50 protein-coding genes, 1 tRNA gene and 1 pseudogene (1 of these 52 running past the window's edge) are annotated in these 57,671 nt (G+C 42.5%); 36 read left to right on the forward strand and 16 right to left on the reverse strand.

What is annotated here, in order from left to right:
• Positions 1–194 (reverse strand): annotated as a pseudogene (locus B5D55_RS03795) (IS21 family transposase); the annotation flags it as partial.
• Positions 195–303: 109 nt separating this feature from the next.
• On the opposite strand from B5D55_RS03795, the gene B5D55_RS03800 reads away from it, so the two are divergent.
• Together B5D55_RS03800 and B5D55_RS03805 are read left to right on the forward strand one after the other, a co-directional pair.
• Positions 304–1,161: a CDP-glycerol glycerophosphotransferase family protein gene (locus B5D55_RS03800; RefSeq protein WP_078932674.1), complete on the forward strand. Its 858-nt coding sequence runs from the start codon at positions 304–306 to the stop codon at positions 1,159–1,161.
• Complete coding sequence (locus B5D55_RS03805; RefSeq protein WP_078932675.1) at positions 1,158–2,228, forward strand: acyltransferase family protein; 1,071 nt, start codon at positions 1,158–1,160, stop codon at positions 2,226–2,228. Before B5D55_RS03800 ends, B5D55_RS03805 begins: the two co-directional genes overlap by 4 nt.
• Here B5D55_RS03805 and B5D55_RS03810 read toward each other — a convergent pair.
• Positions 2,217–3,668: a lipopolysaccharide biosynthesis protein gene (locus B5D55_RS03810; protein ID WP_078932676.1), complete on the reverse strand. Its 1,452-nt coding sequence runs from the start codon at positions 3,666–3,668 to the stop codon at positions 2,217–2,219. The genes B5D55_RS03805 and B5D55_RS03810 overlap by 12 nt on opposite strands.
• A 117-nt stretch (positions 3,669–3,785) precedes the next feature.
• Positions 3,786–5,501, reverse strand: coding sequence for a capsule assembly Wzi family protein (locus B5D55_RS03815; protein WP_078932801.1), 1,716 nt, complete (start codon positions 5,499–5,501; stop codon positions 3,786–3,788).
• 158 nt (positions 5,502–5,659) lie between these two features.
• Between B5D55_RS03815 and B5D55_RS03820 the strand changes: the two genes are divergently transcribed.
• On the forward strand, positions 5,660–7,156 hold the full coding sequence (locus B5D55_RS03820; protein ID WP_078932677.1) for a monomeric [FeFe] hydrogenase: 1,497 nt from the start codon (positions 5,660–5,662) through the stop codon (positions 7,154–7,156).
• A 135-nt stretch (positions 7,157–7,291) separates the two neighbouring features.
• Here B5D55_RS03820 and B5D55_RS03825 read toward each other — a convergent pair whose 3' ends face one another.
• From B5D55_RS03825 to B5D55_RS03835, 3 genes are all read right to left on the reverse strand, one after another.
• Positions 7,292–8,923, reverse strand: a complete 1,632-nt coding sequence (locus B5D55_RS03825) for a P83/100 family protein (RefSeq protein WP_078932678.1) — start codon at positions 8,921–8,923, stop codon at positions 7,292–7,294.
• 130 nt (positions 8,924–9,053) lie between these two features.
• Positions 9,054–10,862, reverse strand: a complete 1,809-nt coding sequence (locus B5D55_RS03830) for an outer membrane protein assembly factor BamB family protein (protein WP_078932679.1) — start codon at positions 10,860–10,862, stop codon at positions 9,054–9,056.
• Positions 10,859–12,073 (reverse strand): class I SAM-dependent RNA methyltransferase, encoded by a 1,215-nt coding sequence (locus B5D55_RS03835; protein ID WP_078932680.1) that lies wholly within the window; start codon positions 12,071–12,073, stop codon positions 10,859–10,861. Before B5D55_RS03835 ends, B5D55_RS03830 begins: the two co-directional genes overlap by 4 nt.
• Before the next feature lie 43 nt (positions 12,074–12,116).
• Here B5D55_RS03835 and B5D55_RS03840 point away from each other — a divergent pair, with 43 nt between their 5' ends.
• Together B5D55_RS03840 and pcnB are read left to right on the forward strand one after the other, a co-directional pair.
• The gene (locus B5D55_RS03840; protein ID WP_234975369.1) at positions 12,117–13,067 is read left to right on the forward strand and encodes an alpha/beta fold hydrolase; all 951 of its coding nucleotides are present in this window, start codon (positions 12,117–12,119) and stop codon (positions 13,065–13,067) included.
• A 148-nt stretch (positions 13,068–13,215) separates the two neighbouring features.
• Positions 13,216–14,325, forward strand: coding sequence for a polynucleotide adenylyltransferase PcnB (gene pcnB / locus B5D55_RS03845; protein WP_078932681.1), 1,110 nt, complete (start codon positions 13,216–13,218; stop codon positions 14,323–14,325).
• On the opposite strand, the gene B5D55_RS03850 is transcribed toward pcnB, so the two are convergent.
• Positions 14,322–15,227: a hypothetical protein gene (locus B5D55_RS03850; protein ID WP_078932803.1), complete on the reverse strand. Its 906-nt coding sequence runs from the start codon at positions 15,225–15,227 to the stop codon at positions 14,322–14,324. The two genes, pcnB and B5D55_RS03850, sit on opposite strands and share 4 nt — an antisense overlap.
• An 8-nt stretch (positions 15,228–15,235) precedes the next feature.
• Positions 15,236–16,297, reverse strand: a complete 1,062-nt coding sequence (locus B5D55_RS03855) for an RluA family pseudouridine synthase (protein ID WP_078932682.1) — start codon at positions 16,295–16,297, stop codon at positions 15,236–15,238.
• Positions 16,298–16,388: 91 nt separating this feature from the next.
• Between B5D55_RS03855 and B5D55_RS03860 the strand changes: the two genes are divergently transcribed.
• The 14 genes from B5D55_RS03860 to B5D55_RS03925 all read left to right on the forward strand — a co-directional run bounded on the left by B5D55_RS03860 (position 16,389) and on the right by B5D55_RS03925 (position 32,163).
• On the forward strand, positions 16,389–16,868 hold the full coding sequence (locus B5D55_RS03860; protein ID WP_078932683.1) for a divergent PAP2 family protein: 480 nt from the start codon (positions 16,389–16,391) through the stop codon (positions 16,866–16,868).
• Positions 16,869–16,889: 21 nt separating this feature from the next.
• Positions 16,890–18,296, forward strand: a complete 1,407-nt coding sequence (locus tag B5D55_RS03865; protein WP_078932684.1) for a hypothetical protein — start codon at positions 16,890–16,892, stop codon at positions 18,294–18,296.
• Positions 18,293–19,663 (forward strand): hypothetical protein, encoded by a 1,371-nt coding sequence (locus tag B5D55_RS03870; protein ID WP_078932685.1) that lies wholly within the window; start codon positions 18,293–18,295, stop codon positions 19,661–19,663. The genes B5D55_RS03865 and B5D55_RS03870 overlap by 4 nt, the downstream gene beginning before the upstream one ends.
• Positions 19,656–20,753 (forward strand): RnfABCDGE type electron transport complex subunit D, encoded by a 1,098-nt coding sequence (locus B5D55_RS03875; protein ID WP_078932686.1) that lies wholly within the window; start codon positions 19,656–19,658, stop codon positions 20,751–20,753. Before B5D55_RS03870 ends, B5D55_RS03875 begins: the two co-directional genes overlap by 8 nt.
• Positions 20,754–21,236 (forward strand): hypothetical protein, encoded by a 483-nt coding sequence (locus B5D55_RS03880; protein ID WP_078932687.1) that lies wholly within the window; start codon positions 20,754–20,756, stop codon positions 21,234–21,236. It begins immediately after the preceding gene.
• A 19-nt stretch (positions 21,237–21,255) separates the two neighbouring features.
• Positions 21,256–21,870: a hypothetical protein gene (locus B5D55_RS03885; RefSeq protein WP_078932688.1), complete on the forward strand. Its 615-nt coding sequence runs from the start codon at positions 21,256–21,258 to the stop codon at positions 21,868–21,870.
• Positions 21,867–22,427 (forward strand): hypothetical protein, encoded by a 561-nt coding sequence (locus tag B5D55_RS03890; RefSeq protein WP_078932689.1) that lies wholly within the window; start codon positions 21,867–21,869, stop codon positions 22,425–22,427. Before B5D55_RS03885 ends, B5D55_RS03890 begins: the two co-directional genes overlap by 4 nt.
• A complete protein-coding gene (locus B5D55_RS03895; RefSeq protein WP_078932690.1) occupies positions 22,424–23,044 on the forward strand; it encodes a 4Fe-4S dicluster domain-containing protein in 621 nt (206 codons plus the stop codon). The genes B5D55_RS03890 and B5D55_RS03895 overlap by 4 nt, the downstream gene beginning before the upstream one ends.
• Positions 23,045–23,053: 9 nt before the next feature.
• A complete protein-coding gene (locus B5D55_RS03900; protein ID WP_078932691.1) occupies positions 23,054–25,063 on the forward strand; it encodes an alpha-amylase/4-alpha-glucanotransferase domain-containing protein in 2,010 nt (669 codons plus the stop codon).
• A gap of 30 nt (positions 25,064–25,093) precedes the next feature.
• Positions 25,094–26,512 carry a [FeFe] hydrogenase H-cluster radical SAM maturase HydG gene (gene hydG, locus B5D55_RS03905; RefSeq protein WP_078932692.1) on the forward strand — a complete coding sequence of 473 codons (1,419 nt, stop codon included), beginning with the start codon at positions 25,094–25,096 and terminating at the stop codon, positions 26,510–26,512.
• Between the two features lie 9 nt (positions 26,513–26,521).
• Positions 26,522–27,790, forward strand: a complete 1,269-nt coding sequence (gene hydF / locus B5D55_RS03910; RefSeq protein ID WP_078932693.1) for a [FeFe] hydrogenase H-cluster maturation GTPase HydF — start codon at positions 26,522–26,524, stop codon at positions 27,788–27,790.
• Between the two features lie 139 nt (positions 27,791–27,929).
• Positions 27,930–30,248 (forward strand): methionine--tRNA ligase, encoded by a 2,319-nt coding sequence (gene metG, locus B5D55_RS03915; RefSeq protein WP_078932694.1) that lies wholly within the window; start codon positions 27,930–27,932, stop codon positions 30,246–30,248.
• A gap of 32 nt (positions 30,249–30,280) precedes the next feature.
• Entirely contained in the window at positions 30,281–31,543 is a 1,263-nt protein-coding gene (locus tag B5D55_RS03920) for a lipid II:glycine glycyltransferase FemX (protein WP_234975370.1), read from the forward strand.
• Positions 31,540–32,163 carry a thiamine diphosphokinase gene (locus B5D55_RS03925; RefSeq protein ID WP_078932695.1) on the forward strand — a complete coding sequence of 208 codons (624 nt, stop codon included), beginning with the start codon at positions 31,540–31,542 and terminating at the stop codon, positions 32,161–32,163. The genes B5D55_RS03920 and B5D55_RS03925 overlap by 4 nt, the downstream gene beginning before the upstream one ends.
• Before the next feature lie 284 nt (positions 32,164–32,447).
• On the opposite strand, the gene B5D55_RS03935 is transcribed toward B5D55_RS03925, so the two are convergent.
• Together B5D55_RS03935 and B5D55_RS03940 are read right to left on the reverse strand one after the other, a co-directional pair.
• Positions 32,448–33,773, reverse strand: coding sequence for an ATP-grasp domain-containing protein (locus B5D55_RS03935; protein WP_078932697.1), 1,326 nt, complete (start codon positions 33,771–33,773; stop codon positions 32,448–32,450).
• A gap of 188 nt (positions 33,774–33,961) precedes the next feature.
• Positions 33,962–35,611 carry a formylglycine-generating enzyme family protein gene (locus B5D55_RS03940; protein ID WP_159446150.1) on the reverse strand — a complete coding sequence of 550 codons (1,650 nt, stop codon included), beginning with the start codon at positions 35,609–35,611 and terminating at the stop codon, positions 33,962–33,964.
• Positions 35,612–36,288: 677 nt separating this feature from the next.
• On the opposite strand from B5D55_RS03940, the gene B5D55_RS03950 reads away from it, so the two are divergent.
• The 7 genes from B5D55_RS03950 (at position 36,289) to B5D55_RS03980 (ending at position 43,641) form a co-directional block, all read left to right on the forward strand.
• Positions 36,289–36,513 (forward strand): hypothetical protein, encoded by a 225-nt coding sequence (locus tag B5D55_RS03950; RefSeq protein WP_078932700.1) that lies wholly within the window; start codon positions 36,289–36,291, stop codon positions 36,511–36,513.
• Positions 36,514–36,530: 17 nt separating this feature from the next.
• Positions 36,531–37,235 carry a hypothetical protein gene (locus B5D55_RS03955; RefSeq protein ID WP_078932701.1) on the forward strand — a complete coding sequence of 235 codons (705 nt, stop codon included), beginning with the start codon at positions 36,531–36,533 and terminating at the stop codon, positions 37,233–37,235.
• Positions 37,235–38,581 (forward strand): MATE family efflux transporter, encoded by a 1,347-nt coding sequence (locus B5D55_RS03960; protein WP_078932702.1) that lies wholly within the window; start codon positions 37,235–37,237, stop codon positions 38,579–38,581. Before B5D55_RS03955 ends, B5D55_RS03960 begins: the two co-directional genes overlap by 1 nt.
• Positions 38,582–38,652: 71 nt before the next feature.
• Entirely contained in the window at positions 38,653–39,579 is a 927-nt protein-coding gene (locus B5D55_RS03965; RefSeq protein WP_078932703.1) for a ribonuclease Z, read from the forward strand.
• A gap of 18 nt (positions 39,580–39,597) precedes the next feature.
• Positions 39,598–40,353 carry an ABC transporter ATP-binding protein gene (locus B5D55_RS03970; RefSeq protein ID WP_078932704.1) on the forward strand — a complete coding sequence of 252 codons (756 nt, stop codon included), beginning with the start codon at positions 39,598–39,600 and terminating at the stop codon, positions 40,351–40,353.
• Positions 40,350–42,656, forward strand: coding sequence for a GldG family protein (locus B5D55_RS03975; protein WP_078932705.1), 2,307 nt, complete (start codon positions 40,350–40,352; stop codon positions 42,654–42,656). Before B5D55_RS03970 ends, B5D55_RS03975 begins: the two co-directional genes overlap by 4 nt.
• Positions 42,646–43,641 (forward strand): DUF4340 domain-containing protein, encoded by a 996-nt coding sequence (locus tag B5D55_RS03980; protein ID WP_078932706.1) that lies wholly within the window; start codon positions 42,646–42,648, stop codon positions 43,639–43,641. The genes B5D55_RS03975 and B5D55_RS03980 overlap by 11 nt, the downstream gene beginning before the upstream one ends.
• An 82-nt stretch (positions 43,642–43,723) precedes the next feature.
• On the opposite strand, the gene B5D55_RS03985 is transcribed toward B5D55_RS03980, so the two are convergent.
• Complete coding sequence (locus B5D55_RS03985) at positions 43,724–44,476, reverse strand: CPBP family intramembrane glutamic endopeptidase (RefSeq protein WP_078932707.1); 753 nt, start codon at positions 44,474–44,476, stop codon at positions 43,724–43,726.
• A gap of 47 nt (positions 44,477–44,523) precedes the next feature.
• Here B5D55_RS03985 and B5D55_RS03990 point away from each other — a divergent pair, with 47 nt between their 5' ends.
• The 9 genes from B5D55_RS03990 to B5D55_RS04030 all read left to right on the forward strand — a co-directional run bounded on the left by B5D55_RS03990 (position 44,524) and on the right by B5D55_RS04030 (position 53,077).
• Positions 44,524–45,732: a PilZ domain-containing protein gene (locus B5D55_RS03990; protein ID WP_078932708.1), complete on the forward strand. Its 1,209-nt coding sequence runs from the start codon at positions 44,524–44,526 to the stop codon at positions 45,730–45,732.
• Entirely contained in the window at positions 45,729–46,898 is a 1,170-nt protein-coding gene (locus B5D55_RS03995; RefSeq protein WP_078932709.1) for a hypothetical protein, read from the forward strand. The genes B5D55_RS03990 and B5D55_RS03995 overlap by 4 nt, the downstream gene beginning before the upstream one ends.
• Positions 46,892–48,187 carry a ComEC/Rec2 family competence protein gene (locus B5D55_RS04000; protein ID WP_078932710.1) on the forward strand — a complete coding sequence of 432 codons (1,296 nt, stop codon included), beginning with the start codon at positions 46,892–46,894 and terminating at the stop codon, positions 48,185–48,187. The genes B5D55_RS03995 and B5D55_RS04000 overlap by 7 nt, the downstream gene beginning before the upstream one ends.
• 14 nt (positions 48,188–48,201) lie before the next feature.
• Positions 48,202–49,086 (forward strand): 16S rRNA (adenine(1518)-N(6)/adenine(1519)-N(6))-dimethyltransferase RsmA, encoded by an 885-nt coding sequence (rsmA, locus tag B5D55_RS04005; RefSeq protein ID WP_078932711.1) that lies wholly within the window; start codon positions 48,202–48,204, stop codon positions 49,084–49,086.
• Complete coding sequence (locus tag B5D55_RS04010) at positions 49,083–49,790, forward strand: YggS family pyridoxal phosphate-dependent enzyme (protein WP_078932712.1); 708 nt, start codon at positions 49,083–49,085, stop codon at positions 49,788–49,790. Before rsmA ends, B5D55_RS04010 begins: the two co-directional genes overlap by 4 nt.
• A complete protein-coding gene (locus tag B5D55_RS04015; protein ID WP_078932713.1) occupies positions 49,791–50,552 on the forward strand; it encodes a hypothetical protein in 762 nt (253 codons plus the stop codon).
• Entirely contained in the window at positions 50,553–51,545 is a 993-nt protein-coding gene (locus B5D55_RS04020; protein WP_078932714.1) for an RluA family pseudouridine synthase, read from the forward strand.
• Positions 51,533–52,330 carry a pseudouridine synthase gene (locus B5D55_RS04025; protein ID WP_078932715.1) on the forward strand — a complete coding sequence of 266 codons (798 nt, stop codon included), beginning with the start codon at positions 51,533–51,535 and terminating at the stop codon, positions 52,328–52,330. The genes B5D55_RS04020 and B5D55_RS04025 overlap by 13 nt, the downstream gene beginning before the upstream one ends.
• Before the next feature lie 78 nt (positions 52,331–52,408).
• Positions 52,409–53,077: a hypothetical protein gene (locus tag B5D55_RS04030; RefSeq protein WP_078932716.1), complete on the forward strand. Its 669-nt coding sequence runs from the start codon at positions 52,409–52,411 to the stop codon at positions 53,075–53,077.
• A 49-nt stretch (positions 53,078–53,126) separates the two neighbouring features.
• Here the strand turns inward: B5D55_RS04030 and B5D55_RS04035 are convergent, their stop codons facing one another.
• The 5 genes from B5D55_RS04035 to B5D55_RS04055 all read right to left on the reverse strand — a co-directional run bounded on the left by B5D55_RS04035 (position 53,127) and on the right by B5D55_RS04055 (position 55,822).
• Positions 53,127–53,345, reverse strand: a complete 219-nt coding sequence (locus B5D55_RS04035; protein WP_143593185.1) for a hypothetical protein — start codon at positions 53,343–53,345, stop codon at positions 53,127–53,129.
• A 152-nt stretch (positions 53,346–53,497) separates the two neighbouring features.
• Positions 53,498–53,580 (reverse strand) — tRNA-Leu (locus tag B5D55_RS04040).
• Positions 53,581–53,650: 70 nt separating this feature from the next.
• Entirely contained in the window at positions 53,651–54,046 is a 396-nt protein-coding gene (locus tag B5D55_RS04045) for a zinc ribbon domain-containing protein (protein ID WP_078932718.1), read from the reverse strand.
• A complete protein-coding gene (locus B5D55_RS04050) occupies positions 54,036–54,848 on the reverse strand; it encodes a hypothetical protein (RefSeq protein ID WP_078932719.1) in 813 nt (270 codons plus the stop codon). Before B5D55_RS04050 ends, B5D55_RS04045 begins: the two co-directional genes overlap by 11 nt.
• Positions 54,848–55,822 (reverse strand): hypothetical protein, encoded by a 975-nt coding sequence (locus B5D55_RS04055; protein ID WP_078932720.1) that lies wholly within the window; start codon positions 55,820–55,822, stop codon positions 54,848–54,850. Before B5D55_RS04055 ends, B5D55_RS04050 begins: the two co-directional genes overlap by 1 nt.
• A gap of 56 nt (positions 55,823–55,878) precedes the next feature.
• On the opposite strand from B5D55_RS04055, the gene mfd reads away from it, so the two are divergent.
• Positions 55,879–57,671, forward strand: the 5' portion of a protein-coding gene (mfd, locus tag B5D55_RS04060) for a transcription-repair coupling factor (protein WP_078932721.1). The gene runs 1,870 nt beyond the window's last position; 1,793 of the gene's 3,663 nt are visible here — the first part of the coding sequence; it begins with the start codon at positions 55,879–55,881; its stop codon lies off the right edge, out of view.

Raw genomic sequence — 57,671 nt, forward strand, 5'->3', positions numbered from 1 at the left:
CTTCCCATGAGTGCATGAGGTTTTTCTTTGAAATTATTGGATTTTAATCTTCGGAGTTTTGCACGGCTGATTCCGGTTCTTCTCTCAAGCTCCGAAAGGTTGACTTTTGCAAGGTCAAAACAATCCCCTTGCTCCATCTTCATATCTTGGAGCGCTTGTGTTAAACTGACTGTGAAGTCATTATCATTTTTCATATTCCTCCCTGACTGAGTTTCTGGTTACTATTCAGTTTAGAGAGTTTTATTTGATTTGATAATGGCTTTTTTAATTGAACTTATTTTTGGCGATTTCCACTGGACTTAGGTGTGGCTGAAATCGGCGAACTCTAACATCATTGCATACAGCTATAATCTTGAACATAAGCATGATCACAATTTTAATACTGTTAATAATTATGATTTTCTGCAAAATTGTTATTATATTTTTGCTACAACAGAATATGAGAGGAGCATATTAAGAAAACGTTTCGTTTTGAGCAGTATGCGACAAAATTACCCGAAAATTCTATTTGCAGGATTTACACGGTTCGATTTGTATTGCAATAAAAAAGAGTCTTCTCTGCCGAGAAAAAATAAGCCGTTTACAATTTTATATACACCGCGTTGGACAAGCTATAAAAAAATAAAAAGTCAGGGGAGTTCATTTCTTCTGTATATAGACAATTTCATTGACTATGCAAGACAGAATTCTGATATTCAGATTATTATCAGACTCCATCCTTTAATGATACATCATTATATTGCAGAGAATATCGTATCTCCTGATTATTTTGAAAAACTTGAAAATACTTTTAGACAGCTTGGAAATATACGTTTTGATACTAGCAAAGATTACTTTGACAGTCTGGAAAAGGCAGATGCATTTATAAGTGATTATACTTCTTTGTTAGTAGAATTCTTTATTTCCCGGAAGCCTGTCATTTATTTGGGAAATGTGAGCTTGTTTAACAAGAATACTAAAAAAATGTGTCAGGCGTTTTACAAGGCAAATTCATGGAATGAAATTAATAATTTTATCGAGCAGTTAAAAAACGGCTGCGATTTATTTTATGAGAAGAGAAATCGGTTGTTTCCCAAAATTATAAAAAGCTACGGAAAGGCTTCTGAAAATATCCGCAACATATTGAAAAATAATTTTTATGAAAAAGGAGAACGGCTGTGATTTTTGCCTACATTATTCTTTTTGCCCTGTTTTTTATTGATTGCAAACCGCAATTTATAAAAAACGGGATAAATGAGCGTTTTCTTGAAAAGGAACAGACGCTTCCTATTAAAGGTGTATTTGTTTTGTTAGTCTTTTTCAGACATTTTCGAGGCTATGTCGATATGGATTACGGAGTATTAAATCATCTTTTTGTTTTATTAGACAGCCGTTCCTCGCAATTGATTGTTACAATGTTTTTCTTCTATTCGGGATATGGAATTTTTGAGCAAATTAAAAAAAACAAAAGTTACGCTGATAATTTTATTACGCATCGAATACTTCCGACGTATATAAATTTTGCTTTCTGTGTTCTTATTTATTTTTTGCTATGTATCATAAGAATGAAAGGGATTTTTTTCTCTATGCAAGAAATTATTCTTTCATTCGTAGGCTGGAAAGATTGTTTTGGAAACTCAAATTGGTTTATGTTCGTTACATTCTGTATCTATATACTTTTGTACGTATCATTTCTGAAAAAATGGAGAAATGATAGATTGATTTTCAATATTGTGTTTTTCAATTTTCTTACAATTGGACTCGCTGTTATTTTATTCATTTATAAGAAACATTACTGGTATAATACACTTTTCTGTTTTAATCTTGGAATATGGTATAGCAATTACAAGCAACAGATAGAATCCTTTTTAAAAATTTCAAAAAATTACGCAATCATTTTTGTCATAAGTGTAATAAGTTTTTTGGTTTCATTTTTCCTAATCGAAACGCAATCTCCGCTTTTTATTATAAAAGCCTTGCTGTTTACCGTTTTATTTGTCTTGTGTCAAATGAAGTTTTTGTTTACTCCATCTAAAATATATTCGCAACTGGGAAAACACATTTTCTCTGTATATATGCTCCAAAGAATTCCATTCATACTGCTTACGGACTTAGCATTAAACAAAAATATCTATTTGTTTTTTATAGGCACTTTGATTTCAACAATAGCAATTGCAACTGTATATGACTGTTTTATTGTTGTTTTCTCTAAGTACATAACAAAACTTCGGACAAAACTATTTCACTAGTTTATTCTTTAGCTTTGATGGCAATAATGGAATAAAATGTTTCCACTGCTTAAAAAGACTCAGCAAAAGAATATATATTACTGTAATAATTGAACCTTTTACAATAAATGACAAAATATTGTTTTGTATTGAGATAAAATGTGTTATACTCCACATCAATGTACACAGGATAATCAGAATTGAAAAGTCCGGTAAGATGGCGGACAGGAAAGATGAAAATGGCTTTTCCATTGTTTTTTTGATGAGTATGTAATATATCGTAAAGAAATGAGAGATTAATGCTATTGATATGTACAATGATATAATTTGAATGTCTTTAGATGCTGTTCCTGCAATTAAAGCAAAAATTATAATTGCAGTATTAAAAACGGTAACAAAAAAATGGCTTTTTGTATCATTTAATGCTGCAAAGATTGAGCCTGTCGTTCCTCCAATCATCTGAGTCCAAATAGCCAGACTCATATATTTAAAACAGACGGCGGCGCTTTTCCATTGAGCACCATATAAAATTGCGATGATTTCATCTGAGCAGATAAAACAAACGGCTGTAACTAAAACTCCTATCAGAGAAAGCAGTTTTACAACTTTCATATATTTATCATATATTATGTGTTTATCATTTTGATAATCGCTCAAAATAGGATGCAATGTAGGAGAAATAACATTTGTTAAATTCTGCACTGGATAAAGCATAAAATGATATGCTTTATTATATTGTGCAAGTGCTTCATTTCCTAATGATTTTCCGATTATAAGTTTATCAAGATTTCTTGAAAAATAATTTAGAAAATTAAACAAAAAATTATACCCGGAGTAAGAAAAAATTGATTTAAGAATATTCCAATTTACTTTTCGGACAAAACGAACTTTTATATTTTTCAGATTCCAAAGAAAAATCAACAGACTTGAAACAACTGACTGAATGACAAGTGCATAATATTTGAAATTAAATATAGCTAAAACGATTGTTATCCCATAGGTTAGCAAAGAAACGACTATTAAGCGTAAACCTATTAAAAAGAATTTTTTTTCTCGACGCAAAAGACCGTCTGGAATTGCATTTATAGAATTAAAAAAAATAGAAACAGAAAGAAGCAGACATATCGGAAGATATACTTTATTGTTAAAAAAGAGACATATCGGATAGGCTAACAAAATAAAAACAAAAGTAAGTGCGAGACCAAAATAAATTGAAAAAGTAAAAAGAGAATTTACATCATCTTGACAGAATTCTTTTCTTTGAATTACTGCAATTCCAAGTCCGCAGTTAGACAGAACGATAAAAAATGATGAGAATACGGTTACTATTGCAACTATGCCGTAGTCATTTGGTGTCAGTATTCTGGAGAGTATAGCTGAAAATAATATTCCCAAAAATATATTTATATATTTTGAAACACCTGTTATAAGAGATGCTTTTTTTATAGATGCTTCGCCCATGATTTATCTCACAAAGTTATTTTTCTTTGATTATACTTTATTTTTCAGAGAAAAGAAACTGTATATTTCCATTTATCAACTCAAGAGCGTTGGGGCTGCTTGTAGTGCCAACTCAAATCAAAAGATATATTTTGCTGTTAAAGAGAACTGTGCGTTCCAACGCTCTGTAACACCTCTTTCATTTGTAAAAAATGGGTGATTGTCATATTGAGCAACAATATGTGTACTTAGCAAAAACGATTTGGCAAGCCAAATATCAGCACCTGTTCCGATGTTTAAAACAACTCGTATGCCGTGTTCTCGTTCGTTATTTGGCTGCTCCTTTGTCAAATACCACGTATAGTCAAGATCTGGATTAACTCGCTGTACGAAAAAATTAAACGCTCCGAATGGGCAGTAGAGATCAAATCCTAGATATTGACTGTTTCCTCCTGTCATAGATGCGCCAAGCCATTGTCCCTGATTTGTATATCCTTGTTTTATAATATGATGTGCATAGAATGTTGTCGGCCATAGAAGCTCATAATCACGAGAAGACTCAAGATCTGTGCATTCTAAGGTTATTTTTCCTTTTACCGTATCAGAAAAATAAACTGATTTTCTGATACCGGCTGTCCAACCTTGTGTATGGAATGGATACATAAAAATTCTACTAATAGTTGAAGAAAAATCATTACGCCCCCATTCAAAATACATTTCGAGACCAGCTTTTTCAAACATCCAGTCTGCTGTGAATGAAAAACGCTGATCGCTGGCATCATCACCACCAGAAGAATCAAATGGAAGGTATATATGAAATAATGAGTATTTATCCATGGCATTCCATTTGCTCAGCATTGTTCTGTTTAAACCGAACGTCAAGTCTGTAACCGGAAGTCTCCATGCAATAGAAAATCCTGATATTAAGTTATTGTCGTTATCATCATCGTTATCAAAATAATCAGATTCTGACAGTTTTCCCCACCAGGCGCGTGCTTCTATATCGCCAAGATACCATTTAAAATATGGAAAATAAACAGAAGTCTTTCTCACTCCTATGTCGATTTTCGGATATGATGCAGCATTATTTGAATGGATAATAGGGTTGAGCTGCGCAGGACCGAGCCAGATTGTCTGTGTTCCGAATCCGATAGTCAGTGAGTGCCATGAATAACGGATTTCCGCATCCCCCCAGTCGAATGTCCAGAATGAACTATCACCAAAGCGTTGCGGTGCATCGATTGATGTTACGCCGTAGTAGCCGTATTCAGATGCTTTGCCAGCATAGGTTGTCGGATTGCCGTCTTTATCAACTCCTGCATAATTGGGAGTTATGTAATCAAAAGATGCATTCTGACTGAAACTCAGTTGCGGCTTTACCGTAAGTTCAAGGCCGTAAGCTTCAAGGCGGACGCCGACTGTAAGGGAGGTGTTGTAGCCTTTTCCCTGCCACAGTGCACCGTCGTTCTGTCCGTATGGAGCAGCTGTGTTATAGGAATTGTACCATTCAGGACCGTACAGTTTTACAAACATTCCCTGCGGAACTCCTTTTAAGTAGAACGACTCAGACTGTTCCTGCGGCTGCCACAGGGCGCGCTTTGAGCCAAGATTATTATTCTGCCACGGATGAGAAAGTTCTGTTCCGCCGGCGGTTTCTTCTTTTTCTGTAAAGTTCCATTCAGAATCACTTAAAGTGCGGTAGTTTAGGGAAGGGCGTATTGTAATTCCCTGAATGGAAAGAAAATCATAGTATTCTTCTTCTGTAGATTTCAATGCTTCCTGTGAAAATGAAGCATACGTAAGAACTGTAACTGTAAGAAACAGACATATCCTGTAAAAATAAACCTTTTTCATTCTTTTATGATAAAGAAAATTCTGTTTTGTGTAAATTATGTTAAAACCGGCAGTCATTCAACAGACAGAACAATCTTAATCTGTTGACTTTTTCAGGAATTTATCTGACAATTTTCCGGTACTTTTTATACAAGGACAGTAATTATAGAGATCTGAATATGCTCAACATAAATAACAATTCTAATGCAATAAAAAAGAAGATTCTTGTGCGTCTAGCGCAGCTGCAGCTGGAAGGAAGGCTTACGGACAGGGAAGTAAATGCCATTCCCAAGGAAATCATTCCAAAAGATGCAAAGCCTTTTTCTTGCTGCATCTATCACGACCGCGAACTTATAAAAATGCGGACGCTTGCACGACTTGGTTTTTCCATTGAAAAATACGATGAAGACAAAGAGATTTCTGACTATGCGGAAGAAGCTCTTGAGCGCGATAAGCCTACATGGCCTATGCTTACAGTTCTTCACGAGGCGTGCAATGCCTGTGTAAAGCAGGATTATATGGTAACAAATGCCTGTCAGGGATGTTTTGCCCGTCCGTGTATGATGAACTGTCCTAAGAAAGCAATTAATATTGTTCATCATGCGCATATTGATGCGGCAAAATGCATTCACTGCGGGCTCTGCGCACAGAACTGTCCGTATCATGCAATTATAAAAATCACCGTTCCGTGTGAGGCTGCCTGCCCGGTTGGCGCAATTTCAAAAGGTGCTGACGGTCATGAAGTTATTGACTATCACAAGTGCATTTTCTGCGGAAACTGCATGAGGGAATGTCCGTTTGGCGCTATGATGGATAAAAGCCAGCTTGTTGACGTAATAAAGCATATCATGCAAAAAAAACGGCGGGTAACGGCGCTGTATGCTCCGGCAATTGCAAGTCAGTTTAAAATTCAGCCGGCACAGTTTGAAACGGCACTGCTTTCTGCCGGTTTTGATATAGTTCTTGAAGTTGCGCTTGGGGCGGATATATGCGCTGAAAAAGAGGCAGGTGAATTTGAGGAACGTATGGCGCGCGGAGACAAGGTTATGACTACATCCTGCTGTTCTGCATACGTCCGCGCAGTCCGTAAGCACGTTCCGGAACTTATTCCGTGCGTAAGCGAAACTCGTTCTCCGATGCATTACACTGCGGAACTTGCAAAGAAAAATGATCCTGACTGCATTACCGTATTCATAGGTCCGTGCCTTGCAAAGCGCCGCGAGGGAATGGATGACGAGTGCGTTGACTACGTGCTTACTGTTGAAGAAATAGACGCATTTTTTTCTGCAAAAAATATCGAGCTTTCAAAGCTTGTGCCGGCAGAAAAGCATAAGAATGTTCCTACGCAAAGTGCGCGGAATTTTGCAAAGACCGGCGGTGTTGCGCAGGCGGTAAAGGTTCGCCTTAAGCATCCGGAAATTCTTAAGGCAGATATTATTGACGGTCTGAACAAAGCCGGCATGGAAAAACTGAAATTCTACGGTCAGATAAACGTAGGAAACATTCAGCCTGAACCGGAACACGGAAATCTTGTTGAAGTAATGGCGTGTCCTGGCGGCTGTATTGCAGGACCGTCTGCCATAACGAATGTAAAAGCCGCAACTGTTCTTCTTGAACGCTACGTAAAGGAAGGTTTAGAAGATAAAACTGAAAATCAGAAAAATACAGACGGCTGATAACTACATTCAAGGTTAACACTAAAAAATACTCAATAGGATTTATTCAGTGTTAACCTTGGTCAAACAAAAAAAACGGCGGCTTGCATTAAAATATAAATGAAGCCGCCGTTTTTTTTGATGTGTTATAAAAAGTTATTTTGCATTTGCATCGTTATATGACGAACTTACGGCATTTTTTACCGTTAAATCTGACTTATTAAGAAGCTTTACGGCACCGTCTGCGCCTGTAACGATTATGTACTGGCTTGCGACGGTCACCGGCGTACTGCTTTTTACTGCAACAGGAGACTTCAGTTTTAGGGAAAGATTCTGGTCATATTTTGCAAGCACCCATGAAGAACCGTCTTTTATTACGCAGTAATAATCGCTTCCGTCCTGAATGAGCACTGAATTTTCCGCAACAATTTCATTGCTTTCTGCCTGAATTTCCATAGTATCTGGCGAAAGAAGGATAAGTTTTACGGCACCGTTTCTTGAATTTTCTCCTGCAATGGCGATAAAACTGTCTCCTGCCTGGAATATTGTTCTGTTACGGATATAGGTTACAGGAGATGCCTTTATAATCTGTCCGTTATTCGTATTGATTTTTATCATACCGGAAAGCATTGAAGCTTCATTTGTAAGTTCAATTCCGTATGCGGAAGGTGCGGCTGCATCAGCAATTTCCTTTTTAATGACTTCCTGCTGATCCTGTGCAATAACCTTGCGTTCTTCCTGTGCTTCTGTATTCTTTTTGTCTGCAACAGCCTGCTGTTCAGCTGCCGTCTGCTTTGCTTCTTCTGCAACAGCCTGCTGTTTCTGCTCGGCGGTCTGCTGCTGTTCGTATTCAGCCTGCTTTTCTTCTGCAATTGCCTGTTTTTCTTTGGCTTCTGCCTGTGCCTGTCTGTCATCAGGATTTGCTTCGGCAGTTTTCTGTGCTTCTTTTGCCTGTTCCTTTGCAGTTTCGGCTTCTTTTTTTACTTCCTGCGTTTTTGTTTTTTCTGCCTCAAGCTTTTTCTGTTCTTCAACGGCTGTTTTCTGTGCAGCCTGTGCTTTTTCTGTTGCCTGTTCGGCTTCACGTTCCTTTATGTCGACCATATTTTTGCGGCTTTCGATGTTTTTATCATCGTCTTCCTGCATATTCTTTACGACCTGAGAATCACTGATAACAGATGTGTCTACAGTGCTTATTCCGCCGTTTACGTCAAAAAGCGGAATGACTATCTGCGAGGCGCCCGGCCAGTCTTTATAGTTCACTGAAAGTCCGCAGTTTGAAGATGTAAGGTTATCGGTTACGATTTTTTTATACTTGTTCTGGAATGAGGTAAAGTCTGCGCGGTAAACGGCATTATAAACAGTTACAAATACAGCCACTGTTTCAGCATCTTTTTCAGAATAGCCGTAAGCAGATGAAAGATAGGAAGCTATGATATGGCGAAGGTTATCTATGTGGTCAACAGCAGCATCTTTTCCAATAAGAATTATGTCTGCATCAAGCTTTGATTTTTCGTTTTCGTCAACAGCGTGAATGACTGAATAACGTGCAGATGAGCCGGCGGTCATTTTTTCAGACGGACTCTTTGAGATTTCCGCACCAAGGTCAGAGCCGAGTTTTTTTATGCTCTCAAGGGAGTCAATTTTTGCGTGAGGACCTGTATAGTTGATGAACACGATTGTGTCCGCAGTTCCTGTGCTTTTAAGTTCGGTTTCGTTTACTTCAAGTGCAGAAAGCGGCAGTGCAAGAAGAAACAGCACCCCTGCAAATATGGCAAAATGAGATTTCATATATCCTCCAATATTATATTGCAATTTGTTTTTACTGTGATAAAAATCAAGCATTATTATACAATGAAAGAGACAGTTTATCCATAATAATCTGCTTTGTTTTTAATAAGATATTGTAGTGAGCAGGGAGCTACATATTAAGCGCGGCTGTCTTTGAAAGATTTTTTCTTACTGCTTCGTGAACTGTATTGTCATACTGGTTTGAAAGCAGCGACTTTTGAATTTCCATACAATGTGAAAAAAATGCTGGTCGTCCCATAAAACGGCAGATTTCGTAAGCAGCATCGCTGAGCGCAACAAGAACGGTCGTGTTCCGCGGCGGAAGGGTAAGAAGTCTTTTTTCTATTGCCCTGAGCATACGTCCGTCCGGGTCATAAGCGCACTGGCCGGCGGCTTTCATAAGAAATGCAAGATTTTGCATGTTTTTTTCTGTCTGAATAAGAGAGGCAATCAGTTCAGGAACTTCATCCGTACCTAAAAGCGAAAGCTGCATGACAGTCTCCTGAAGACCGATTGTGTCACGGTAGAAAATCGATTTTTCTTCTGTCCGCGCACCTGATGATGCGCTTGAAAGAAACTGGGAATACGCCTTGCAGACGGAAAAGAGTTTTGACGAAAAATTGATTTCGTCAGGTCCGTACATACCTTTCTGCAGGACGGAAATGCGGTTTTTCCCAAGAATATCCTCTCCGAACGACTCTGAAAAATACCGGTTGAACTGCTCAGTATCTATAATATAGAAGTTTTCATAGCGAACAGGATTTCCGCTCTTTTTTTGCACGGAAGAAACATTCTTTTTGCCGGAAAGACGCTGTACCGTGCGAAAACCGTTCATCACCCATGATTTTGAACAGATTACGATTACATTGTTCTTTGTGTAGGAAAGAAAATTCCAGTTTCCGGCGCGTGATGATGCAGACGGTAACGCTGCGCTCCAAACGATATTTCCTGCCGTGTCATAAACGCGCCCTGTTCTGTCGTCGCTTAAAAAAATTCCTTCACCGCCTAAAGCACCTTTCGCAGCGGAAAGACGTAAAAAATCTAGGGCGTCTGCATAAAAAATGTTTACGATTTTTCCCGTTCTGTTTTCAAAAAGAATTACTTTTACAGACTTTCCCGAACTGCTTAAAAGCAGGGCAGACAAGCTTTGAGAAACAGGCACGAATTCAGTTCCTTTTGAAGGACTTGCAGACTGAAGTGCATAGTCATTGGAAGGAACTGCCCATTTTGTTCCGGTGAGTTTTTCTTTTTCGTTTACGGCGCAAAGTCCGAAACCGCCGGAGGAAAATGCAAGAAGAACACCGTAATCGCAGGTCATTGCACCGGAAACTATGCCTGCAAAGCTGATTGTTTCAAGGACTGTGCCGAACGGTGATATTCTTATTCCTGACGATTTACCGTTTTCGGAATTCAATAGCACGGCAAGAATCGTTCCGTCGTTCAGTGTTACAAGCGGAATTGAACTTAAAGACGGAGTTTCAATGCTCCATTTACAAACGCCGTTAATTCCAAAGCAGGAAATGTTTTTCTTTCCCTTTACAAAAAAACGCGCGTCTTTTCCCGGCAGGGCAGATTCTGTTACCTGATACGGAAGTTTTTTTGACCAAAGGACAACTCCGCTTGGATTTATAAGGCTTATTGTTTTTTTATCGCTTACAGTTACAAGAAAATCTTTTGAAATTACGGTCAGAAACGGGTCGGGGCGTCCGGGAACAGGCTTTTCCCAAAGTTTTGTACCGTTTTCTGTACAGGCAGAAATCATTTTTCCGTCCGTAAGAACGACAAAACCGTACGAAGTCTGCACCGGGCGCGTTACTGCTTCTCCGCCTATAACGCATGTCCAGTCTGCATTATCTGCAGAAAGAGAAGTCTGCTCAGCCGAAAATGCTGCAGAAAGAGTAAGAATAAATGCTGCATACAAAAAAAAGCGGCGCATCATTCTTTTTCCAGAACGGCAAGACTTTCTATGTGGCTTGTGTTAGGATAGAAGTCAAGAAGGTACAGACGTTTCAAAACATAGCCGGACTGTACCAGTGCGGCTGTATCACGCGCCTGTGTTGCTGGATCGCACGAGACGGAACGAATCTGCGGAATGCCTGAACGGCAAAGATATTCAAGAACTTCTTTTTCCATTCCGCTTCTTGGCGGATCTATAACAGCCGCATCAAAATATGCGTTTCGGTTTGCGGCTGCCCATTTTGCGCCGCTCAAGCCAATTGATTCGTGATTTTTTCCGGAAAGATTTTGTTCTGCAAAAACGAGTGCGTCGCGGTTATGCTCAACGAGCGTTGTTTTTTCAAAAATGTCGCTTAAAAATACGGAGAATGTTCCGCATCCGGCATACATATCAAGAACGGAGCTTCCGCAAAGTCCGCGACAGATTTCCAGAATCGCTTTTTCAAGAACGCCAAGGTTTGACTGAAAAAATCCCCTCGCGTCAAAAGTTATCTTTTTTCCAAGAAGTTCCACGGTAACAAGCGTTTTTTCCGAAAGCACTGTGCCTGCATAATGCTTTTTTACCTGTTTCATATTCTTGAATTTTTTAGAAGGCTGAACAGATACGTTTTTTTCAAAACCTCCGGAAACAGAAACGGAACACCCGCTCTTTCCGCCAGCAGAAATGACTTTTCCGCTCCCGAAAATATGGCATCTTCCGGAAGGACGTTTTTCCATTGGAAAAGACAAAAGCCATTCATTTATGCAGTTCTCCGCAACGGCGCATCTTTCTATTGGAATTACCGTATTTGTTCCGCGTGCAGAAAGTCCTCCGTCACTCAGCTGGAATCGCGAACGGTAGCCGAAATTTTCTCCGCAAACAACCTGAATTTCAGGCGGCGTTATTCCGTTACGCACAAATGCATCTTTAAGCATTTCTGCCCTTAGTTCTTTCTGATATTCTGAATCTATGTGCATCATATTGCATCCGCCGCACGTTCCGTAGTACGGACATACAGGTTTTACGCGGTGTTCAGACGGTTTTATGATATTTTTTATTTCTGCAGAGTCATAATCGCGTTTTGACTGAGTTATTTCAACTTCAAGAGTTTCTCCGGGAACAGCAAACGGTACAAAAACTGCTTTTCCGTTAATTTTTGATAAACAATTTCCCCCGAAAACGCATTTATCTGTTATAATAGTTTGTATATTCATTTTATATATACTACCAAATTTCAGTTTTTGTGTGGAGTGTTTTATGCTGACAGAAAAGTTTTTTCAACCGATGAAAGACGGAACGGAAATTGCAGTTAACCGCTGGATTCCCGACGACAAGGAGCAGTGCAGGGCGGTCATCGTACTGTCTCACGGAATGCTTGAACATTCTTTGCGCTATGACAGGGCTGGATGCCTTATGGCAGAAGCAGGTTTTGTATTCAGTGCCCACGACCACCGCGGTCACGGTAAGACGGCGTTTACGGCTGAACAGAAAGGCACGGGAACATTCGGACTTCTTGCTAAAAAGAACGGTTTTGAGGCTGTTGTAAGCGATCTTGCGGAAATAATCGAAAAGGCAAAGGCAGATTTTCCCGGCAAAAAAATAATACTTCTAGGCCACTCGTTCGGTTCATTTGTGGCGCAGGCATATATAGAACAAAAAGGCGGATTGATTGACGGCTGCGTTTTATGCGGAACGGCAGGACCGATGAACGGAACTGTATGGGCAGGGAAACTGCTTACGGGAGTGGTGTCGCTCTTCCACAAACCGGAATATAAATCTGAATTCGTGCAGAAAGTAGTTTTCGGGGGATATAACAAGCGTATTCCGGAAGTCATTACAGGATTTGAGTGGATTTCTGCGAACAAAGCAAACGTTGATATGTATATGAACGACTCATGGTGCGGCGGAACGGCGTGCATAGGCTTTTTCCGTGACTTATTGGGCGGACTTTTAAAAATTCACAAAAAGAGCGCAATGAAAAAAATTCCGTGCACGCTTCCTGTATTCTTAATTGCAGGGCAGGACGACCCGGTCGGAAAGTACGGAAAGACGATTGAAAAGCTTGCGGACATCTACCGTAAGAACGGAATGCAGACTGTTGACATGAAGTTCTATCCAGGAGACCGTCACGAATTGTTCAACGAACTCGACGGTGACAAAGCTGTACAGGACGTCCTTGACTGGATTACGCGTACCGTACTGAAATAAAACTGTTTTTCTGGATTGGAGAAGCCGGCAAAGATTTTTCCAATCTAGAAATTCGTGCAAATTTAGACATTCGCTAAAATGCTGCGCCAGCTCGCATTTTTGCTCATTCTTGACTAATAGCTTTATTACGTAATAAAATCATTTCATTGTGTTAATACGATATGGTACTGATAAGTTCGGGCGGCCGGTGAAGAAGGCTGTCGTTTATACTAAGAATGAGCATAACATTCCCAAAGAAAAAATAGATTTTGATGCAATTCTTATAATCAACAGGCTGAAGGATGCCGGATTTCATTCTTATATCGTAGGCGGAGCTGTCCGCGATTTGATTGTCGGAAATACGCCGAAAGACTTTGATATTGTAACAGACGCAACTCCGTCTAAAATCAAGCGGCTTTTCAGAAATTCAAGGATTATCGGAAAACGTTTCCGCATTGTCCACGTTGTTTTCGGGCAGAAAATTTTTGAAGTAAGTACGTTCCGTTCAAATGCGGACGGTTCTTCTGTAGGAAACGAATTCGGAACAATTGACGAAGATGTCCTTCGCAGGGATTTTACGATTAACGCACTTTACTACGATCCTATTCAGGAACAGGTAGTTGACTATGTAGGCGGAATGCGTGACATAAAAAAACACGTTCTCCGTCCTGTAATTCCTTTGGACAGGATTTTTACGGACGACCCGGTGCGTATGCTCCGTGCCATAAAATATTCTGCCAAAACCGACGCAAAAATTTCATTCTCCCTGCGCCACAAAATCCGCGCAAACGCAAGCCTTTTGTCCCAGATTTCGCCGTCGCGCCTTACGGAAGAACTGCTTAAAATCCTGAACAGCGGATGTGCCGCAGAAATCGTAGGGGAGGCGCTTGATACAGACCTTTATATGGCGCTTCAGCCGGCGGCAACTGCAATGATGTATGCAGACAAGAAATTTGAGTCGTCCTATATGCAGAACCTCGTAAAACTTGACGAACTTATAAAGAATTCCCCTGATGCAAGGCTGGGACAGAAACTAGTTTTTATCATAAAGGATTTTATCATCAGCCTTACAGACTGGAAAAAAGAAAGCGAATGCCACACTGCCTATGGCGAACTGTATACAAAAACGTGGACTGAATGCAGGAATTTTGTTCTTCCGATGAATCCTCAGCGTACGGAACTTGAATTTGCCGTAAAAGCAGTTCTTACGGAACTTGGCATTCACGGAAAAATCGTTCAGCGCAGAAAAAAGGGCAGGAGTAAACAGGAAAAAAACTAGCCGTTTTTCCCTGTTTCTGAAAAATTCGTGCCGGTAATCTTGTCGATTACAATGCTTACTTCTTCTATAAGAATTCCTGTGTAGCTTTCAATCTTATCTATTATGTACTGCTGAAGTTTATGGATTTTTCCGGTCAGCTGTGTTCCAAACGGAACGTCAATCAGAATTATGATTCTGTAGCCGCGGGAATCTGTCTTTATAGTCATTTTCTTTACGCGGACGGCTTCATCGCACTCGGAAACGCAATGCATTACCATCTGTGTAAGCGCCGCTTCCGAAATTTCTATGCGTCCTTTTTTTGAAAATTCCGGCTGAACGATTGATTTTTCAAACAGTTTTCCGTCGTTCTGGTCTTTTTTTGCAAAAAGCTTGTTCTTCCTGAAAAAAACTTTTATTGAATTTGAAAATATCTGAGGATAGTTCCGCTTTATTTCGATAGAAGGAACTGGAATTACGTGCTTGCCTTCTACCTGTCGTGATTTTATTGCCTTTTCGATTTCTTCGCGTGTTGCAATGTCTTCTATGCGGATGATTTTCTGCGGCTGCGGAAGCTGAAGGCGCATTGCAATTTTCAGAACCATTTTTTCCGATGTTCCGAGTATAAGGATTTTCTTGATATGAGCTTTTTTCAGGGCGCGGGCAATTTCGTCACGGTGTTCCTTGTCATCAAAAAGTGCAACGCGAACTGCACCCATATAAGTTTTTTCACGCTTTGCAGAATGTCCTGCAAGAATTTTATCATTCTGAATAAGAAGTCCGTCGTCTATGATTGAGTCAATTCCGTATTTTTCTGCAAGCAGTTTTGACCGGAAGCTTTTTCCGGTTCCGCTTTCACCAACAAGAGCATATACCGTGCAAGGTTTTAATGCCTGGACAATCTCGTCTATAAAATTTCCGCTCATACGTTCCATTATAAACGCAACAAGCCTGTTTCGCAATCGGAAGAAGAAAGAAAAGTTTTGAACTCAGGCGGAACTGGCGCTGTAATTTCAGGCGGAAGCCCGACAGGATTATCAGCAGGAAGTGAAAGCGAAATGGCGTGCAGGAAAAGTTTTTGATTTCCGGGGAGGGGAAATCCGCCGTATGCAGTATCACCGGCAAGAGGAACACCGTGCAGGGCAGACTGGCTTCTTATCTGGTGCGTACGTCCTGTTTCGATGACGTATTTTACAAGCGAAACAGGCTTTCCGCTGTATGTGCCGTATTGAAGTGGAAAGGCGTTTGTTACGGCAAGTTTTTCATTACGTGAAAAAGAATCTGCCGCATCAGGTGAAAGGACAGAAAAAAATGCTTTTTCCTGTGCGGACTGCCGTTCTTTTCTTGCAGAAACCGTATGGAAAGCGCCGGTTCGTTTTTCGTCCGGCTCGTTTCTGTAGATAAAGTCGCGCCAGCATTCCGCTTTTTCAAGATGCCCCTGCGCAATTCCGAGATACGTTTTTTGTATGGCGTGAGAAGCGATTGCTCCGGAGAACCAGCGCGCTCCGGCAAGACTCCAGGAAAATGCAAGAATACCTGTCGTCCGTCCGTCAAGCCGGTGAAGCGGACCGGGCGTAAAGGAAAGGGAATTCCGCTCCGGGAATGAAGTTCTGTAGAATTTAACTACGTCTTTTTCAATGGAGTCAGCTGCGCCGTGAACTGTTTTTCCGTAAGGCTTATTTATAATCAGAATATGCTCGTTATGGAACAGAATTTCATACGGAAATGTGTATGGCGCAGCTTCTGCCGTTCCGCCTCCATCCTGCAAAAAAGGCGCGCTATCTTCCCTGTTCAAAAGGAATGATGCAATGGTGATTATGTCTTTTTCCCGGATATGCTGTTCCGCCGATGCTTTTCTGCCGTTCACCTTTACAAGACCTTTTCTGATTGCCTTGTATATGCCGGAAAGCTGTTCTGTCGCAATGAAACGCCGTATTATTCTGTCAAGCCGCCGTCCGTCGTCGTCTGCGCCTGCTGAAAATTCCGTAAAATCCATGAACCTGATTATACCAATAAATAAGAAATGATAACATTAAATTACAGGGAAAATGCTAGAAAAAAATAGATTATGATGATAAAATAAATCTATGTTTACTTTATTGAGCGACCAAGTCAAAAAGTTTTTGTCCAATCCAGTACTTCTGGCGTGCATTTCAAGCTGGTTCTGCGCGCAGTTCATAAAGACCGTAATTAGTATTTTATACGGACGCATTCACAGCCTGTATGAGCTGGTGGAAAATCTTATCTGGAAAACAGGCGGACTGCCTTCCAGCCATTCTGCACTGGTCGCTTCACTGTCAACAACGGTAGGATTTCGCAACGGAATTTCCTCCGACATTTTTATCCTTTCGCTCTGCTTTTTTATGGTTACTATACGCGATGCCGTTGGCGTGCGACGTTCAAACGGCATTCAGGCGCAGAAAATAAATGAAATCGGCAGGCTTTTAAACAAAAAAGACATCATAGACTACAAGCCTATTCGCGAAGTAAACGGTCATACGCCTATGGAAGTTACTATAGGCTGTCTTCTGGGATTTTTTATCGGTCTTGCATTCTCGTTATTCTGATTTTTGAGCCTGCGGAACAATATGAAAGACCTGAAAAAAATTATAATTTCTGTACTTGTAATTCTGTCTTCTCTTTTTTTATTCTGTACGCTCAGAAGCATTCCTGCGGCAAAACTGTGGGACGGATATTCCGTAGTATACGTTCCTGCCGGCGCAGATACGGCTGTTGTTCAGGAAGCGTTTGAGAGCGCCGGCTGCAATGACGTTATTTCGCTGGAAAACCAGTTCGTTCCGCTTGCGGCTTCTGCCGAAACTCCTGAAGTATCGCTTGCGCTTTCTGGACTTGAGCCGTCTTCCTATCTGAAGAAGCGGCTAATGTATTTTTTTGACAAAAATCACGAATACCGGCTGTATTACGTTCCGGTTTTATATGTGCGGAAAGCTGAAGCCGCCGTTAAGTTTATGAATTCCAGAAATATTACAGCCGCTGTAAACGTAAGCGCCGCATATCCGTTTTTCGTGCCGATTGTCTGCCTTATTTTTGCAGGAATACTTGTCTGGTTTTCTGACAGGCGCATTCTGTGCGCGTTTTCGCTTTGTATTCCGGTGTTTTTTTCGTTCACCCAGCCGTTCTACAGTGCGGCAGCGGCGCTGTGCCTTTTTATGTACGGCATTTTTCTTTCTCTAAAGGTATGGAAGAGGAACAATGCGCTGCCGTATCTTTTTAGGAACAGACTGCTGATTGCGTTTTCCGTCGTGTCCGTTCTGTGTATGTTTCTTACAGGCATAAAATGCGGAATGATGTTTCTACTGCTTACAGCATCTCAGTGCGCAGTTTTTTTCCTTATGAGTGCAGTTTCCGAAGTCTGTGACAGACGATACAGTTTCAGCCCTGTAAAAATCATTCCTGCACGGATGATTTCACTTTCCACGGAAAAATCGCTTTTCTGTCTGCTTGTATGCTCCTGTGCTATTGCGGCTCTTTTCCTTTTTGCCGTTATGAACGTACGGATTATCCGTCCGTCATCAGAAAAATCTCTTCAGCTTCCGTCTCCTTACGGAACAGGAAACCTTCCTACCATACACGATTTTGTAAACTGGCGGTGGGAAACGCTTACATATCCGTATATTTCGCTGAATGAGTCTAGTTCAGACAGAAAAAAGACAAATCCAAAAGAGGGTGACTCAGTTTCTTTTATGCAGTATTCGCAGAAAAACGGAAAAATTCAGGAAATCGAAAAGTCGATTGTATATGGCAGAAATTTTATAGATGATTCCCTGAAATCAGTAGAAAACCTTGCGTATCCTGCCATAGAAAAAATGCTCGGCAAAAACAGCAGTGCATCTGCCGGTTACGTTATTTCCGGAGTGCAGGCGCCTACTGTTCTTAATGTGCTTATTCTGATACTATCATTCTGCATTGCGCTGTTTTTCTATATTGCACAAAAACAGGGAAGGTGCATTGCTGTGCCACGAGGGGTAAAATGACTGTATTTCCAAATATCAGCCCGCTGAAAAAAAATATGTATAAAAAAACGGTGAACGGATTTGTTCCGAATTCTGTCATCGTTCCTTTAAAGCAGGATGTAAACGCTGACTGCAAATGGCTCGTAAAACCGGGTGACAAAGTTTCTGAAGGACAGATTATTGCCGTTTCCGACAAAAATAACGGTATTTTTTCCTCCGTCTATTCACCTATTCCGGGAATCGTAACCGGAATTGAGTCCTGCGTATGCCCGGACGGACGAACCTGCGAGGGGATGCGCATACAGCTTTCGGGCAGTTTTTCGTTCCTTGGAAAAAACAAAAAGCCTGCCGATGTGCGTTCCTGTACCGGCACTATGATTTTTGAGTCCATAAATGAAAAGGGAATAATAAATACGTTTGTAACGAACGAGCCTGTTCTCCTTGCAGAAGATATACAGCGTGCCGCCGCAGAAAAAAAGCCTGTTATGGCTGTACGCCTTTTTGACGAAGACCCGAGCCGTCTTACAGATTCGCTTATAACGCAGTTTTTCTTTGAAAACGTTTTTTCCGGTTCGCTTCTTGTTGCAAAAGCAATGAACGCCGCAGGAATTATTTTCGTTGCGGACAGGGATTTTGAACTTCCAGAACTCCCGGAACAGAAAATACCTGTCCTATGCCTGAAAACAAACGCACAAAAATATCCTTCCGGCTACAAAGAAGAAATCATACGGCTTGTGCAGAAAAACAGTAGGGAAGAGTGGACGGCATCAATTTCAAAAAAATCACTTTTTACGGATTCGTCTACTATGCTTGAAACATACCGCGCATTCAGTTTTGATATGCCGGTCATAGACAGATACGTTCATATTTCAGGTGACTGCATTCCTGCATCAGGACTGATAAAAGTCAGCATAGGAACGACATTACAGAATCTGGCAGAACAGTGCGGTTCACTTATAAAAAATCCGAAAGCAATCATCGTAAACGGACTTGTTTCCGGTGTATCGGCTGGTACTCTGACTGCGCCTGTTACAAAATACGTAAAATCCGTTGTGTTCCTGCCGGCGATGAAAACTCCTGATCAGCGCCAGTCGGAATGCATCCGATGCGGAAACTGCCACCGGGTATGTCCGAAAGAACTTTCTCCTGACATTATCTTCCGCAATTTGAAAAACCGCACGGAAAAAAAAGACGATGTTTTTATGCAGTCAGCATTTTTGTGCGATAACTGCGGACTTTGCAACGCTTCCTGCCCGGCACGCCTTCCGCTGTGCCACGTTATCTACAGGAAAAAAAGCGCACCTGTTTCAGCACTGCCACTTTCTGAAAAAAAAGCAGTAGTGCAGACGGAAGAATTACATCAAAAAAAAGGAGCATCTGATGTCTGAAAATAAAACAAAAACACCTTCCGGCAACGGAAAAAAATACAGGAACTTAATAATACGTCCTTTTACTTATATACACCATTCAGTAGGCACAGAATCAGTCGTTATGCTTGTCCTTCTTGGCATACAAATTCTTATGCTTGCACTTACAAAAAGTTTTAGTGCGATTGCCGTTATCTGTGCTGCGGCGGCCGGTTCTGTGATTGCAAACTTTATAGACAGAAAATGTATGTTCCTTAAACCGCAATGCTATTTTACATATCCTATCAGTATTGTGCAGGGACTAGTTACCGGTATGCTCATTCCTGAAACATATCCGCCGCTTACGGTTTTTCTGATTACGCTGCTCGTTATGATTATCATAAAGCATTTTTTCGGAGGATTTTCCTATTCGCTTGTAAATCCGAGCGTTTTTGCAGTTGCCGTCCTGTGGCTTGCAGGAGCATATCTTTTCGGTCAGATAGAATTAACTGCCGATATGCTGACTTCCCGCAATCCTTCTCAGCAGCTTATTGAAAGCGGAATATTTCCGACGGCTGCTTTTGACAGTTCCGTTACAGAAACTTTAAATAATGCCATATTCAGCCTGTTCAAGGTATCAATTCCCGACGGCTACGCATCACTGTTCTGGGATACTCACAGTGTAATACCTGCATTCAGGTTTAATCTTGTTACGCTTGTTTCTTCAATCGTCCTGTTCTCTATGGACGGTATGAAAATCGTAATTTCATCATTCTTTTTAGCAGTATACCTTCTTCTGATACGTTTTGTTTCACCTGTATTTTTTCAGGGAATTCCGTTTCAGGGTGATATGCTGCTTGCCCTGCTTACAGGCGGAACATTGTTTACGGCAACTTTCGTCCTGAACTGGTACGGAACAGTACCGTCATCACTGAACGGAAAAATCATTTACGGAATTCTTGCCGGTACGGCAGCATTTTTCATAGCCGGCTGCGGAACTTCTCCTGCAGGAATGGCGTTTACAGTCCTGCTTATAAATTTTGTATCTATTTTAATTCAGTTCTACGAAAACGACTCGAACATCAGGCATACAAAAAAATTAGTGGAGCTTTCGCTCAAAGGGGACTGCTAAATGGCATTGTTAAAAACAGACTCAAAAGAAGCATTGCGCATAACCTGTATTTTTGCAGGAATTCTTACTTTCTTTTTTTTGATTGACTTTGGATGCATCCGGCTTGCCGAAAAAAAATGGACTAAGGGACTTCAGCAGGCAGTAGAAACAATGCTTGAGGAAAAGCAGCCTGATAAATGGAAAGTTACAAAACCAGTCCAGATTTTATCTCCGTTTTCAACAAGCGCGGCTCTGTACGAACTTCAGGACAAAAACAGTGCAGAAAAGGAATATGCCGTTATCATACGGACGACAACGCTGTTCGGACCATATCCGGCAGTCTTTCTGTATAAAAAGAATTCCGGCGCAGAGTTTTTAGGCTATACTTGCGTTTCCGGCAGGGTAAAGCGTATTCTTGAGGAAAACACTACTAATCCGCTGCTTGCATACTGGACTCAAAAAATAGAAAAAATTACGGCAGACTCTCTGCCTAAGCCACAGTAATTTCTTTGGAGAAGCGACTATGACACGGAAAGCAATTTCAATTTATATGACGGCAACCTGTGCAATGGCAATTGTCATTCCCGGAAGATTTGCAATCGGCATTATCATTGCGACAGAAGTTTTCCTGCTGACTGTTTTCGGAACTCTGTTCAGTGCACTGCTAAAAACACTGCGCATAAATGAACTCAGGACTGCCGCAATGTGCGCATTTCTTGTAAGTTTTACAGTTCTCTTCAAGCAGCTGCTTATTCTTTTTATGCCTGAAACGGCGCTCCAGCTCAGCTTTGTTCTGTACCTGCCGTCAATTTCGTCTTTTACGACAGTTTTTCTGATTAAGGAAAAACAGCCGCCTCTCAAAACTGATTTTTTGGGAAACTTTGCGCCTCCGCTTATCTTTACTGTATATATGCTTGTTTTTGTTCTTATAAGGGACTGCATCGGCTATGGAACGATTACTTTGCCGGCTCCGGGAAAAATGATTGAAATTGTCCTGTTTCCTGAAAATTATTCGGCAGCAGGTACTTTTTTTGCAACAATTCCAGGTGCGCTTGTACTTTCAGCTCTTTTTCTTTCTTTGTTTCTTGCGATGGAAAAAAAGTTTAAAATTATCATAAAGGCGGGAATTGACAAATGATTTTTACAATACTTCATTATTTTCTTTTTTCCTCGGCTGTTCTTGTTTATGGAATAGGTCTGAACAACGCAACGATATTCTGCGATTCAATTTCAGAACTAAAACTTTATTTTGTAAAGTCAGTATTTACAGTCCTTATTTCAACCGTGCTGTCCTGGATTATTATCCAGCAGTTCCTTATTCCCCTTAGAATTACGGAACTCTATCCGCTTGCAGCACTGCTTGTATTTATGACAATTTCCGTATTCCTTGAAACGATAATAAGGATTACAACGAGCACTGTTACGTCAGACTTCTGTTTTTCTTTTCTTATTGTACTGCTTGCCCTGAACGAAAGCGTAAATATTTTAGATACAATTCTTATTTCACTTTCAAGCCTTCTGTCATTTTTCTGCCTTATTCCTGTACTGTATGCAGTCAATGGAAAAATAAATATTCTTGGAATAACGGAAAGGCATGCAAACAAAAAATCGCTGCTTTTAATTGTGCTTGCCGTAATTATAATTATCATTTCAGCCGGAAATGTAAGCTGGCTTACTCCAGGAGTTATAAAATGATTTTACGGATTATTCTGTTTGTTCTTTTTCTGCTTATCATTGCCACCCTGCTGTTTTTCATTACGTGCATTCTTTCTCCGGCAGTTTCTGAACAGACCGGCATAACTGACAATTTTCTGCTGTCAAAGGCAGAATATAATTTCAAGAAACTTGGAAAACTTGCCATTCAGCAGGCAGGTGCGTCACAGGTAAAGGCAGTCGTAAAATGCTCCTGCCATAAAACATTTTCAGAACCGCCAGAAGTACAGAATTATCCCGGACTTTCCTGCGCAGTCATTGCAGCGGAATACGGTTCTATCGGCGGCTGTAACTATATGTGCATAGGGAAGGGGGATTGCGCCGCAGCATGCCCCCAGCGCGCAATTACAATAATGAACGGTACCGCCGTTATTTCAAACTTCTGCATAGGCTGCGGAAAATGCATTCCTCTTTGTCCGAAAGGCATTATTCAGCTTGTTGATAAATCGGTAAAGAGAATGGTTGTATGTTCAAATACAGACCAGCCGTTTACAACCTGTTCGTCAATACAAAAGGAAGAAATAATTGAAGAACCTGTAAAAAAATACTTTAAAATATGGGCATCTTGTTATAGAATAATTGACGCCAAGAAAAAATAATTAGAGTTTATGTCAGTACACATTTGTTTCGGCGTAAAATCTTCGATGATTGATAGTTTTCAGTCAGATGTTCTTGAAAAGGAATATCAGAATATTTACAAGCCGGTCGCGAAATTTCTATATTCTCACCCAGCATTCTGCCTGTCTTTCTCTTTTAACGGTCCTCAGTTTGAATTTTACCGCAGAAAACATCCTGAATTCATTGAAATATTGCAGATGCTAATAGGCAGAAAACAGATTGAAATTCTTGGCGGAGGTTTTTATGACCCGGTATTCCCGCTTTTGTTTCCGCGTGACAGGACAGGGCAGATAGAACTTCTTTCTTCAAGCATACGCGAAGCTGTAGGAAAACGGCCGCGAGGTCTTTCTATGTGTGCAAGCATCTGGGAATCGTCACTTCTTTCCTGCTTTTCAACCTGCGGAATGGAATTCGTAATGCTTGACGAAACGCTTGTTCCTCCTGAAAAAAACACGTGCATTCCGCTTATAATGTCCGACAAGGGAAAATCGATTATAATTCTGCCGGTAGAAAATTCGCTGAAACCGCAGCCGAACGTTCAGATTTCCGGCTTTATTGATGCAGTTACTGCAAAAGTCCAGAAATCACAGCGGAATTCCGAGCCGCATATACAGTCCGGCGAAAAAGTAATATCAATTCAGTTTTCGCACAAGGAATTAAAAAAACTTCTTGAGTCAGGCTGGCTTGAAAATCTTTCCACTGTCATTTCTGACGAAAAAAACGAAAAATGCATTCTCAGCATACCGTCGAATGTCGTAAAAAATTCCGTTGTATTTCAGCCGGTGTTCATTCCAGCCGGAATGAGCGGAGAAATTGCTCAGTGGGCAATAAAACCGTACAAGGCTGTAAAAACGACAAGTTACTTTCCTGTAACGATTTATGATTTTCTGCAGCTTTATCCGCAGAGCAGGGCTTTATACGACAGGATGATGTACGTAAGTATGCTGGTAAATCAAAGCCACGGAGATAAAATACGCAAAAAAGTCGCACGCGACAAACTGTGGGAAGCACAGAACGGAAACAGCTTTATCTGTACGGCGGAAGGCGCATTCGTCAATTCATCGTTCCGACAGAATTCATACAAAAATCTTGTTGAGGCAGAAAAAATCGTACGCGAATGCAATGAATTTGAGGAGTCTGTTTCCTGCTTTGACTATAACGGCGACGGGCTGAACGAATACATCATCCGTATGCAGAATTATTTTGCGGCGGTGAACCTTCTTGGCGGAGCAATCCGGGAATTTGACTTGATGCAGGCTTCCGGAAACTATGCGGACAATCTTAGCCGGGTACAGGAATTTGAGAACTGCAATGATAATTACGAACGCGGACTTTTCGTAGACCATATTTTTACGGACGAAGAATTCAGCGAATATCTTTTGAACAAACCGACCGGAAACGGCGTTTTTTCAAAAATGATTTACACGGAGTCAAAGTTTTCTGCACAGCACAAGGAAATCCAGCTTTCAGTGTGTGCGCTGTTTAAAAACAGACAGAACGTTTCATTGCGCAAGAAAATTCTTGCCTCTTCAAGCGGTCTTACAATCCAGTACATTCTGAAAAACGAAAGCAGCCGTCAGCTCAAGGCAAAATTTGCAGTAGAGTCAAGTTTTGCGCAGACAAATTTCAACGCGCAGGATTTTAACGCATACAGGCTTGAAATTCTTACGGACGGACAGAAACAGGAAATCGACACTAAATCTTCTTCTAAAGCGCTGAATGCATCAGGAAAGCTTGCAAATGTAGAAGGTTTCCAGCTGACAGATACGGATAATTCCATTTCGTTTATGTTTGAGCCGAACGAGCAGTGCGGTCTTTCATTTTTCCCGATTGTCTTTAATCGCCCAGAATACACGACCGGCGAGAATGTTCCTGCAAGTATGACGTTTGCAAATACGTTGTTCTGGGACATAAACCTTGAGCCCGGTATGGAAATGGAAAAAACGATAAATTTCAGTATTTTCAATATGCATAAAAAACGCCGGACTGTAAAAAAATAAAGATAGAAATAAAGATAAAGAGGCATTCCCGTGAGCTACAATGTCCTGTCATCGTATGCGGACGATTTTATCAATGATGATGAAATTCTGGAAACGCTTGATTATGCAGAAAAGCACCGTTCTGACCGTCCGCTTCTTCTAAACATTTTGGAAAAAGCCCGTAAGTGCAGGGGCGTAACCCACCGCGAGGCAGCCGTTTTACTGGAATGTGACCAGCCGGATTTGAACGAAGAAATACTGTCGCTTGCAAAAGAAATAAAGCTGAAATTCTACGGAAACAGAATAGTTCTTTTTGCGCCGCTTTATCTTTCAAATTACTGTATAAACGGCTGTACTTACTGTCCGTATCACGGTGCGAACAGGCACATTTCCCGAAAGAAACTTACGCAGGACGAAATACGCAGTGAAGTCATTGCGCTTCAGGATATGGGACACAAGAGGCTTGCAATAGAAGCAGGCGAAGATCCGAATGAAAATCCGATTGAGTACATTCTTGAAAGTATACGGACAATCTATTCCGTAAAACACAAAAACGGCTCAATCCGCCGGGTAAATGTAAATATTGCCGCAACTACAGTAGAAAACTATTCGCTCCTGAAAAAAGAGGGAATAGGAACGTACATTCTGTTTCAGGAAACGTATAATAAAAAACAATACGATGGCCTGCACCCGTCCGGACCAAAATCAGACTACTTTTATCATACGGAAGCAATGGACAGGGCAATGGACGGAGGAATTGACGACGTTGGCTGCGGCGTTCTGTACGGACTTAATTCATACCGATATGATTTTATTGGACAGCTTATGCACGCAGAACATCTTGAAGCGGCAAAAGGGTGCGGTCCTCATACGATTTCCGTACCGCGTCTAAGGGCGGCAGACGGCATTGATCCGGCTAAGTTTCCTGATGCAGTAGACGACAAAACGTTCTGCAAAATAGTTGCGTGCCTTCGCATTGCAGTTCCTTATACAGGAATGATTGTGTCTACCAGAGAATCCGAGCGGACGAGGGCGATGATTTTGCCGCTGGGCGTAAGCCAGATTTCAGGCGGTTCAAGGACGAGCGTAGGCGGTTACACGGAAAAAGAGAGTCCTGTTGATACTGCGCAGTTTGACGTGAGCGATACACGTTCGCTGGATGAAGTAATTTTCTGGCTTATGCAGAACGGTTTTGTACCGAGTTTCTGTACCGCCTGCTACCGTGAGGGGCGAACCGGCGACCGTTTTATGAGCCTTCTGAAATCCGGGCAGATTGCAAACTGCTGCCATCCGAATGCGCTTATGACATTAAAGGAATATCTTGAAGACTACGCGCAGGAAAAAACGCGCATTGCCGGAGAACAGCTTATTCAGAAAGAACTTGAGAACATTCCCAATCAGGCGGTAAAAGAGCGGTGCAGAAAATATATCGCAGAAGAAGTGCAGGGAAAACGAGATTTCAGGTTTTAGGAATAATGTATGAACGTCAAGAATAAAACTCCGGAAGCACAGCGGCTTCACATAGTCATTACAGGCGCTGCAAACTCCGGAAAATCCTCACTTTTGAATGCGCTGACCGGTCAGCATACTTCCGTTGTCAGCAGCACAAAGGGAACGACAACTGACCCTGTAAAAAAGCCGATGGAACTTCACGGAACAGGACCGGTCATTTTTGTTGATACGGCAGGATTTGGTGACAACACGGAACTTGGCGCGCTTAGAACTGAAAAAACGCTGGAGGCAATCCGTTCTGCGGATATGATTATCTGCGTTTTTTCGGCAGATACGTTTTACGACGAAACTGCCGGTGATACAGGTTCTCCGACGGCTTTATCCTGGCTTAAACTTGTAAATGAGTCCGGGAAGAAGATAATACCTGTCCTTTCAAAATGTGATTTAATGACGAACTCTGAACGTGCTGAGTATGTACAAAAAATCATACGGCAAGTGAATACAAATCCTGTCTTTTTCAGTACTGTTCAAAATACAGAGAAGTGCGTATCCGCGCTTTTGGAAAAAATAGCCGGGTGCATTCCTCAGGAATTCCTTTCGCCAAAAACTTTTACCGGAAATCTCTGCACGGAAAATGAGTCTGTCCTGCTTGTTATGCCGCAGGACATTGAAGCACCAAAAGGAAGACTTATTCTTCCGCAGGTACAGGTTTTACGCGAACTTTTAGACAAAAAATGCCTTGTTTCCTGCTGTACGGCAGATAAAGTTGAAGAAACGCTTTCTACCCTCAAACAGCCCCCTTCGCTCATCATAACGGATTCGCAGGCTTTCAAAACTGTGTATGCGCATAAACCTGTTCAGAGCCTTCTTACGTCTTTTTCAATTCTTATGGCTGCACAAAAGGGCGACATATCAAAATACAGGGAAGGCGCATACGCCATCGCAAACCTGAAAAAAACGTCCCGCGTTCTTATTGCAGAAGCCTGTACCCACGTTCCGCTTGAAGAAGACATCGGCAGGGTAAAAATTCCTGCACTGCTGAAAAAACTCATTCCGGAAATTCAAATCGATTTTGAACGCGGAACTGATTTTCCGGATTTAAAACCGCTTCAGCAGGGAAAAAACGCAGCCGCGCCTTACGACCTTATAATTCACTGCGGTGCCTGCATACACAATTCATCATACGTGCAGGACAGGCAGAAACGCGCGGCTCTTGCCGGAATACCGATGACAAACTACGGGCTTGCAATCGCATTCCTTACAGGAATACTTGATGACGTTGCAATCCCGGAATGAATGATGCGGCAGCATTCGCAAAACACAAAAAATCAATCTCATTGTATAAACGCTGAAAAATCTTTATACTGAAACGAACTGTCAGGTTCTTACTATAAAATTATAAAGGACAAGAGATAATAGATACTTGGGGGATTTAATGAACAGACGACTGATTACTTCAGCATTACCTTACGTAAATAATATTCCGCATCTTGGAAACCTTATCCAGATGCTCAGCGGCGACGTATTCGCACGATTTTGCCGCAGCCGCGGCTATGACACGCTGTATATCTGCGGAACGGACGAATACGGCACTGCAACGGAAACAAAAGCACTTGAAGAAAATAAAACTCCGCGCGAACTGTGCGACTATTACTACGGCGAACACACAAAAATCTACGACTGGTTTCACATCAATTTTGATAAATTCGGACGAACCTCAAACGAAGAATGTACTGAAATAACGCAGTCGCTTTTTAAAGACCTTGACGAAGCCGGACTTATACACGAAAAGACGAACAGGCAGCTTTTCTGCCCTCACTGCAACCGCTTTCTTGCCGACAGGTACGTAAACGGAATCTGCCCTAAGTGCGGAAGTTCAAAAGCACGCGGCGACCAGTGCGACGACTGCGGCGCTCTTCTTGACCCGGTAGAACTGAAAGAACCGAAATGCGCAACGTGCGGCTCAACGCCGGAAGTCCGCGAAACAAAGCACCTTTACATTGACCTTCCGGCGCTTTCAAAAAAACTTGACGAATGGATGTCCAAAACAAGCTGCGAAGGCCGCTGGGCAGACAATGCAATCAACATTACAAAAGCATGGATTCGCGACGGTCTGAACGAACGCGCAATCACCCGCGACTTAAAATGGGGAATTCCAGTTCCAAAAACAGGCTATGAAAACAAAGTATTCTACGTATGGTTCAACGCGCCTATCGGCTATCTTTCAATTACAAAACAGCTTGCAAACGAACTTGCAAAAGCCGGAAAGCAGTCGTTCGACTGGAAATCCTGGTGGCTCCCGGAAGAAAGCGAAGAGGCAAAAGGCAAAGCGCCGGTAGATTTGTTCCAGTTCATCGGAAAGGACAACATTCCGTTCCATACAGTAATTTTCCCGTGTACGCTGCTCGGTTCTCCGCATAACTGGACAAAACTGTATCATATGAGTTCAACGGAATATATGAACTATGAAGATTCCAAATTCTCAAAGAGCCGCGGAGTAGGCGTTTTCGGAACAGATGCAATTGAAACAGGAATTCCGGCAGATGCCTGGCGTTTCTACATTTTCTACAACCGCCCGGAAAAACAGGACTTCCAGTTTATGTGGAAAGACTTTCAGGAAAAGATGAATTCCGAACTTATCGGAAATCTTGGAAATCTTGTAAACAGAACTCTTCTGTTCGTAAATAAATACTACGATGGAAAAATTCCTGCCGCTCCTGTTGACGAAGAACTGTGGAATGAAGTAAAGGCACGCGAAGCAAAAATAACTGAACTTCTTGAATGGGCTGAACTTAAGGACGCATTCCGCGAAATGTTCGGAATTGCTGATATTTGCAACAAGGCATTCCAGGCAGCAGAGCCGTGGAAAACCCGGACTACAGCGCCGGAGCAGGCCGCAAAGCTTATCCGAAACCTGTGCTACGTAATCAAAGACCTTATGATTATGATGAATCCGTATATGCCGCAGTACACTCAGAAAGTTATGTCGTATTTCGGTAAGTCAATCGAAGAAAAGAAAGTCGGAACGGAAACAAAACCGGGACTGAACTGGTCTGACCTTGCAAAGACGGACGGACTTTCTGAAATCAGTGCAACGGAAGTTTACTTTACTCCTATGGACAAAAAGACTATGGAAAACTTCCGCGAAAAATTCTCAGGAAATCAGAAAGAAAGAAAAGACGCAAAAAAGACTGAACAAAAGCCTAAAAAGGCAGAGAAAAAGGCGGAAGAGGAAGTTCTGCCTTTTGACCGTCAGGCAGCGCATTTTTCAAATACAATCAGGCTTCGCGTTGCAAAAATCATAAAAGTTGACCGCAATCCTGAAGCAGAAAAACTGTATATCGAACACCTTGACGACGGAACAGGAACGGAACGCGTAATTCAGAGCGGACTTGTTCCGTATCTTAAGGAAGAGGAACTTCTCGGAAAGCACATTATTCTTGCAGACAATCTTGCGCCTAGGAAAATGCGCGGAATAGAAAGCCGCGGAATGCTTCTTGCCGCTGACTATACGTCTGCCGACGGAAAAGAATGCGTTGAAGTTCTTACCGCGCCGTGGGCTGCACCGGGAACGGAAGTCGTTCTTGAGGGAGATCCTGTTCCTTCATCAAAGCCGGAAACTATCAGCGCGGACGACTTCTTTAAGGTAGAAGTAAAAGTCGTTGACAAGACCGTTCAGATTGGCGGAAAAAAACTTGTTGCAGACGGAAAGCCGCTTGAAACGCAGTTTACCGTAAACGGCGACGTGCACTAATTGATGACAGAATGATGGTGCAGGGGATAAACGTGTTTTCTATTTCAATTTCACGGCTGGCTCAAACAGACAATACGAATATAGGCTCATTTCTACAGACGCCGTTCTGGAGCGAATTCAAGGCGGCGCACGGATGGAATTACAGCCGTTTTTCCATCCGGCAGACGTTCCGTGAAGATGAGGCGGAAAAGCCGCATTCGTGCGGAAAAAACGCCTCCGCCGGGCAGAATGCAGAAACGGAGAAAACAGGCGAATTTTCCGTCCTTACGCGCTCTTTTGCGCACGGACTTTTTTCAATCGCATACATACCGCTTTTTCCGCAGCTGCCGTTTGAATGTACTCCGGAAGAAACAATAGAAGATGCGCTTGACTCGGACGGAACGGCGGTCATTGAAAAACCGCTTGTTACGGCGGAAACGCAGACAATCGAATTTGCGCATCTTGTAAAGGAAATTGCCGCAGCGCTCAAGCCGTATCTTCCTAAAAATACAATCTGCATACGCTTTGACCCGGCAGTGTCATTCGGAACTCCGGAAGAGCGCGATGCATTCAATTACGGACTAAAACTCGTATCGTTCGCGGACAGGCTTCATCTAAGGAAAAACAGCGTTGACATTCAGCCGCCGGACTCTACGCTCGTAGACCTTACTCCAGATACAGAAGAAATCCTTGAACGGATGAAAAGCAAATGGAGATACAATATCCGCCTGAGCGAACGAAAGGGCGTGCAGATTGAAAAAGTTACCGGCGCAGATCCGCTTTTTTCCGAAAAACTCGACGTTTTCTACGATTTGTATAAAATCACTTCTGAGCGCGACGGAATTGCAATCCACTCAAAATCGTATTATGAAGATTTGCTGAAAAAATCAAGCGATGAACTTGCGCAGAAAAAAAACGTTCCTGCCGTTACGCTGTATCTTGCAAAGCACGAAGACGACTATCTTGGCGCAATCATTACGCTTTTCAGCAGGACAGAAAGCGTTTATCTTTACGGCTGCTCAAGCAACGTAAAGCGCAATCTTATGCCGAATTTTCTCTTGCAGTGGACGGCAATGCAGGATGCAAAAAAATACGGCAGCCTTTATTACGATATGTACGGAATGCCGCCGACCGACGATGAAAATCACCCTATGCACGGACTGTATCTTTTCAAGACAGGATTCGGCGGAAAGAATATCCACCGAATAGGAACATTTGACGTACCGGTACACATTCTGTACCGCGCGTGTATTGCAGCAGAATCCCTGCGCGCATTCTGGCATAAAAAAATAATGAAAAAGATTAGGGGAAGATGAAAAACTGCCTTATTATTACCGGAGGAAAATTCTGTGAGCCGGAAAAGTCCGCCGTTCAGTCTGCGGAATTCGTAATCGCCTGCGACAGGGGCGCGGACTATGCAAAACGACTTGGAATAACGCCGCATCTTATTATGGGAGATTTTGACTCCTGCACGGAAGAGCTGCCGACTGGAATTCAGACAATGCGTTTTCCGCGCGAAAAGGACGATACCGATACAATGTGCGCAGTAAAATACGCGCTGGACCACGGCTTTACAGACATTACAGTTGCGTGCGCGTTCGGAGGACGTTTTGACCACGCTGTAGGTATTGTACAGGCAGCAGCGTATGCGGCAAAAAACGGAGCGCGGACAACGCTTCTTGGAGAAGGCGAAAAGGCATTCGTTTTCAAAAACAGCTCCGTCACTCTTGAAAAAACTGCCGGCACGTCACTTTCTGTTTTCTCCATTACGGACGCTTCATACGGCGTATACGAAAAAGGTACAAAATATACGCTTGACAACGCCGTTCTTACGAATGCCTTTCCGCTTGGAGTAAGCAACGAATGGGCGGAAAATACGGCAGAAATCGGCGTAAAGGACGGAATTCTTCTTGTAGTAGAGTCCGTTCTCCGCTAGATTCTACGTTCCGCGGATTGCCTAGAACGTTTTTTTCATTGGGTGAACGTTCTGGAAACCCCCGATGGCTTTCCAAAAGAAAAACCTGTTTTCGGGAAAATTCCGAAGACTGCTTTAGCGTAGGAGAACTTTCGGCACGCTGCCGAGAACTGATTTTGTGCAGGGTGAACGTTCGGGAAAATCCCGAAGACTCACCAGAAAGAAAAACTGCATTCGGGAACATCCCGTGGCTTCAGCATCTGCCGGCCGGCTAAAACGTAATTTTTCAGACAGCACGAATTGTTTTACAGTACGTCAATCATTTCAACCGCATTTTTGTAGAACGCAGGTTCAATTACGTCCGGGAATGAAGAAGCAAGTTTTTCAAGGTCGGAACGCAGTTCGCAGGGAGAATTCCTGCCGCCGAAAATAACCTCGCAGAAACCGCATTCACGCCGTTGCCTTGCCGCCTCGTTTTCAGTCTGCGACACGTGAAGGACGGACGGAAATTCGTAAAGTTTCTGAAGCACCACGTCTGAAAGCAGCGGAAACTTAAAGGCCATTACCATTTTTGGCGGACATTTATGCGGCGGAGAAAGGAGCAGGGAAAGGGGAGATGCGCCGTACGCACAGGCAGAGGCATTACTCATCCCCGAAAGGCGCGGATTTATCTCTAAAACGTACCATTCCCTTTCGGCTGGGTCAAAAACAAGGTCGAACTGCGCTACGCCGCAAACACCGCAGGCATCAGAAACGCGCAGAAGGAGCGACCGGAGCTTTTCCGGCTCAAAACGCGCATTGTCTACAGGACCTGCCTTTACGCTCTGTTTGGGGCTTGTAATTCCGTACTGGTTTACGGAAAACAAAAACGGACCGCATACAGCGTAATTTCCGGCAGAACCGTATACTTCCGCCCCGAACTGAAATCCTGATATATATTCTTCAACAATGCGGTCGCTTCCGTTTTTCTTTGAAAGAAGGAAGGCCTTTGCCTGCGCAAAAGTCTTTGCAACTTCCATTCCGTAGGAACTGAGACCGACAGTATCTTTTATGACTACAGGATAGCGAAGGGAACGAAGTCTGTTGAATACGTATTCTTTATAGCAGTTTACGCGGACATCGCGGTGATTGCGTTCCGCCCAGAACTGTTCGTGGTGTACATAGACCGATTTTGCAGTCCGGATGCCGAGCCGTTCCAGAAGCAGGTGAGTGCGCTGCTTGTCAAAACAGTCCGCCTCGAAAGAGGAAGAATTGCACAGCGTATGAATACCGTGATCGCGAAGGATGTCTGCCACAAGCGCATCTTTTATGCCAAGCCAGTCAAACGGCGCAGTCCAGAACGTACAGGCAACGGCAACGTCAGGATTAAGTGAAAGAATGTCAGAAGCAATGTCTTCTGCATTTTGTTTTTGCGTAATGATATATTCAACGCCGTCTGCCTTTTCCTGAACGGAAGAACCGCAGACATCAAGCAGGAACATTCCAGGTAACTGCGTTACGACGGCAAAGCGATGTTCCGGAAAAGAAGATGCAAGTTTTTCGAACTGTTCCCGGCACGACGGAAACGTCCTGTAATGCATTACATTGCCGTCAAATTCATTTGAATTAGTGCTGTAAAAAACGACTTTCATATCATCTGAATACTAGCCGTTCTTTGCCTAAAAGAAAAGGGCAGAAAGTGCCCCTGTTTTTATCAAGATAATAGAAAAACATAAAAAAGGGGCTGCCTAAAGAATATTGTCATGCTGAATTCAGTTCAGCATCTGTGCATTATTAGACAGCCCCAATTTAAATATTTTCCTTATAGAACCAGCCAGCGCTAGTCGGCGGAGCGAACAAGGCGGAAGCCCAGAGAATTACCTTTTTCAGATGGATTAAAGCAACTCCAGAAACATACTGATGCATCGTATGCGCCATTGTTCCAAGAACCGCCACGTTTAACGCGGTAGGAACCAGAATCAGGACCAGTCGGGTCATTTTCACTTCTTTGGGCTGTACTGTAGTCATATAAGTCATAACACCATTCCCATACGTTTCCGCTCATGTCATATAAGCCAAGAACATTATGTTTCTTCTGTCCTACCTGATGGGCACCGTAACCTTTCTTCCCGCTAGATGGAATTTCAGTTGAAGTTATACCGCCGTTACAGGTGTTATAGTAATACCAGCCTGCTGCATCCAATCCCGAGTTCCGACTGTCAGTATATTTTGCTTCGTCTGCTGTATCTGAACCGCTGAAAGGATAATCCCATTCATCCAGATTTGGATCTCCTCCGCGGGCAGCATATTCCCATTCTGCTTCTGTTGGCAGTCGGTAACCGTTTTTAGTATGGTCAGCTGTTACTGTGGCATTCTTTATGTATGTAACGGATTTTCCTGCATCTGAAATGACTTCAGTTTCGGGATTTTTAATCGTATAGACAGGTTCAAGACCTTCTTTCTGGCTTAAAAGATTACAGAAGTAGACGGCATCATACCATGTTACGTTTTCTACAGGACGTTCTGAATCTTCTTCTCCATCTGCAATTACGTAACTTTCCGGCTGTAAGGAGCTGTAACTTGGATCAGCTGTAATTGCAAGCGTATTCAGGGCTGTATCTTCCATTATTTCCTTGTACTGAGCTTTTGTTACTTCGTATTTTGACATATAAAAATTACTGAGAGTTATCTCCCTGCCTTTAGTAAACACACCAGAGTCATTGGTTTTATTTTCCTTTCCTGTAATTGTGCCGCCATCTATTTTTAAAAAAATTTTTGGAATAACCTGCGTTTCTTTATATGAACATACGTTGCAAATTCTTTCTTTTTCACCATCTTCCGTTGTAGGTTTTTTAGTTACAGTCCAAGACCCAAAACTATGCGCTGCTTCGCTTTCTTCAACTACATTATTGCATTCACTGCATTCATGCCAGTGTTTTACTACGTTAGATTTCCATTCTTCTTTTTGCTTATGTTCATGAGAAAGTTCTGCAACGTTTCGTTCTTCCTTATAGTTACACACACTGCAAACTCTTTCTTTTAAGCCTTTAGTATTGTCTGTCGGTTCTGTTATTATTTTCCAGTCACCAAAGGCGTGTTCTTCTTTTTCAACAAGTTCATTACAGATACTGCAAACATGCCAGTGATAGACCGCATCAGTTTTCCATTCCTCAGAGCAGTCATGCTCATGATCAAGTCTTGGAATTGCCTTTACTTGTTTATAAAGACACACGCTGCAAACTCTTTCTTTTGAACCTTTATTTGCTTCCGTTGCTACAACCGTTACAGTCCATTCGCCAAAGGTGTGCTCTTCCTTACTGCCCACTGCGGTTTTGTGTTCACAAGTTGCCTCATGCCAGTGGTATGTTTCATCATATTTCCATTCTTCTGAAAAACTGTGTTCGTGGCTGTCAGAATCTGTCTGACAGCTCATAAATGCAAGTGCCATAATCATTGCCGAAAGAGAGGCAAACAAGTTGATTTTTTTCATAGTATTTACTCCCATAATTACTTACACCCTCCAAGACTTTTTACATCTATATTAAAAAGACAACGCCTTTTTTGATTACCGAACAACGACTTATTCAGCACACTGCCAAAGTCAAGTTTTTCAATCGGACAGACTCCAGCAATTTACAGAACGCTGTTTTTGTACCGGAGAAGGTTTCGGGAAAATTCCGCAACCGAAAAATTCGTTTAAACGCAAAAAGGACGCACTTCTTCTGCCCAAAAGACAAAAAGAATGCGTCCTTTTCTGTTTATATAATTCTGTTTCTGTTAAAAATTCCGGGTAATTAAATTTATCTGCTACAGATAAAGAATCAGCAGAACCTGCTCTATAATTTTCAGAACTGTCTACCGCAGTTTTGCCCCTGCAAAACTGCAAGGCGCAGGCAAACCCGTATTCAGATGAATAAGTCGTTAAACCTGTACCCCCCCCCATTTCACTTTGTTAAAATAAACTGACTCAACATTATCCATAAACATAAACTGATTTTAGCACGGATTTATTGTTTTGAAAATCAAAAAGGTTTGCATTAAATCGATTTTTTTTTGAAAAAAGGCAAAAAATGCAGGAAAAAATATGCGTAATGTCACAAAAAAAGGCATACTATAAAAAGGTCAATCCCACTCGCAACATCTTCTGAAATCTGATAGTATTCACGTATGACAAAAGAAGAATTCCAGTTTCTTATCGACACAAAAAAGGAATATGAGTTTTCCTATAACGGAAAAAAATACAATATCACTTATGGAACGGATGAATTTCACCGCGACTATATACAGTTCGGCGAGCTGTATACGGGAACACGCTGGTATTCGCTAGGCGAACTGCTTAATGAAGCAAAGGTTGAAAATCATTATTTCAGGGAAATGATAGAAATTCTGTAAAAAAAAGGAACACGGCTATGACACAGGAAGAAATACAGACTTTGTACAGTCAGACAGACGAACTGCTTGCAATATACGAAAGGAACTGTCCGATTACGGAGGACGGCTTTAATCTTGGAATGGTAAAGCTTACACTTGAACAGATGATTGACTTTACGATACAGAATGCGGCGGAAAAACAGGCTCTCCTTGACTGGATGGAAACGCACGATTTCTACAAATCTCCGGCATCAACGCGTTTTCACGGCGACTTTGAAAGCGGTCTCTGCGTGCATACGCTTCAAGTAATCTACCAGAGCCTTAAGTTTGCCCGACCAGTTCTGGATGATTTTTTCCGCTCTAAATTTGCAGACCGCTATTCGTTTGCCGCAAAGGATATTTTTATTGCGGCGCTTGCACACGACTTCTGCAAGGCTGGAAGCTATGAAATAAACTTCAGGAATACTAAGGATATCTTCGGAAACTGGACAAAAAAATCCTACTATAAGACAAGAGATGACTTAAGAAATCTGGGGCACGGAAATGAATCCGTACTTATCCTGCTTGAGGTTATGCCATCCTACATAAAGAACAGAATCGTAATAGAGGCGGTGAGCCGCCACATGGGATTCAGCGATCTTTCTGACCTTGAGCGTATGAACTATTCTAATTTCCTTACAAATCCGCTTGTTGTCCTGCTTCAGCTGGCAGACCAGACTGCCGCTGCGTGGTATGAGAACTGATGATGAAGCAGACACAGATTAATATGACGGAAGGGGCAATTACCTCAAAACTGATTGCGTTTTCAGTTCCGTTAATACTTTCAAGCGTACTTCAGCTGCTTTTTAATGCGGCGGACGTTATTGTTGTAGGGCGTTTTGCCGGTGACAATTCGCTTGCGGCTGTAGGCTCTACAAGTTCCCTCATAAACCTGCTTGTAAATTTGTTTCAGGGGCTTTCTATCGGAACGAATGTTGTTGCAGCAAACTACTTTGGTGCAGGGAAAAAACGTTGCCTTCAGCAGACGGTTCATACGGCAATGCTCCTGAGCGTTTTTTCCGGCGTTCTGCTTACTGTACTTGGAGTTGCGGGCGCAAAACTTCTCCTGCGTATGATGCAGGCACCGGAGGAAGTGCTTAATCTTGCCGCAAAATACCTTCAGATTTACTTTGGCGGAATTACCGCCACGATGATATACAACTTTGGAAGTGCTCTTCTTCGTGCAAAAGGCGATACAAAACGCCCGCTCTACATTCTTTTTGCAGCAGGAATAATAAATCTTCTGCTTAATCTCCTTTTCGTAATCACTTTCAGGATGGACGTTGCCGGAGTTGCACTTGCAACAGTCATTTCTCAGTGCTTTGCCGCAGTGCTGATTACTTTCATCCTTACGCAGGAAAGGGATGACTTCAGGCTTTCGGTAAAAGAACTTCATATTGACCGCGACATTTTCATACGGATTTTAAAAATCGGTCTACCGGCAGGATTTCAAGGGATTATGTTCTCTTTTTCAAACGTGATTATCCAGTCCTCAATAAACACTTTCGGAAGTACTGTCATCGCAGGAAATTCGGCAGGAATAAGCATAGAGGGCTTTGTGTACACGTCGATGAACGGATTTTCGCAGGGAACGCTTACCTTTACAAGCCAGAATATGGGCGCAGGAAAAAAAGACAGGATTAAGCGCGCCGCTGTCATCTCGCAGTTTATTGTCATCGTAATAGGGCTTGTTCTTGGGAATGCAGTCGTTTTCTTTTCACGCGGACTGCTTGGAATTTTCTCAAAAAATCCGCTGGTAATTGATGCAGGCGTACAGCGCCTTAAAATCGTATGTTCGACGTATGCGCTCTGCGGAATGATGGACTGTATGGGAAATACGGTGCGCGGAACGGGACACAGCGTACTTCCGATGGCTGTAACGCTTGTAGGTGCATGCGGACTAAGGCTTCTGTGGATTGCAACTGTGTTTCAACTTCCGCAGTTCCATTCGTGCTTTACGATTTTTCTGTCGTACCCGATTTCCTGGGTACTTACATGGATTGCACACCTTATATGTTTTGCCGCAGTTCTCAAGCGGAACGAATGCTGATTTTTTTGTGCAATGCGGAATTTTCCGTACTCATTGAGAATAATCATTTTTTTCTGTAAGATAGGTTCATTATGAATATGGAAGCATTTATTTTAGGATGCGGCGGAATGATGCCGCTTCCGTTCCGCCATCTGACGTCCGTTCTTCTTCGGCGCGACGGCGATTTGTTCTTGTTTGACGGAGGAGAAGGCACGCAGGTTTCATTGAGAAGGCTCAATCTGAAGTGGAAGAAAATAAATGCTATTTTTGTTTCCCATACGCACGCAGACCACGTAACAGGTCTTCCCGGAATACTTATGCTCAGTGCGCAGGTAGACAGGACTGAACCTCTTTACATCTACGGTCCGCCGAAAATCGCAGAATACATCGAGTCAAGCCGCAAGGTTCTTGATATGTACATAAACTATCCGATTGTCGTAAAGGAAATCACCGCGCCGTGCATCGTTCATCAGGGCGAAGATTTTTACATCCGCGCATTTCCGCTTGAGCATACAAAGACGTGCGTAGGCTATACTCTTGAAGAACTTGACCGTCCGGGTGAATTCAATCCGCAGAAAGCGGCAAGCCTTGGCGTTCCGATGGGGCCGCTTTGGGGAAAACTTCAGAAAGGGCAGAACGTAACGACACCTTCCGGCGACGTTGTAACTCCTGAGCAGGTTATGGGTTCTAAAAGAAGCGGACGGAAATTCAGTTTTGTTACTGATACGCTGTACAAGCAGGGAATTGCAAAAGAAGTTATGGGGTCTGACCTGCTTGTGTGCGAAGGAATGTTTGAAGACGAACTGATTGATCAGGCAAAGGAAAAAAAGCATATGACGGCAAGCCAGGCAGCTACTATTGCGCGTGATGCAAACGTGCGTAAGATGTGCCTTATTCACTACAGTCCGCGCTACACGGACAAGGAACTGGGAAAACTTCTTGAGCAGGCGCAGAAAATCTTTCCTGCGGCGGAACTTTCTAAAGACCGTATGCACATAGAAATTCCATATATAGACTGACAACAGACTGACAGACTGATGATAGAACTTAAAGATTTTTCAAAAGCATATTCAAAAAAATCCGCGCCTGTCGTTTTTAATATAAACCTGCGTGCAGAAAAAGGCATTACAGGACTTCTAGGTCTTAACGGCGCAGGAAAAACGACTGTCATAAAGGCAATCACCGCGGAGCATTACGCAACATCAGGAAGCGTAAAAATCAGCGACGGTAACGGTGAAAATGCACGCTGGATAAACGCTTCCGAAAATCCTGCTGCCGTCCGCACGGTAATCGGCTGCGTACCGGAATCCGGCCCGCTTCCGCTTAATCTTACTGCCGCAGAATATCTGCATTTTACGCAGGAACTTTACTGCCCGGAAAGCAGTACCAGAAAGCAGGATTTTATGCGTGCCGTAGAAGAATGGGAACTCGGAAGCGTTCTTGAAAAAAAAATAGGGGAGCTTTCAAAAGGATTCAGGCAGCGCGTAAGCTTTGCGCAGTGCTTCATACACAATCCGCCGAACGTAATTCTTGACGAACCTGTAAACGGTCTTGACCCAGCGCAGATTATTCAGTTCAGAAACATCATAAAAGAACACGGAAAATCAAAAACTATCCTTATATCTACGCATCTTATGCAGGAGGTTCATTCTCTGTGCGATTACGTCTATATTCTTTATGACGGAACGACGGCAGCTTGCGGTACGGAAGAAGAAATTCTCCGTCAGACAGGAGAAGCGGACATTGAAAAAGCGTTTCTTTCCGTTACAAAAACAGGAAGTCAGATAAAATGAATAAAGCAAAGCGTTCATTCCTGAAACAGCGGCTCTACCTTTCGTTTACTTCGCCGGTATTCTACGTGTCGGCAGTTATTTTTACTGTATTCTGCGCGTTCCAATTTTTCTTTATGCAGAATTTCTTTGGCGGAAAAGGTACTACTGACCTGCATTACTTTTTTTCCGCAATTCCGTACATTTCTATCCTTATTATTCCTGCACTGTGCATACGTACCGGCGGAAGCCAGGAAAATACGCTTCCGTTCACAACCGCATTCAGTACGATTGCATACTGGACCGGCGTTTTTGCGCAGTTCTGCACAATGCTTCTTCCGCTGGCGGCCGTTCCTCTGTGCGTAAACCTTTTTGGCGATGTTGATGCCGGTGCGGCGGCATCAAGTTTTCTGCTTGTAATACTGTATGCGGCGGCGGCAGTATCATGCGCGGTCTTTTTCTTTTCCGCAATTCAGTCCAATACGCTTGCATTCGTATTTTCTGCGCTTGTGCTTGCGGTTACAAACTCAATCCACCTTGTGTCTCGCTTTGCGGCAACGTCCTCCGTCATTATGCGCTTTGTTCAGGCAGCAAGCTTTTCCTGGCATTTTGACCGCGCCGCAAAAGGAATTCTGGATTCGCGTGACATATTCTATTTTATTGCCGCCACCTTACTGTTCTTTCTGCTTACTGTTCTTATACGCGAAAAACATGCAGGGAAAACATACACAAAACAAGAGCGGACGCAGATTTTTCTTGCCGCGCTTATTTTTGTCTTTGCAAGCCTTAATTCCGGCGCATACAGTTTCCGCCTTGACTTAACCGCATCGCAGAAATTTACCGTTTCGCCGTATACAAAAAAACTTCTTTCTGCGGCAGAAAGTTCCGTCCGCATTACATATTACAGAAGCAGCGTTCTTTCGTCTCTTTATCCGCAGACTCGTGACGTATACGATTTTCTTACTGAACTTGCAGCGGACAAAAACGTAAGCGTCTGTGCCGTTTCCCCGGACAAAGACAGCAGCAGCGCCGCCGCACTTGAATACTACGGAATTGCATCGCAGCAAATTCAAACGGCAGGAAACAACCGAACTGAATTTATTAACGTATATTCTGCCATCGTCATCGAATATGAAGGCGCATGGGAGGTAATTCCGTTCATTCTTTCCTGTGACACACTTGAATATGATATTGCAGGAAGGCTTGAACACCTGATTACTGGAAAAAAGAGATACGTAACAGTCCTTTGCGGAAACGGACTTTCTCTGAAAAGTGACTACAGCTACGTCATTCCGTGGCTTTCGGCACAGGGATTTATCTGCAATGAAATTGACATTTCTGCGGGTAGACTTTCGTATCAACTTGAACAGAGCAGGAATTACGGAAACCTTCTTCTTGTGCTTGGTTCAGGCGCGCTTTCTGACGACGACTGTATGGCGATTGAAACGTATCTTGAAAGCGGAGGACGCGTTCTGTTCGCCGTTTCTCCTTATGAAGCAGACATCGAAAATTCCTGGCACATCACGAAAAGCAGAAACCAGCGGCTAATAACGCTTCTTTCGGCATTCGGCACGGAATTTTCGCCGGACATTATCTGCGACCTTTCGTGCGCCCGGATTACTATGGAAAGCTACGAAAATGCAGACGGTTCTGCCGCTTCGTCAGCACATTCTGCACAGCTGAACTATTTTCAGTGGGTTCAGCTTCTTCCGCAGGAAAACGCACGGCAGGGAATTACGCTGTTCTGGCCGGTAGAAGTGCGGTCTTTTCAGGAAAACGCAGTTAATCTTCTTTACACGTCTTCTTCATCGTATGAGATGCACCCAGACACAAACAGTTCTGACTCACTTTTTGAAACAAATCCGTTCATTCTGAGCAATGCAGGCTACAATCCGCAGAAAGCCGTACAGAAAATGCGTCCGGTAGGCGTTCACGTATCAGACTCTGTATACGGTTTTTACAACGCAGGAATTTTTGACAATGTTGAATACGAAGTAATCACCGACCAGTATTTTGTACATTCGCTTATGCTCGGCTACATAGGCGGAGCTTACGGCGACTACAGAAACCTTGATTTTCTGGTGAACAGGCTTCTTCGCCTTAACGGAGAGGAAGAACTTGCCGTCCTTCAGGACTCGGGCGCAACTTCGGCAAAAAATCAATTTCTGTACAAAGTTACTGACGCAGAAAGTTTCCGTTCGGCACGAAACCAGACGATATTCTGCACATTCATTCTAAATCCGCTTCTGATTATTGCCGCAGGAATTGCCTCGTACATTCTGCGGAAAAACAAAATCAGGCAATACGCAGGCTGCTATGAAAAATAAAATTCATTTTTTTAATTCAATCGCCGCAGAACCGAAAAAGCGCACAACATTCCTTCTTGTTACTACGGTTCTTCTTGGAATTCTTTACATCGCATCGTTCATTCCGTCGCGTGCAAAAAACGGACATTCACCTGTGCCATCGGAAACTGTATTTTTAAACAAAAAATATGCGGACTCCGTAGTTGCGCTTGAAATATCAAAAAACGACACGGTTCTTTCAATATTACAGGACGGAGGACTCTGGACGGGAGCAGTCAGATACGCAACGGAGCAGGGGGAGTCATCGGCTGTTTTTCCTGTGGACAAAACTGTCGTCAGGCGGATTATCCAGAACCTTCAGAAAACAGTTACGCTGTACAAAGTTTCGGAAAAACTTTCACGCGAAAATTCCTACGGACTTATGCAGGAAAATTCCGTTACGATTTCCTACAGGACTAATGAAGGCGTCACCGCAAAAATTACCGTCGGGAACGAAGATTTTTCGCGGAGATTCCGCTACATCCAGATTGGAGAAGCGAATGTTATCTACAAAACTGATTTTGAATTTGCAGAGCTTCTTCACGCAGAATCGCAGTTCTGGTATGACCCCTACGTAATTCCGCGTTCGCTTCTTTCTGCGCCATATACCGACATTCAGAAAATACGGATTACAGCTGGCGGAACAAAAAAAACGTATGTTCCAAAAGGAACGGCCGCAGACGCAAAACTGCTTGAACTGAGGCACGGAGCAGTAAGCACTTCAAAAGAAGGATATTCAGACGAGCCTGTTTCCGTTATGGAAATTGAATTCGGACAGGGAGAATTCCTTACGCTTTCGTTCTATCAACGAATTTCCGGCGGCGCGCACGAAAAAAAGGAAAAGAATTTGGGCTCGGAGAACGCACTTTCCGATTATATCATTCGCTGTCATTCAAAGCCGCTTGACTACGCGTTCCATATAAGCAGCTGGACGTACGCAAAAATTATGGAAACGTTCGGACTGTAGGCGCCCCGGAAAAAATGCCGTCGGATGCAATTCGTTCGGCTTTCAGAGAAAAAATCAGGCGGAAATCACAGTTTCGTAAAAGTCAGAAGGCAGACAAAAGCATAAGGTTCAGAAGATTGTACAGGAAGTGTGCAATACAGCCCGGAACAAGAGAACCTGTTTTTTTAAAGCAGATTCGAAGGGTGCAGTAGCCGGCAGCACCGTTCAATACGGCAAAAAAACCTAAATAGCGGTGGGAAAAAGCAAAAACTGCGGCAGAAAAAAATTCTGATGCAAGGACACATCGTTTTTCAGTTTGGGAAGAAATTTCAGTTCCGCCGTAAATGTTTCCGGCGGCTTTTGAAACAACATTTTTTAAAAGAACGGAAAACGTTTCCGGAAGAAAAAAACGGTATACAGATTCTTCATAAAATGCCGCAAGAAGAAAGCATACTACGCATAAAATCCAGCCGGGGAATGATTCAGGCATTATTACCTGCGCGGAAGTCCTGCCGTCCTCCGAAAAAGCCGCCGCAAACTGAAGCACCGCCGCGCATACGCAGAGTTCTCCGAATGCAACAAGAACCGCACCTGTATTTATGGCAATTTTCATAGCACGGGGTGAATTTTTTTTACACGGATTTTTTTTCTCCGGCAAAATGCCGTACACGGATTTTACAGCATACAGTAAAGCGACAGAGAATGCAGTCTGAAATATATGAAGAAACAGAATATCCGGCTGAGAAAAATCAAGAACGGACTCCGATGACTCTCCCTGAAAAAGCGGCGGAAGCAGAAAAAATAAAAAAACAGCAGTAAACAGCACTGTCTGCAATAAAAAAGAACGTATTTTCATTTGATGGTTATTGTGATATTATAAATACAAGGAGATTTTTTGTATATATGGTTTTGCCTGTAACTCTGTTGATTTTGACAGTCATCATTCTCATAGCGGTAAAAATCGGCCATATTTACAAGAACAAAATCAATTTCTTTCTTGAAGGACTGAACAGGGGATTTTCAATTATTGAAGTAAGGACTCTTTGGCAATGTGCATCTGCCTGCGAACTGGCTGATCCTGTTTCGCTTTTTCTTTCACTTCCAGAACTCACAAAATGCATATCACAGATAAAGCATAAGGCAGAAGTACAGGCAAGCGAAAGCCTGCAAAAACTTCTTTCAAAACTTTATGATTTCAGGACAAAAACAGAAGCGGAAGCAGACAAAAAACGGGGACTTGATTCAACGCGTTCCCTTACGAACGGGCAGAAACTACGGATTATTCTTCCGGGAAAAGGAGTTTTTGCATCCGAAATCGTAAATAACGGACGGGAAATCATAATCCGCATTCCGACCCAGCAGGGACAGATTACCGTAGAAGGGACAGAATGGATAGGAAAGACAATCAGCGTATATTTATGGAGAAAAGAAGATGCGCGCTACGTATTTGATACAGTAGTTACAAGGGAAGGGCTGTTTCTGGGAAAACCGAGCCTGTTCCTCCAGCATTCCGCAAATCTTGTCCGTACCCAGAAAAGGAACGCCGTACGCGCAAAGTGCCATATTTATTCGGACTTGTATATCCTTACGGAAAAAACAATAAATTACAGCAAAGTTGAAACAAAACCCGGCTATAAATGCATTATTGAAGACATTTCAGAAAAGGGTGCGTTAATCAGAATAGGCGGAAAGGGCGTTCCGAACATTCAGATACGCCTTCAGTTCCAGCTTCAGAACAAGCTTGTAGTAATGTTCGGCGTAATAAGGACAGTTGAATATAACGAAGAACTCAAGCAGTCGCGCCTTCATTTTGAGTGCATTCACATTGACGACATAATGCGTAATCACGTTCTAAGCTACGTCTACAATATCCTTCCGCAGAGTGAAAAAGAGATTTTTGATGCACTTTCATACACTGATGAAGATGAAAAAGCCGATGCAGAATCTAAAGAAGATGAAAATCAAAATGAAACTGTTTCTGCACGAATGGAGCAGGAAGTAAGCAGTTCCATACCTGACTATAATACAATCAAGGATACAACAGAACCGGACGATGACTATTCAATAGAAATACCGGAAGACGACTCAGACGATATGGAGGACACGCTATGAAACGAAATCTGACTATTACACTGTGCCTGGCCTTTTGTGCTATGCTGTCTGCGGAAGGAACGCCCAACCAGAAAAAATTTATAAGAGGAAATCTTGCCGAAAAAACTGTTGCCGTTCGCGAAGCATCAGAATATGAAGCCGCAGAACTTTCGCGCAATGCCATACAATTTGCCATAAATTACCGCGAGATTTTAGGAAAAGACCGCGATTTGTCGGCACTTGCAGTTGCCGGTGTCCTTTCATTACCGTCAGCATACGTAAAATCGCTTTCTGCAGAAGAAAAGACAGCCGTATCATCAGATTTTTACAAGCTGTATACGCTTTTTTCCGACGAAACGCTAAAAATCGCGGTTCTGAACCGTCTTTCCCTGTTACAGCTTCCTGGCGCGGAATTTGCTTCTCTTTTAAATAAATACGTACAGGGCAGCGATTTTCATTCTGCCTCTCAGGCGATGAATACAGCAGTATTTTCTACGCTTGGAGTAATCGGCGGAAAAGAGTCTTTTCCGATTTTATTCGACTGTCTTGAACGGCAGGAGTATGCTTCCTATAACACGGAAATAAAAAACGCAGTCATTCAGCTTATGGAAAAATCCGAAGCAGAAGTTATTGCATTCATACAAAACGGTACGCCGCAGCAATGCCGGAATCTGTTTGATTTATGCGTAAAAAATGAAAAAAATTCTTCAAAATTTAAGGCAGATATTGCCGAAAATGTCCTGTCCCGCACGATATATATAGTGGAGAATTCCAGCACTGCGGACGAACAGCTGCTTATGCTTCAGGCAGAGGCATACAATCTTCTTGCAGAACAGAAATGGACGAGGGCTTCAAAAAAGGTAATACAATTCTATGATTTTTCAAAAAAATTGTATGAAGAAAAGAAACTTTCGGACGCCCTGTTTTCAGATATTATCGCAAAACTGCCTGACATTGCTCCGCTTGACTGTGTTTCCGTGCTGTCTTCCTATCTGCATCAAATCAACAGGGCAAAGGAAACGGAAACAAACGTCCCGGCAGATGCTGTCATTCTCTCTATAATCCGCTCTTTGGGGGCTATTGGAGATAAGAATGCGTTTGACTCACTGCTTTCCGTTACTTACTACAACTATTCAGATTCCGTTATCAAAGCTGCCAGAGATGCTCTGGCAGGCTTGAAATGGTAGAATGTTCAAAAAAATACAGACTGCGTCCGGTTGTTGCAGCGGCCGTTATATGCGCCGTTTTTTTGTATTCGGGAATAATTCCGGCTAAAAAAACGTGTTTTTACGCCGGAATTATTCCAAAGGAAAACGTAACCGTCCTTAAAGGAAAAGTAGTTTCCAATCCTGTAAAAAACGCCTCGACAGGTTCATACATCTGCGACTTCAGGACGGAATACGCCGAATCAAAAACAAAGGGAATAAATGCTGAATGCAGGGGAACAGTGCGTCTTGTGCTGCCGCCTGCTTTTGTAGAAGCGTTTTTTCCAGGAAAACTGTACTCCCAGTCCGCCGCCGGCAGCCCCTCCGGCTCAGGCGCAGTTCTTTGCGACACAGGTGCCGTTCTTGAAGTAACAGGCGCTTTTTTCCGTAACGGTAACGGCGGAGAAGAAACGTTTTTAGCAAAGAACGTGAGGCAGCTTCCCTGTAATACGACGCTTTTTGGGAAAATCAGCCGCTTCCGTGCGCTGTTCAGGCTTAAGTTCAGGCGGATTATGTTTTACTGGAACGAAGCCGGCGGACTTTTTCTTGCACTTATATCGGGAATCAGGGAATATACAGACCAGTCTGCCGCAGACAGTTTCCGCCGGGCAGGGCTTTCGCACATTCTTGCACTTTCAGGAATGCACCTTTCGCTTTTTTCAGGAATTACGGCAAAAATCTCGCATAAAACAGGAAAAAAGGCAGAATTTATTTTTCAGTTTGCGGCAATCGTTCTGTTCGTCTGGTTTGCAGGGCTTTCTCCGTCACTTTTCCGGGCGCTTTTATGCAGTACTATAACGCTTTTTTGCAGTATGCTTCGCATAAAATCTTTAAAACCGCTTGATATTCTTTCAGCATCATTTCTTATTCACTGCGTGATTTTTCCGGCAGACGCATTTAAAACATCATTCCTGCTTTCCTACGGAGCCCTGCTTGGAATTCTGCTGTTCTCTGAATTTTTCACACGAATTCTGATACGGAATGTTCCGCCGTCTTGTGCATCTGCTATAGGAGCAAGTACCGGCGCACAATCATTTACCGCACCGATCAGCATAAAATGTTTCGGAACGTTCGCTCCAATCGGAATAATTGCTACAGCCGTCATTTCTCCGCTCATCATGTTTTTTATCTTAACCGGACTTTTTAGCCTTATTATAAGTTTTCTCTTTCCTTTTTTTGCTCCGGCTGCTGCATTTTTTATGAATCTAGTCTATACTGTCATTATAAAAAGCGTACGGTTTTTTGCCTGTGCGCCGGCTTTTTCATTCTAAACAGAGGACAGAATATGAATTTACCGCACCCCGACTATAATTCTCCTGCGGAACTCAAGACTTTTCTTGATGCTAATAATATGGCGATGCAAAAAAAATTCGGGCAGAATTTTCTTATAAACGAGCAGGCCCGTATAAAAATAATTGATGCGCTTGAAATCACCGAAGGCACAAGCGTATGGGAAGTAGGACCTGGCTTAGGCTCAATGACTTCTGAAATTCTTAGAAGAGGCGCGCGCCTTACAGTTTTTGAAATTGACAGGGGATTTGCATCTCTTTTAAGGCAGTTTTTCAATGAATACATACAGAACGGCGCGCTCACAATAATTGAAGGAGATGTTCTTAAAACGTGGCAAACTGCTCTGACTCAGGGAAAGCCGGACAGATTTTTCGGAAACCTTCCGTACAATATTGCCGCCGCACTCATCGCAGACACTATCGAAAAAAACATCCGCTTTGACCGCGCCGTTTTTACCGTTCAGAAGGAAGTTGCCGCAAGGGCTATGGCAACCCCCGGAACGGAAGATTATTCGTCGTTTTCAATTCTGTGCCAGTGGGCATACAATCTTAAGCATATTATGGATCTTTCGGGCGGAAACTTCTGGCCAAAACCGAATGTAACTTCCAGCGCCTTTTCAATGACAATGAAACCAGATTTTCCCTGCTGCGACAATCCCGCACTTTTCGTAAAACTTCAGCGCGGACTGTTCTCTTCCAGACGCAAGAACATCAGAAACAACCTTTCCGCATTTTTATCTGACTCAGAAAAAGCGGCGGTGGCGCTGGAAAAGGCCGGTATAGAGCCGTCTGTAAGGGCGGAAACGCTCCCTGTAAAAACGCTTCTCCTGTTGTCCGACATAGTCAATGCTGATATAATACAAAACGGTATCAAAAAATGAGCATTCAGAAAAATCTAGAAACAGTTTTGGAAAATATACGATACTCAGAAAAAAAAGCCGGCAGACAGGAAAATTCAGTAAAACTGCTTGCGGTAAGTAAGTTTCACCCGGCTGATGCCGTTCTTGAAGCAATAAAGGCAGGGCAGTGTATGTTCGGGGAAAACCGGGTTCAGGAAGCCGCCGCTAAATTCACTGAAATTCACAGGACTCACCCGGAAGCCGAACTTCATATAATCGGGCAGCTTCAGTCGAACAAGGTAAAAAAAGCCGTTCAGATTGCAAACTGCATAGAGTCAGCAGACAGAATAGAATTGATAAAGGAAATTGAAAAACAGTGCGAAAAAATCAATAAGACAATAAAAATTCTGCTTGAAGTTCACACTGCGGAAGATTCCAAATCAGGTTTTGAGAATTTTGACTCGCTTGTCTCTGCCGTTCAGTTCATTGCAGACGGAAATACGCCTCACGTCATTCTGAACGGACTTATGACAATGGCGCCTTTTACAGATGATGAAGCGCTCATCAGAAAATCGTTCTCTACAGTCCGCCTTTATGCAGAACAAATACGGACAGCATTTCCGGAATTTACGTTGCCTGTTCTTTCAATGGGAATGTCAAATGACTATAAAATCGCCATAGAGGAAGGTTCTACGGAAGTACGCGTGGGAACGGCCATTTTCGGCGAACGGAATTATTCGGAATAAATGAAGAAAAAACTGATTGCGTCAATAATATGCCTTTCTCTTTTTGCGAACCTGACGCCTGTATTTGCCGCTGATACAAAATCAACGACGCCAGAACCATATGAAGAAGATGAATTTCCGTCCTGGCTGAAGGATTTGCGGCGCGCAGAAATCATCACGCTTGGCGCAATGCCTTTTATTACGCTAAATACGTCGCTGTGCTATTCGTTCGGAAATTATGCGTTCCATAATTTTGACTCTGACTATTTTTTAAATCCGTTTGCGCAAGGTTCGGACACAAGCTCCTACACATCTGGGGAACAGGCCGGCATTCTGCTTACGTCGCTTGGAATCTGTCTTGGAATAGGAATAACAGACTTTATCGTTCATTCGGTAAAACGCTCCAATCAGAAGAAAAAAATGCGCACTCAGAAAAAAGGAAATATAAACATTGAATCTGTAGCAGACGATCCGGAGGCAACGAAAATTCTTCCGCCGCCGGCAAATCAACAGCCTTTCGATGCGGACAATAATGCAGGAGAAACAATAATCATTCCGCCTGATGAAATCCATACAGCCATTCAGAACGGAAGTTCCGCAGAAAGTACAGCGGAGAAAAATAAGACAGAACTAACCGAAATAGATGCAGCCGGCAATGAATTTTTTGAAAAATCGCCTGAGTCAGAAGAAAATCAGCCGGAGTCAGGCTCTGTAAAAAGTGCAAAGAAAACAAAAAAAGCACGGAAAATAAAAACAACGCAGGAAAATGTAACGGAAGAATAAATGCCAGTCATTCATATAAAATTACCGCCGGATTTTCAAGACAGCATCCGGCTTGACCAGTACATTGCAACACTTAAAAACGGTATGAACCGCTCAAAACTTAAAGCCTGCGCACAGGAACTGCTCCTCAATGGAAAAAACGCAAAATTATCCTCAAAAGTAAAAGCCGGTGACATTATCGACGTTTTCTGGGAAGAAAACATCCCGGAAAATATAGAACCGGAAAACATAACGCTGAACATCGTCTACGAGGACGAAAATGTCACCATAATCAACAAACGGCAGGGAATGGTAACGCATCCTGCTGCCGGAAACTGGACGGGAACTCTTGTAAATGCGCTTCTTTTTTACTGGGGAAGGTCTGCCGTCCCACAGCTAAAGGAAGGAAGGAGTGAAGAAATCCTGCAGAAACGCCGTCCAGGAATCGTTCACCGCCTTGACAAGGACACCTCCGGTCTTATAATTACGGCAAAGAACCGGGAAACAGAAGAATATTTAGGAAGACAGTTCAAGGACAGACTGCTTCAGAAGGAATATCTTTGTATTGTTTGCGGAAGACCTCCTGCATCGTCCGGAGACATAAAAACTCAGATAATACGCGATATGAAAAACAGACAGCGGTTCAAAGCCGTAACCGCAACAGAAGAAGGAAAATTCGCGCGCTCAATCTATCACTGCATAGCCTGTTTCGGGAAGTATTCGCTCATTCGCGTACGCATAAAAACAGGGCGCACGCATCAAATCAGAGTCCATATGCGATATATCGGCTGTCCGATTCTTGGTGACAAAATATACGGTAAACCGGATGCACTTTTTCCAGATGCAACGCTTATGCTTCATTCACGGCAGATGATTTTAAAGCTTCCCGGCGAACAGAAATACCGCAGGTTCAAGGCATCAATCCCGGAACGTTTTATAAAAATCCTGCGCGTCCTGAAAAAAACATACCCGAAAGAAATAATGCCGAAGGTTCGCAGAGTATGCAGCAAATAGAGATTGTTCATCCGCCTAAAGACAATGAGCCGTTTCTCGTCATAAATAAACCGGCAGGGCTTCCGTCTGCGCCACTTTCTCCCGATGACAAAAAAAACGCATTCTCCCAGTCCGCCACGCAGTTTCCTCAACTGCTTGAAGTCCGTAGCAGAAAAGAAATTGAACACGGACTCCTGCACCGTCTTGACACGCAGACTAGCGGGCTGCTCCTTATTGCCGCCACTCAGGAATGTTATGCTTTTCTTCAGGAGCAGCAGAAAAACAATCTTTTTCAAAAAACCTATACAGCAAAATGTGCCGTTCTCCCTGAAAATCCTGAAAAACTGTCTGGTTTTCCGGAAAAAACAGCCGGAATGCAGGCTTTTAAAACAAATCCTCACCAGACGATAACGCTCTGTTCTTATTTCAGAAATTACGCAACCGGAAATAAAGAAGTCCGGCCTGTTACGCAGACTTCGGGAAAAGCCGCGCAAAAAAAATGCCGTTTCGATAAAAAATATGAAACGACAGTTACGGTCATCAAAAAAAAAGACGACATTCTGACTGCGGAATGTTCCATAACAGCAGGTTACCGCCATCAAGTCCGCTGCCATCTTGCCTGGCTTGGAATTCCTGTCATCAACGACAGACTTTACAATTTCCGGACAAGAACTCAGCCGGAATGTGAATGTTCAGCAGACGTAGGAACAGACGTAGATTTTTCCGGAATGCAGTTTTTCGCAACAGGCCTTTCCTTTATAAATCCCGCAACAGGCGAACGGATTTATTTTTCGATTGAGGTATAGGGAGAAGAAAAAAAACGCCTCCCTCTCAAAATCTTTATAAAACTCCCTTTATTGTTTTGCGGATTAGCAATAATCGTGATGCCTTTATACAAGGTTTCATTTTTATTGCTGATTCCGCAAATTTATTATCGGAATCATCATAATTGCCATTTCGTTTTTTTAGTAAGAAAGATAGAGAATAATACATATCGTTTATGTATTTTCATTGCAAACATAATTGTCCTGGTACTTTTTATTGCTTCCGGTTCAGCCGTAAGCTTTATAAAAAAGAATTTAGATGCATTTCTGAATCTTCAAATATCCAGGCTTGAAGCAAAAGCAAACGAAATCTATCCAGGTTCGCTTGATGCGCAGATGGATACATCAGAAATAAAAACACTGCTTCAGCAATCATTTACAGTGAAAGCATCTGACAGACCGCTGGAAGATATCGTACTTAATATAATAAAAGCAAACATAGATGACTTTACAGGCACTGCATTAAGAACTATAGATTATCTAGAAAGAACTGATAACATGCTTTCTGTAAAAGATGCACTGATTTCACTCAAGGAAATATGCGTAGAAAAAATCAATCCGTTCTATAAAACTGCAAATATCATCCTGACTGTTTTATTTTCAATTTACATGCTCTGCTCATTTTTTCTGTCCTTATATTTATCAAGCAGTAAGGCAAAAGAAAATAAATCCATAATCTTTGGAGAAACAGCCGGACAAACTCCGGCCGGAATGAAAGCAGAAGACTGACAAAGAGCGCAACGTTGCGCTCTTTTGTTTGTCTAAAAAGGAATAAATCTCATTTTTGTTTGTAGAGTCCGTTTCCGTCAAAAATAAAAGTTACGGTATCAACATTGCGGAATTCTGCCGGATTTTTGTAATTGGCAATTGTATCTATATTGTACTGACCTTCTGAAATCATAATGTCAGTAATAGTATCGGAATAATTATAGGAGAAGCTTTCGTTCCTTACTTCAAGAGTAGATTTGAACGTATCTGAGCAGGATAAAAAAATCACTGTACTCAGAACGCATAAAAAAATAAAGTTAACCGTTTCATAAAAAAGATGATAAATGAAAACACTCAAGGCCGGCCGTCAACTAAAATTTATTTTTTAGATGAACAAAAAATGAAAACAAAAAAGACTGTGCAACCACAGCCTTTCAAGAGTACCCGGCACGAGATTTGAACTCGCAAGAGCAAAGCTCACTTGGACCTGAACCAAGCGCGTCTACCAATTTCGCCAACCGGGCAAAACAATGATAATATAATACTAAATTACGATAATTCAGTCAATGCTTGAACGCGAAAAATGACTGATTATTAAATGCAGCTGTAAATTGCAAACAGAACTACAACCAGGACAGAAACGGTTACAATATACACCCAAAGCGGAAGGGAAGACTCTTCATTTTGAACGTAGCCGGACTTCCCGGAAGAAAAAACGGTATTAAATCCGTACTGAGAACGACTCTTTTTCCCGCGCTGATTTTTTTGGCGTTTTCTATTTCCGGTACTTGACGCACCCTGCTGTTTATTCACTGCATAGCCGCAGTTAGGACAGCCGCCGAAAAAGTCACTTTGTGCGCCTGTAGCACCGCAGTTAGGACATCGGACAGAAATAAAGAATTTTCCGCACGTCTTACAGACCTTTGCATTTTCGGGAACTTCAGAACCGCAATTTTCACAAAAAAATTTTGCCTTCTGTCTATTTTTCATAAATTTCCTGTATGCGTTTTAAAAGTGAGCCCCAGCGTTTTACACCCTGCAAACCGCTGTCTTTCTCTAACTTTGACTCTTCACCCTGATTTTTATTTTCAACATAATTTTTATTCTCCTCAAAAAGAGAATCGCACGTATACAGCACAAAATCGTCGGTACTTGAAGTAAAAAGATTTTCCACAGTAAAAAGCGCAAATGAGCCGTCAGGAAGATTTTTTGCAAGCGTTATTTCCTGTTTCCGGGAAGTTTCCTCCGGGCTTTTTTCCAAACTTCCGCCAGCAGATGCTGCTGCAACGATATTTGAAACAGTTGGAACTTCATTATCAGTCCCGACCGTATTCTTTTCGTCCTGCATTTCTGACACGGATTTTGCCGGGCGTTCAAAAACAGAACTAAAAGGGGAGTCATTTGTTTCTTTCGGCTCTTCGTACGGCGGATAGTTTTTTCCAAAATACCTTATTTCTGGAAGCTCCGATGCAAAATCATCAAAAGAAGAAAAACAACTTTCTATTCCAAGTTCCGCAGCCTTTTTATATTCATCACTGCTGAAAGACTCTGGTACATACAGCAGAATTTTTATGGAGTCCTCAAACGTACTGCGGACAAATTGCGCAAGCGTTTTCCAATGACGCGGATAATCAAGAACATTTATGATAATCAAATCCGGACGAATTTCCTCCACATTATCAAGCGCTTTTATAAGCCACTTATAATTTATGGAATCAATGCCATTCGTCTGCAATATAGAGTCAATTACACCTAAAGATTTATCGTCATCGGAAATTACCAGCGCCTTCATTATTCAGTCCCCAAATTAGTTACCGTATAATCATAAATCTGCCATATTCCCTCGCGCTGCCTGACTTTATAAACGTAACTTTTTTTCTCGTGGAAATTAGGATATTTAAACCACTCTGTTACAGTAACCGTTCCCTCTGTTTTTGTATAGACTGTCTTTTCGATTTCAAAACGCTCCGGAACGGCAACAATGTCATTGTCTATCCGGGACTGCATCAAATCAGACTTATAGCTTTTCAGCATACGCGCACGCTCATCGGCAGAAACGCTCGTATACTTGCGCTTTGCGGCGGCATTTCTCTGAAGCATAGCCTCAACGTCCATATACAAAAAGTATTGATCCCACAATGATTTCTGGCGGGCAATAATCGTCTGCTCAACAACTTTATCAGGAGAAATTTCTTCCGGCACAAGAAGTTCCGCAGTAGAAGCTTTTACAGGAAGAACTGAACTTGACGCCGCAGACGGAGAAGGGCGCACCTCAAGGCTCAGACGGTTTGAAGTGAGCGAAATATATTTTGACTTATACAGTTCCGGATAAAAAAGCAGCTCAATGTAATAAACAGACGGTTCTTTTATTTCTATATAATCCTTCAGATTTTCTACAAAAGAATATTCTTCACCGTTTTCAAGCGAAATCTCCCTGAAATAAACAGTCTGATTTGTCGTACGCTTACGCACAATCTTCTCTGTCTGACCAAGCATTGTATTTTTTACCGTATAGGCGTTGAAATCTACGCTGAACATTCTGTCATCAGCAAGCTTGAAACGAAGTGTTTTTGCACCGTTATTACGTATGGAAACCTGCACGAAAACAGGATTTTCATCTTCTGAACCTGGATAATAGACAGTTCTGTCAAAATATTTTATCGAAACGGAAACATCCTTGAAGTTTTCCGCCGTATTCTGAGCAAAAAGTGCCATCTGTCCAAAAACAAACAAAAATGATATAATCAAGCCTAATTTTTTCTTCAATTTATTTCTCCAAATTGTAGATTGAAAACCTTTGTTTTTATTATCGGAAAAACTATATGAATACATTATCAACAAATTCCATTCAAAGTATACTCCATTCTTTCAAAGAATTCAGCAGTGCGGCGCAGAAACTTACAGATTCCGGCACTGTTTTTCCGGTAAACGTCACAGGTCTTAACGGCAGCCTGCACAGCTATTTCCTGAAAGAATTTGCAGGCGCATCATACGCAAAATGGATTCAGTCATACAAATACACGGCATCCGGCTATTCGTCAAAAGCAGTGCAGGGCGAAAATCTGCCGGAAAATAACGGACTTTCCGCAAGCCGGAACATCGTCGTCATCGTTCCGGGCGAAAGAGAAGCACTTGCCCTCCGCACAGACCTTAACACCGTTTTTGAAGAGGCGCAGGTATTCATCCTGCCGTCCTGGGGAACGCTTACATACCGTCCGGCAACCCCCGGAACAATAACGTTCGGTCAGCGCGCCGGAGTTTTCGCCCGGATGGCTTTTCGGGAAACGTCAGCCGCAGATGCAATGAAATTTGCGCCGCGCATTTTCATCATTCCGCAGCGCGTTATGCAGACACCTGCGCCGTCACCGGAATATATAAAATCGCTCTGCTTTTCTCTTTCCGTGGGACAGCAGATTGATACGGTAAAAACAGCCGAAAAACTAACGTCAATCGGATATACGAGAGTTCCGCGAGTAAGCGTTCGCGGTGAATTCAGCCTGCGCGGCGAAGTCCTTGACATTTTCCTTCCTGAATCAGAGGACGCAGTGCGCATTATTTTTGACTTTGATACAATAGAAAAAATAAAGACTTTCGACGTGGAAAACCAGACGACAAGCAGTTCCGTAAATTCAGTCCTTATCTATCCGATGAAAGAAGTCATCTGGAACGAAACACTCATTGCAAAACTGGAAGAAAAACTCAGCGACTCAGAAACCGTGTCCGCAGAAAAAACAGACGAAAACCAGATTTCAGAAACGGAAAACGCACCGCGCCTTGCTTTTACTGAAGAAGCAAAAAAAGCGCGTAAAAAACTGCTTGAAGAACTGAAAACGACAGGTCAGAGCGAGGGAGAGGAACTGTTCTATCCTGCGCTTTGGGATAAAAACTACACGGTTTTCGATTACATTTCCCCGGACACGCCTGTATTTATGCTTGATTTTGACAGGCTTTCAAACTCGCAGGAAAGCACCGATCGGGAATTTATGGGAATGTACAGAAAGGCGCGGCTTGAATTTCCCGTACTTCCGCCACAGGACATATCATTCAGATTTGCTGACATTATAAATAATATAAAAAGATGTATAAAATTTCGTACACTTGTTACTGAAAAATCAGACAACTTTACGGAAATCATATTTGAACTGAACTCAGATGCCTCGCAAAGCTACTTTGGAAACATAAATTATTTAAAAGAAGATTTTACGCGCCTTCAGAATGACGGCTGGAGTCTTTTTATTTTTGCGGACAATCAAAATCAGGCACTTCGCATAACGGAAATTTTAAAGCCGTTTACACAGCCGGAAAATGACGGAAGCACTGCAGAAAAAAAGCCGCTGGTCGTATTCGGAAAAGCAATTTCAGAAGGCTTTATCATTCCAGAAATAAAACTGCGCGTCATTCAGGAAAATGAAATATTCGGGCGGAAAAAATACGTTCCAAAATCCCTGAACAAGGCAAAAAGTTCCGTCATTGATACTTTTGTAGAACTTAATCCCGGCGATTATATCGTCCACGTACAGTACGGCATAGGAATTTTCCGCGGAATAGACAGGGTAAAGGCTCTTGGAAACGAACGTGATTACATAAAGCTTGAATATGCAGATGAAGAATTCGT

It is taken from the genome of Treponema porcinum (genome assembly GCF_900167145.1).
GTDB classification, from domain to species: Bacteria; Spirochaetota; Spirochaetia; order Treponematales; family Treponemataceae; genus Treponema_D; species Treponema_D porcinum.

Excerpts from the sequence above, each read along its gene's own strand:
- B5D55_RS03810 (WP_078932676.1), bottom strand. The coding sequence starts at position 3,668 with ATGGGCGAAGCATCTATAAAAAAAGCATCTCTTATAACAGGTGTTTCA.
- B5D55_RS03815 (WP_078932801.1), bottom strand. The coding sequence starts at position 5,501 with ATGAAAAAGGTTTATTTTTACAGGATATGTCTGTTTCTTACAGTTACA.
- B5D55_RS03820 (WP_078932677.1), top strand. The coding sequence starts at position 5,660 with ATGCTCAACATAAATAACAATTCTAATGCAATAAAAAAGAAGATTCTT.
- B5D55_RS03825 (WP_078932678.1), bottom strand. The coding sequence starts at position 8,923 with ATGAAATCTCATTTTGCCATATTTGCAGGGGTGCTGTTTCTTCTTGCA.
- B5D55_RS03830 (WP_078932679.1), bottom strand. The coding sequence starts at position 10,862 with ATGATGCGCCGCTTTTTTTTGTATGCAGCATTTATTCTTACTCTTTCT.
- B5D55_RS03835 (WP_078932680.1), bottom strand. The coding sequence starts at position 12,073 with ATGAATATACAAACTATTATAACAGATAAATGCGTTTTCGGGGGAAAT.
- B5D55_RS03840 (WP_234975369.1), top strand. The coding sequence starts at position 12,117 with ATGCTGACAGAAAAGTTTTTTCAACCGATGAAAGACGGAACGGAAATT.
- B5D55_RS03850 (WP_078932803.1), bottom strand. The coding sequence starts at position 15,227 with ATGAGCGGAAATTTTATAGACGAGATTGTCCAGGCATTAAAACCTTGC.
- B5D55_RS03855 (WP_078932682.1), bottom strand. The coding sequence starts at position 16,297 with ATGGATTTTACGGAATTTTCAGCAGGCGCAGACGACGACGGACGGCGG.
- B5D55_RS03860 (WP_078932683.1), top strand. The coding sequence starts at position 16,389 with ATGTTTACTTTATTGAGCGACCAAGTCAAAAAGTTTTTGTCCAATCCA.
- B5D55_RS03865 (WP_078932684.1), top strand. The coding sequence starts at position 16,890 with ATGAAAGACCTGAAAAAAATTATAATTTCTGTACTTGTAATTCTGTCT.
- B5D55_RS03870 (WP_078932685.1), top strand. The coding sequence starts at position 18,293 with ATGACTGTATTTCCAAATATCAGCCCGCTGAAAAAAAATATGTATAAA.
- B5D55_RS03875 (WP_078932686.1), top strand. The coding sequence starts at position 19,656 with ATGTCTGAAAATAAAACAAAAACACCTTCCGGCAACGGAAAAAAATAC.
- B5D55_RS03880 (WP_078932687.1), top strand. The coding sequence starts at position 20,754 with ATGGCATTGTTAAAAACAGACTCAAAAGAAGCATTGCGCATAACCTGT.
- B5D55_RS03885 (WP_078932688.1), top strand. The coding sequence starts at position 21,256 with ATGACACGGAAAGCAATTTCAATTTATATGACGGCAACCTGTGCAATG.
- B5D55_RS03890 (WP_078932689.1), top strand. The coding sequence starts at position 21,867 with ATGATTTTTACAATACTTCATTATTTTCTTTTTTCCTCGGCTGTTCTT.
- B5D55_RS03895 (WP_078932690.1), top strand. The coding sequence starts at position 22,424 with ATGATTTTACGGATTATTCTGTTTGTTCTTTTTCTGCTTATCATTGCC.
- B5D55_RS03900 (WP_078932691.1), top strand. The coding sequence starts at position 23,054 with ATGTCAGTACACATTTGTTTCGGCGTAAAATCTTCGATGATTGATAGT.
- hydF (WP_078932693.1), top strand. The coding sequence starts at position 26,522 with ATGAACGTCAAGAATAAAACTCCGGAAGCACAGCGGCTTCACATAGTC.
- metG (WP_078932694.1), top strand. The coding sequence starts at position 27,930 with ATGAACAGACGACTGATTACTTCAGCATTACCTTACGTAAATAATATT.
- B5D55_RS03925 (WP_078932695.1), top strand. The coding sequence starts at position 31,540 with ATGAAAAACTGCCTTATTATTACCGGAGGAAAATTCTGTGAGCCGGAA.
- B5D55_RS03935 (WP_078932697.1), bottom strand. The coding sequence starts at position 33,773 with ATGAAAGTCGTTTTTTACAGCACTAATTCAAATGAATTTGACGGCAAT.
- B5D55_RS03940 (WP_159446150.1), bottom strand. The coding sequence starts at position 35,611 with ATGAAAAAAATCAACTTGTTTGCCTCTCTTTCGGCAATGATTATGGCA.
- B5D55_RS03950 (WP_078932700.1), top strand. The coding sequence starts at position 36,289 with ATGACAAAAGAAGAATTCCAGTTTCTTATCGACACAAAAAAGGAATAT.
- B5D55_RS03955 (WP_078932701.1), top strand. The coding sequence starts at position 36,531 with ATGACACAGGAAGAAATACAGACTTTGTACAGTCAGACAGACGAACTG.
- B5D55_RS03960 (WP_078932702.1), top strand. The coding sequence starts at position 37,235 with ATGATGAAGCAGACACAGATTAATATGACGGAAGGGGCAATTACCTCA.
- B5D55_RS03965 (WP_078932703.1), top strand. The coding sequence starts at position 38,653 with ATGAATATGGAAGCATTTATTTTAGGATGCGGCGGAATGATGCCGCTT.
- B5D55_RS03970 (WP_078932704.1), top strand. The coding sequence starts at position 39,598 with ATGATAGAACTTAAAGATTTTTCAAAAGCATATTCAAAAAAATCCGCG.
- B5D55_RS03975 (WP_078932705.1), top strand. The coding sequence starts at position 40,350 with ATGAATAAAGCAAAGCGTTCATTCCTGAAACAGCGGCTCTACCTTTCG.
- B5D55_RS03980 (WP_078932706.1), top strand. The coding sequence starts at position 42,646 with ATGAAAAATAAAATTCATTTTTTTAATTCAATCGCCGCAGAACCGAAA.
- B5D55_RS03985 (WP_078932707.1), bottom strand. The coding sequence starts at position 44,476 with ATGAAAATACGTTCTTTTTTATTGCAGACAGTGCTGTTTACTGCTGTT.
- B5D55_RS03990 (WP_078932708.1), top strand. The coding sequence starts at position 44,524 with ATGGTTTTGCCTGTAACTCTGTTGATTTTGACAGTCATCATTCTCATA.
- B5D55_RS03995 (WP_078932709.1), top strand. The coding sequence starts at position 45,729 with ATGAAACGAAATCTGACTATTACACTGTGCCTGGCCTTTTGTGCTATG.
- B5D55_RS04000 (WP_078932710.1), top strand. The coding sequence starts at position 46,892 with ATGGTAGAATGTTCAAAAAAATACAGACTGCGTCCGGTTGTTGCAGCG.
- rsmA (WP_078932711.1), top strand. The coding sequence starts at position 48,202 with ATGAATTTACCGCACCCCGACTATAATTCTCCTGCGGAACTCAAGACT.
- B5D55_RS04010 (WP_078932712.1), top strand. The coding sequence starts at position 49,083 with ATGAGCATTCAGAAAAATCTAGAAACAGTTTTGGAAAATATACGATAC.
- B5D55_RS04015 (WP_078932713.1), top strand. The coding sequence starts at position 49,791 with ATGAAGAAAAAACTGATTGCGTCAATAATATGCCTTTCTCTTTTTGCG.
- B5D55_RS04020 (WP_078932714.1), top strand. The coding sequence starts at position 50,553 with ATGCCAGTCATTCATATAAAATTACCGCCGGATTTTCAAGACAGCATC.
- B5D55_RS04025 (WP_078932715.1), top strand. The coding sequence starts at position 51,533 with ATGCAGCAAATAGAGATTGTTCATCCGCCTAAAGACAATGAGCCGTTT.
- B5D55_RS04030 (WP_078932716.1), top strand. The coding sequence starts at position 52,409 with ATGCCTTTATACAAGGTTTCATTTTTATTGCTGATTCCGCAAATTTAT.
- B5D55_RS04045 (WP_078932718.1), bottom strand. The coding sequence starts at position 54,046 with ATGAAAAATAGACAGAAGGCAAAATTTTTTTGTGAAAATTGCGGTTCT.
- B5D55_RS04050 (WP_078932719.1), bottom strand. The coding sequence starts at position 54,848 with ATGAAGGCGCTGGTAATTTCCGATGACGATAAATCTTTAGGTGTAATT.